At 66.5% G+C, this 57,671-nt stretch carries 45 protein-coding genes (2 of these 45 cut by a window edge); 20 read left to right on the forward strand and 25 right to left on the reverse strand.

Annotation, left to right across the window (positions count from 1 at the left end; all coding sequences use genetic code 11):
• From DA69_RS13835 to aguB, 3 genes are all read left to right on the forward strand, one after another.
• On the forward strand, positions 1 to 2,473 hold the 3' portion of the coding sequence (locus tag DA69_RS13835) for a TonB-dependent receptor (RefSeq protein ID WP_025978640.1). The gene continues 818 nt to the left of window position 1, outside the view; only the last 2,473 of its 3,291 coding nucleotides appear in the window; its start codon lies beyond the left edge, outside the window; its stop codon occupies positions 2,471 to 2,473.
• Between the two features lie 272 nt (positions 2,474 to 2,745).
• Positions 2,746 to 3,747 (forward strand): agmatine deiminase family protein, encoded by a 1,002-nt coding sequence (locus tag DA69_RS13840; protein WP_025978641.1) that lies wholly within the window; start codon positions 2,746 to 2,748, stop codon positions 3,745 to 3,747.
• Positions 3,747 to 4,613 carry an N-carbamoylputrescine amidase gene (gene aguB, locus DA69_RS13845; RefSeq protein WP_025978642.1) on the forward strand — a complete coding sequence of 289 codons (867 nt, stop codon included), beginning with the start codon at positions 3,747 to 3,749 and terminating at the stop codon, positions 4,611 to 4,613. Before DA69_RS13840 ends, aguB begins: the two co-directional genes overlap by 1 nt.
• An 85-nt stretch (positions 4,614 to 4,698) precedes the next feature.
• Here the strand turns inward: aguB and DA69_RS13850 are convergent, their stop codons facing one another.
• The 7 genes from DA69_RS13850 to DA69_RS13880 form a co-directional block, all read right to left on the reverse strand.
• Positions 4,699 to 7,647, reverse strand: coding sequence for a TonB-dependent receptor domain-containing protein (locus tag DA69_RS13850; protein WP_035302694.1), 2,949 nt, complete (start codon positions 7,645 to 7,647; stop codon positions 4,699 to 4,701).
• Positions 7,648 to 7,861: 214 nt separating this feature from the next.
• Positions 7,862 to 8,827, reverse strand: a complete 966-nt coding sequence (locus tag DA69_RS13855) for a right-handed parallel beta-helix repeat-containing protein (protein ID WP_025978644.1) — start codon at positions 8,825 to 8,827, stop codon at positions 7,862 to 7,864.
• Between the two features lie 27 nt (positions 8,828 to 8,854).
• Positions 8,855 to 9,679: a PA-phosphatase gene (locus DA69_RS13860; RefSeq protein ID WP_025978645.1), complete on the reverse strand. Its 825-nt coding sequence runs from the start codon at positions 9,677 to 9,679 to the stop codon at positions 8,855 to 8,857.
• Complete coding sequence (locus DA69_RS13865) at positions 9,679 to 10,152, reverse strand: hypothetical protein (RefSeq protein ID WP_025978646.1); 474 nt, start codon at positions 10,150 to 10,152, stop codon at positions 9,679 to 9,681. Before DA69_RS13865 ends, DA69_RS13860 begins: the two co-directional genes overlap by 1 nt.
• Before the next feature lie 81 nt (positions 10,153 to 10,233).
• The gene (locus DA69_RS13870) at positions 10,234 to 10,554 is read right to left on the reverse strand and encodes a ribonuclease (RefSeq protein ID WP_025978647.1); all 321 of its coding nucleotides are present in this window, start codon (positions 10,552 to 10,554) and stop codon (positions 10,234 to 10,236) included.
• 147 nt (positions 10,555 to 10,701) lie between these two features.
• Complete coding sequence (locus DA69_RS13875; RefSeq protein WP_024355263.1) at positions 10,702 to 11,754, reverse strand: 1,9-bis(guanidino)-5-aza-nonane synthase; 1,053 nt, start codon at positions 11,752 to 11,754, stop codon at positions 10,702 to 10,704.
• 126 nt (positions 11,755 to 11,880) lie between these two features.
• Positions 11,881 to 13,143, reverse strand: a complete 1,263-nt coding sequence (locus tag DA69_RS13880; RefSeq protein ID WP_025978648.1) for a type III PLP-dependent enzyme — start codon at positions 13,141 to 13,143, stop codon at positions 11,881 to 11,883.
• 478 nt (positions 13,144 to 13,621) lie between these two features.
• Between DA69_RS13880 and phnC the strand changes: the two genes are divergently transcribed.
• From phnC to DA69_RS13900, 4 genes are all read left to right on the forward strand, one after another.
• Positions 13,622 to 14,416 (forward strand): phosphonate ABC transporter ATP-binding protein, encoded by a 795-nt coding sequence (phnC, locus tag DA69_RS13885; RefSeq protein WP_025978649.1) that lies wholly within the window; start codon positions 13,622 to 13,624, stop codon positions 14,414 to 14,416.
• Positions 14,413 to 15,423 carry a phosphate/phosphite/phosphonate ABC transporter substrate-binding protein gene (gene phnD, locus DA69_RS13890; protein WP_025978650.1) on the forward strand — a complete coding sequence of 337 codons (1,011 nt, stop codon included), beginning with the start codon at positions 14,413 to 14,415 and terminating at the stop codon, positions 15,421 to 15,423. The genes phnC and phnD overlap by 4 nt, the downstream gene beginning before the upstream one ends.
• Positions 15,420 to 16,235: a phosphonate ABC transporter, permease protein PhnE gene (phnE, locus tag DA69_RS13895; RefSeq protein WP_025978651.1), complete on the forward strand. Its 816-nt coding sequence runs from the start codon at positions 15,420 to 15,422 to the stop codon at positions 16,233 to 16,235. The genes phnD and phnE overlap by 4 nt, the downstream gene beginning before the upstream one ends.
• A gap of 78 nt (positions 16,236 to 16,313) precedes the next feature.
• Complete coding sequence (locus DA69_RS13900; protein ID WP_025978652.1) at positions 16,314 to 17,384, forward strand: substrate-binding domain-containing protein; 1,071 nt, start codon at positions 16,314 to 16,316, stop codon at positions 17,382 to 17,384.
• 69 nt (positions 17,385 to 17,453) lie between these two features.
• Here the strand turns inward: DA69_RS13900 and DA69_RS13905 are convergent, their stop codons facing one another.
• Complete coding sequence (locus DA69_RS13905; protein ID WP_025978653.1) at positions 17,454 to 20,381, reverse strand: TonB-dependent receptor domain-containing protein; 2,928 nt, start codon at positions 20,379 to 20,381, stop codon at positions 17,454 to 17,456.
• A gap of 365 nt (positions 20,382 to 20,746) precedes the next feature.
• On the opposite strand from DA69_RS13905, the gene DA69_RS13910 reads away from it, so the two are divergent.
• On the forward strand, positions 20,747 to 21,235 hold the full coding sequence (locus DA69_RS13910) for a hypothetical protein (RefSeq protein WP_025978654.1): 489 nt from the start codon (positions 20,747 to 20,749) through the stop codon (positions 21,233 to 21,235).
• Positions 21,236 to 21,242: 7 nt separating this feature from the next.
• Here DA69_RS13910 and DA69_RS13915 read toward each other — a convergent pair whose 3' ends face one another.
• Positions 21,243 to 22,328 carry a glycosyltransferase family 4 protein gene (locus DA69_RS13915; RefSeq protein WP_025978655.1) on the reverse strand — a complete coding sequence of 362 codons (1,086 nt, stop codon included), beginning with the start codon at positions 22,326 to 22,328 and terminating at the stop codon, positions 21,243 to 21,245.
• 260 nt (positions 22,329 to 22,588) lie between these two features.
• On the opposite strand from DA69_RS13915, the gene putA reads away from it, so the two are divergent.
• Positions 22,589 to 25,699, forward strand: coding sequence for a bifunctional proline dehydrogenase/L-glutamate gamma-semialdehyde dehydrogenase PutA (gene putA / locus DA69_RS13920; RefSeq protein ID WP_025978656.1), 3,111 nt, complete (start codon positions 22,589 to 22,591; stop codon positions 25,697 to 25,699).
• 86 nt (positions 25,700 to 25,785) lie between these two features.
• Entirely contained in the window at positions 25,786 to 27,045 is a 1,260-nt protein-coding gene (locus tag DA69_RS13925) for a tetratricopeptide repeat protein (protein WP_025978657.1), read from the forward strand.
• Here DA69_RS13925 and DA69_RS13930 read toward each other — a convergent pair.
• The 3 genes from DA69_RS13930 to DA69_RS13940 all read right to left on the reverse strand — a co-directional run bounded on the left by DA69_RS13930 (position 26,995) and on the right by DA69_RS13940 (position 30,705).
• Positions 26,995 to 28,017, reverse strand: a complete 1,023-nt coding sequence (locus tag DA69_RS13930; protein WP_025978658.1) for a class I SAM-dependent methyltransferase — start codon at positions 28,015 to 28,017, stop codon at positions 26,995 to 26,997. The genes DA69_RS13925 and DA69_RS13930 overlap by 51 nt on opposite strands.
• A gap of 88 nt (positions 28,018 to 28,105) precedes the next feature.
• On the reverse strand, positions 28,106 to 29,032 hold the full coding sequence (locus DA69_RS13935) for a hydroxymethylglutaryl-CoA lyase (RefSeq protein ID WP_025978659.1): 927 nt from the start codon (positions 29,030 to 29,032) through the stop codon (positions 28,106 to 28,108).
• The gene (locus tag DA69_RS13940) at positions 29,032 to 30,705 is read right to left on the reverse strand and encodes an ArnT family glycosyltransferase (protein ID WP_025978660.1); all 1,674 of its coding nucleotides are present in this window, start codon (positions 30,703 to 30,705) and stop codon (positions 29,032 to 29,034) included. Before DA69_RS13940 ends, DA69_RS13935 begins: the two co-directional genes overlap by 1 nt.
• A 104-nt stretch (positions 30,706 to 30,809) precedes the next feature.
• On the opposite strand from DA69_RS13940, the gene DA69_RS13945 reads away from it, so the two are divergent.
• Positions 30,810 to 31,547 carry a glycosyltransferase family 2 protein gene (locus DA69_RS13945; protein WP_025978661.1) on the forward strand — a complete coding sequence of 246 codons (738 nt, stop codon included), beginning with the start codon at positions 30,810 to 30,812 and terminating at the stop codon, positions 31,545 to 31,547.
• A gap of 355 nt (positions 31,548 to 31,902) precedes the next feature.
• Here the strand turns inward: DA69_RS13945 and DA69_RS13950 are convergent, their stop codons facing one another.
• The 3 genes from DA69_RS13950 to trhA form a co-directional block, all read right to left on the reverse strand.
• Positions 31,903 to 32,268, reverse strand: coding sequence for a hypothetical protein (locus DA69_RS13950; protein ID WP_025978662.1), 366 nt, complete (start codon positions 32,266 to 32,268; stop codon positions 31,903 to 31,905).
• 6 nt (positions 32,269 to 32,274) lie between these two features.
• Complete coding sequence (gene phaR / locus DA69_RS13955) at positions 32,275 to 32,898, reverse strand: polyhydroxyalkanoate synthesis repressor PhaR (RefSeq protein WP_025978663.1); 624 nt, start codon at positions 32,896 to 32,898, stop codon at positions 32,275 to 32,277.
• Positions 32,899 to 32,976: 78 nt separating this feature from the next.
• On the reverse strand, positions 32,977 to 33,672 hold the full coding sequence (gene trhA / locus DA69_RS13960; RefSeq protein ID WP_025978664.1) for a PAQR family membrane homeostasis protein TrhA: 696 nt from the start codon (positions 33,670 to 33,672) through the stop codon (positions 32,977 to 32,979).
• Positions 33,673 to 33,852: 180 nt separating this feature from the next.
• On the opposite strand from trhA, the gene DA69_RS13965 reads away from it, so the two are divergent.
• Positions 33,853 to 35,025: an acetyl-CoA C-acetyltransferase gene (locus DA69_RS13965; RefSeq protein WP_025978665.1), complete on the forward strand. Its 1,173-nt coding sequence runs from the start codon at positions 33,853 to 33,855 to the stop codon at positions 35,023 to 35,025.
• 233 nt (positions 35,026 to 35,258) lie between these two features.
• Here DA69_RS13965 and DA69_RS13970 read toward each other — a convergent pair whose 3' ends face one another.
• The 5 genes from DA69_RS13970 to DA69_RS13990 all read right to left on the reverse strand — a co-directional run bounded on the left by DA69_RS13970 (position 35,259) and on the right by DA69_RS13990 (position 41,073).
• Entirely contained in the window at positions 35,259 to 37,592 is a 2,334-nt protein-coding gene (locus tag DA69_RS13970; RefSeq protein WP_235599174.1) for a S8 family peptidase, read from the reverse strand.
• A gap of 83 nt (positions 37,593 to 37,675) precedes the next feature.
• Positions 37,676 to 38,545: a 2,3,4,5-tetrahydropyridine-2,6-dicarboxylate N-succinyltransferase gene (dapD, locus tag DA69_RS13975; RefSeq protein WP_025978667.1), complete on the reverse strand. Its 870-nt coding sequence runs from the start codon at positions 38,543 to 38,545 to the stop codon at positions 37,676 to 37,678.
• On the reverse strand, positions 38,542 to 39,252 hold the full coding sequence (locus DA69_RS13980; RefSeq protein WP_134581662.1) for a pyrimidine 5'-nucleotidase: 711 nt from the start codon (positions 39,250 to 39,252) through the stop codon (positions 38,542 to 38,544). The genes dapD and DA69_RS13980 overlap by 4 nt, the downstream gene beginning before the upstream one ends.
• A complete protein-coding gene (argB, locus tag DA69_RS13985) occupies positions 39,249 to 40,178 on the reverse strand; it encodes an acetylglutamate kinase (protein WP_025978669.1) in 930 nt (309 codons plus the stop codon). The genes DA69_RS13980 and argB overlap by 4 nt, the downstream gene beginning before the upstream one ends.
• Positions 40,179 to 40,236: 58 nt before the next feature.
• Positions 40,237 to 41,073: a sulfotransferase family protein gene (locus DA69_RS13990; protein ID WP_025978670.1), complete on the reverse strand. Its 837-nt coding sequence runs from the start codon at positions 41,071 to 41,073 to the stop codon at positions 40,237 to 40,239.
• Between the two features lie 105 nt (positions 41,074 to 41,178).
• On the opposite strand from DA69_RS13990, the gene DA69_RS13995 reads away from it, so the two are divergent.
• Positions 41,179 to 43,377: an AGE family epimerase/isomerase gene (locus tag DA69_RS13995; RefSeq protein WP_235599175.1), complete on the forward strand. Its 2,199-nt coding sequence runs from the start codon at positions 41,179 to 41,181 to the stop codon at positions 43,375 to 43,377.
• Positions 43,378 to 43,403: 26 nt separating this feature from the next.
• Positions 43,404 to 44,375 (forward strand): UDP-glucose 4-epimerase GalE, encoded by a 972-nt coding sequence (gene galE, locus DA69_RS14000; protein ID WP_025978672.1) that lies wholly within the window; start codon positions 43,404 to 43,406, stop codon positions 44,373 to 44,375.
• Positions 44,376 to 44,379: 4 nt separating this feature from the next.
• Here the strand turns inward: galE and DA69_RS14005 are convergent, their stop codons facing one another.
• The 4 genes from DA69_RS14005 to DA69_RS14020 form a co-directional block, all read right to left on the reverse strand.
• Positions 44,380 to 45,312: a DUF4214 domain-containing protein gene (locus tag DA69_RS14005; protein WP_025978673.1), complete on the reverse strand. Its 933-nt coding sequence runs from the start codon at positions 45,310 to 45,312 to the stop codon at positions 44,380 to 44,382.
• Between the two features lie 95 nt (positions 45,313 to 45,407).
• Positions 45,408 to 46,073: a hypothetical protein gene (locus DA69_RS14010; protein ID WP_025978674.1), complete on the reverse strand. Its 666-nt coding sequence runs from the start codon at positions 46,071 to 46,073 to the stop codon at positions 45,408 to 45,410.
• Positions 46,073 to 47,194 (reverse strand): glycosyltransferase family 4 protein, encoded by a 1,122-nt coding sequence (locus tag DA69_RS14015; protein ID WP_025978675.1) that lies wholly within the window; start codon positions 47,192 to 47,194, stop codon positions 46,073 to 46,075. Before DA69_RS14015 ends, DA69_RS14010 begins: the two co-directional genes overlap by 1 nt.
• The gene (locus tag DA69_RS14020) at positions 47,184 to 48,992 is read right to left on the reverse strand and encodes a glycosyltransferase (RefSeq protein WP_145915931.1); all 1,809 of its coding nucleotides are present in this window, start codon (positions 48,990 to 48,992) and stop codon (positions 47,184 to 47,186) included. The genes DA69_RS14015 and DA69_RS14020 overlap by 11 nt, the downstream gene beginning before the upstream one ends.
• Before the next feature lie 215 nt (positions 48,993 to 49,207).
• Here DA69_RS14020 and DA69_RS14025 point away from each other — a divergent pair, with 215 nt between their 5' ends.
• The 3 genes from DA69_RS14025 to rfbA are packed head-to-tail and all read left to right on the forward strand — an operon-like array spanning position 49,208 to position 53,498.
• The gene (locus tag DA69_RS14025) at positions 49,208 to 51,733 is read left to right on the forward strand and encodes a glycosyltransferase (protein WP_025978677.1); all 2,526 of its coding nucleotides are present in this window, start codon (positions 49,208 to 49,210) and stop codon (positions 51,731 to 51,733) included.
• Positions 51,733 to 52,617, forward strand: coding sequence for a dTDP-4-dehydrorhamnose reductase (gene rfbD, locus DA69_RS14030; RefSeq protein WP_029972755.1), 885 nt, complete (start codon positions 51,733 to 51,735; stop codon positions 52,615 to 52,617). The genes DA69_RS14025 and rfbD overlap by 1 nt, the downstream gene beginning before the upstream one ends.
• On the forward strand, positions 52,614 to 53,498 hold the full coding sequence (rfbA, locus tag DA69_RS14035; protein ID WP_025978679.1) for a glucose-1-phosphate thymidylyltransferase RfbA: 885 nt from the start codon (positions 52,614 to 52,616) through the stop codon (positions 53,496 to 53,498). Before rfbD ends, rfbA begins: the two co-directional genes overlap by 4 nt.
• 36 nt (positions 53,499 to 53,534) lie before the next feature.
• On the opposite strand, the gene DA69_RS14040 is transcribed toward rfbA, so the two are convergent.
• On the reverse strand, positions 53,535 to 54,674 hold the full coding sequence (locus DA69_RS14040) for a GSCFA domain-containing protein (RefSeq protein WP_025978680.1): 1,140 nt from the start codon (positions 54,672 to 54,674) through the stop codon (positions 53,535 to 53,537).
• A gap of 400 nt (positions 54,675 to 55,074) precedes the next feature.
• Here DA69_RS14040 and DA69_RS14625 point away from each other — a divergent pair, with 400 nt between their 5' ends.
• The 3 genes from DA69_RS14625 to DA69_RS14055 form a co-directional block, all read left to right on the forward strand.
• On the forward strand, positions 55,075 to 56,538 hold the full coding sequence (locus DA69_RS14625; RefSeq protein ID WP_145915869.1) for a hypothetical protein: 1,464 nt from the start codon (positions 55,075 to 55,077) through the stop codon (positions 56,536 to 56,538).
• A 123-nt stretch (positions 56,539 to 56,661) separates the two neighbouring features.
• Positions 56,662 to 56,922: a hypothetical protein gene (locus DA69_RS14050; RefSeq protein WP_025978682.1), complete on the forward strand. Its 261-nt coding sequence runs from the start codon at positions 56,662 to 56,664 to the stop codon at positions 56,920 to 56,922.
• Positions 56,923 to 57,041: 119 nt separating this feature from the next.
• Positions 57,042 to 57,671, forward strand: the 5' portion of a protein-coding gene (locus tag DA69_RS14055; RefSeq protein ID WP_025978683.1) for a GspE/PulE family protein. 1,137 nt of this gene lie beyond the right edge of the window; the window shows 630 of its 1,767 coding nt (coding positions 1-630); it begins with the start codon at positions 57,042 to 57,044; its stop codon lies beyond the right edge, outside the window.

The raw sequence follows: 57,671 nt of genomic DNA on the forward strand, positions 1-57,671 counted from the left end.
GGACTTCGTCTCGGGCGAGCGTCAGAACCGCTCGCTGACCGGGGAGTTCGAAGAGACGACCTGGGGCGCGACCCTCAGCGGTCCGATCATCAAGGACCGCCTGTTCTTCCTGGTGAACTACGAAAAGTATGAATCGACCCAGCCGGTCCTGTCGGGTCCGGAAGGCTCGGGCGCCGTCAACCAGGCGCCGGGCATCACCCAGGCCCAGGTCGACCAGGTCCGCGACATCGCCAAGCGCATCTACGGCTACGACCCGCTCGACTGGTCGGCCGACGCCCTGACGGTCCAGGACGAGAAATACTTCGCCAAGCTGGACTGGAACATCAACGACCAGCACCGCGCCGTCGTCTCGTACCAGCAGACCAAGGGCAGCGATCTGCGCCTGAACAACACGGTCACCAACGGCGCCTACGTCAGCGTCGGCCTGCTGTCCTCGGCCTATCAGATCGACCAGAACCTGACGGCCTACAAGGCTCAGCTGTTCTCGGACTGGACCGACACCTTCTCGACCGAGTTCTCGATCAGCCGCAAGGAAACCGAGAACCTGTCGAACGGCCTGGGCGGCAACGACTTCGCCGCCATGCAGGTCTATCTGGATGAACCGATCGGCCCGAACACGGGCGTGCGTCGTTCGATCCGCTTTGGGCCTGAGCGTTCGCGTCACGCCAACATGCTGACGGTCGACACCATGCAGTATCGCTTGGTCGGCAACTGGGAAGCCGGTTTCGGCCATCGCTTCACCGGCGGCTATGAGCGCGAAGAGCAGGACATCTTCAACCTGTTCGTTCAGGTCGCCAACGCCGAGTACGAGTTCGCGTCGCTGGCCGATTTCGAGGCCCGCAAGGCGTCGTCGGTCGGCTACACCAACGCCGCCAGCAACAACAAGAACGACGGCGGCGCCAGCTTCAGCTACGCCCTGAACACCCTGTTCCTGCAGGACGAATGGTCGGTCAGCCCCAACCTGACGCTGACGGCCGGCCTGCGCTACGACTGGTACACCTCGGACGACAAGCCGAAGTACAACAAAGCCTTCTATGACCGCTTTGGTTTCGGCAACGACACCAACCTGGACGGCATCAGCATCCTGCAGCCGCGCTTCGGCTTCAACTGGCGCCCGGACCCCACCCTGACCGTCTACGGCGGCTTCGGTCGCTTCCAGGGCGGTTCGCCCAACGTCTGGATCTCGAACTCCTATTCGAACCCCGGCAACCTGACAGGCTCGTTCCAGTGCAGGGTGAACACGAACTACCAGTCCCAGTTCGCCGGCGGCTTCGGCGTCTGCCAGAACGGTTCGTATCTGACCAACGTCGATGGTCTGAACCCGAACCAGCAGCTCAAGGACAAGGTCACCGAGAGCGCCCAACTGGGCACCGGCAACATCAACCTGATCAGCCCGGCGTTTAAGACGCCGTCGATCTGGAAGACCTCGCTGGGCGTTAACAAGATCTTCGATCTGAGCCGCTTCAACATGGGCTCGGGCTGGAGCCTGACGGCCGAGTACGTTCACTCGGAACTCGAAAACGCCATCGGCTGGGTCGACCTCAGCATGGCTCAGACCCAGAACGGCACGGCGCCGGACGGTCGTCCGATCTTTGGTCCGAACCCGGTCCGTCGCGGTCAGCAGGTGCTGATGCTGACTAACCTGAACGGCGGCAAGACCGACCAGTTCGCCATCGGCCTGGACAAGGCCTGGTACGACGGCTGGCTGGACGGCGCGGGCTTCAACCTGTCCTACACCTACCTGGACAGCACGGACCGTTCGCCGGCGACCTCGTCGACGGCCAGCTCCAACTTCGGCAACAACGCCCTGTCGGATCCGAACAACCCGGAACTGGCGGACTCGAACTATGAGATCGAGCACGCGCTGAAGCTGAACCTGACCTACTCGCGCGCCTTCTTCGGCGACTACCGCACGCGCTTTAACCTGTACGCCCAGCGTCGTTCGGGCCTGCCCTACAGCTACACCTTCGGCACCAGCCCGGCGAACCTGTACGGCGAACACGTCACGACCCAGCGTCAGCTGCTGTACGTGCCGGCGGCCGACTCGGCCGGCAACGTAACGGCGACCAGCGACCCGCGCGTCACCTACGGCCCGAACTTCAACGTCGGCGCCTTCAACGACTTCCTGCACTCGACGGGCCTGATCAAGTACGCTGGCGAAATCTCGCCGCGTAACGCCTTCAAGTCGCCCTATGTGACGACGGTCGACCTGCACATCTCGCAGGAGCTGCCGGCCTTCTTCCCGGGCGGCGCCAAGCTGGAAGGCTATGTCGACGTCAAGAACCTGGGCAACCTGATCAACGACGAGTGGGGCACGATCCAACAGATCGGCTTCCCCTACACCTCGAACAACGTCGGGGCCTCGATCGTGGACGGCAAGTACAACTACACGCTGTTCACGCCTCGCAGCCCCAGCACCTTCGGCACCGAGTCGGTGTGGCAGGTGAAGGTTGGCGTCCGCTACCGCTTCTAAGCGACGCTGAACGAAGACTAGGGGAGGGCGGTCCGGAAACGGGCCGCCCTTTCTTTTTGGTGGCCTACCGCGCAGTCGCGCTACTTGAGGCACTTGTTAAGTGGGCCTATCGCGCGTTCGCGCTGCTTGAGGCGAGTTGAGCAGGCCATGTGCGTTGAAGCGGCTGACCCGGCGAGGCCGGCCGCCATTGAACCCGAGGCCTTCAGGGCCTATCTCGCCCCCTTCGTGCTTCATCCCTTTTATGTGGACGTTTTCGGCCCATGACTTCGCCCATGACCCCGCCTATCCCTGCTGAGTGGACGCCGCATCGCGCGATGTGGGTCGGCTGGCCCAGCCACGCTGACCTGTGGGAGGACAACCTCGAACCGGCCCAGGCCGAGGTCGAGGCTCTGGTGCGCGCCCTGGCCGGGCCGGGCCGCGAGCAGGTCAAGCTGATGGTCGGCAATGACGAGGCCCTGGCCGACGCGCAGGCGCGCTTCGCCGACGCGGCGGGCGTCACCGTCGTGGCCGGGCGCTTCGGCGACATCTGGCTGCGCGACACCGGGCCGATCTTCGGCGCCGGATCGGCCTCGGCCCAGGCCTTTGTCTTCAACGGCTGGGGCGGCAAGTACGACCTGCCGCACGACGACGAGGTGGCCGACCAGATCGGCGAGCAGACGGGCGTCGCCCTAACCCGCCACGACTTCATCCTGGAAGGCGGCGCCGTGGACCACGACGGCGAAGGCACGGTGCTGACCACGCGCCAGTGCGTGCTGAACCCCAACCGCAACACCGGCTGGACCGAGGAAACGGCCGAAGCCGCCTTCGCCCAGGCCCTGGGCGCCCGGAAAGTGCTGTGGCTCGGCGACGGCCTGCTGAACGACCACACCGACGGCCATGTCGACAACCTGGCCCGCTTCGTCGCGCCGGGCGTGGTCGCCTGTCCGATCGCCTTCGGCCCCAAGGATCCCAACGCCGAAGTCTATGACGAAGCGGCCGAGGCCCTGGCCGCCATGACCGACGCCGCCGGTCGTCCGATCCGGGTGCTGCGCATCCCCTCGCCAGGCCTGATCCTGGACGAGGACGAACGCCCGATCCCGGCCAGCCACATGAACTTCCTGATCGCCGACGGCGCCGTCATCGTGCCGACCTACGGCGACGACATGGCCGCGCGCCTGGCCTGCGAAGCCCTGGCCACCGTTTTCACCGATCGCGAGATCATCCCCTTGCCGTCGATCGCCACCCTGTCGGGCGGCGGTTCCTTCCACTGCATCAGCCAGCAGGAGCCCGCGTGATGACCCGTCAAATCACCGTCGCCGCCATCCAGACCTCGTACGGCGAGGACATGCAGGCGAACATCGACAAGACCATCGGCTTCATCCGCGATGCGGCGGCCAAGGGCGCCCAGGTCATCCTGGCCCCGGAGCTGTTCCAGGGGCCGTATTTCTGCGTCTCGCAGGAGGAAAAGTGGTTCGGCGCCGCCTATCCGTGGCGCGAGCATCCGGCCGTGACCCAGCTTCAGCCCGTGGCCAGGGAGCTGGGCGTCGTACTGCCCGTCTCCATCTTCGAGCGCGAGGGGCCGCACTACTTCAACAGCCTGGTGATGATCGACGCCGACGGCGAGCTGATGGGCGTCTATCGCAAGAGCCATATTCCCGACGGCCCCGGCTATCAGGAGAAATACTACTTCCGCCCCGGCGACACCGGCTTCAAGGTCTGGGACACGCGCTTTGGCCGCATCGGCGTCGGCATCTGCTGGGATCAGTGGTACCCGGAAACGGCCCGAGCGATGATGCTGCAAGGTGCCGAGGTGCTGCTGTACCCGACCGCCATCGGCACCGAGCCGCATGACGATACGCTGGACACCGCCGCCCCTTGGCGGCGCGCCATGCAGGGCCACGCCGTGTCCAACGTCGTGCCGGTCGTCGGCGCCAACCGCATCGGCCACGAGCAGGTGACCGAGGCGGGCCAGACCTATTACGGCCACTCCTTCATCGCCGACCATCGCGGCGACCTGGTCGAAAGCCTGGACCGGGAGGAGGGCGTGCTGGTGCACACCTTCGACCTGGACTTCCTGGATCGCCACCGCGCGGCCTGGGGCTTCTTCCGCGACCGCCGCACGGACCTGTACGGCGCCCTGGCGACGGGCCGCCCGGCCTGATCCGACAGTCTTAAATCTGAGCCCAAAAGAAAAGAGGCGGAAGACCGGGGTCTTCCGCCTCTCTCATTTTATGCGTTGAACGCTATCAGAACTTCAGCGTGGCGCCGAAGGTGAAGTAGCGGCCGATCGCATCGTAGGTCTGCGGGAAGGTGTTCCCGTTGTTCGCCGAGGTGGTGCCGATCTGCGAGCCGACGATGGGCGGCGACTTGTCGAACAGGTTGTTGATCGTCGCCGTCAGACGCACCGTTTGGGTGATGTCCCAGCGGCCGCTCAGGTCGAAGTAGTCGTAGCTGTCGATCTGGGCGTAGTCCGGGAACCACTTGGTGTTGCTCGGCTCGACTTCGACGCCGGACAGATGACGCCAGTTCAGCGAGGCTGAGTAGTCGCCCAGCGTCCAGGTCGCGCGGCTGTTCCAGCGTTGTTTGACCTTGGGCTCGCCGCACGAGACCGAGTAGTAGCCGACGCAGTCACGCAGCACGGAGGCCGGGGTGGCCTGGGTTTCGTGCTTGGTGAGGATGCTGCCGTTGACGCTCAGGTCGAGGCGGCCGATGTCGCCCCAGCCGAAGTCGGACAGCTCGACGCGGTAGTTGCCCGCGATGTCGAAGCCCGAGACGCGCTCGTTGCCGGCGTTGGTCGACGGACGGATCACGCCCTTGGCGTCGACGCCGTTCAGCGAGCCGTTGGCGGCGCTGCGCTGGATGGCCTTACAGCTGTCGTTGAACGCCAGCGTCGGGTTCAGAGCCTTGTCGTAGCAGCCGTTCATGACATCAGCCAAGCTGGGGCTGTTGATCGTCTTGTCGATCTTGATGTCGTAGTAGTCCAGGCTCAGACGCAGGCTCGGCACGAAGGACGGTTGCCAGACGGCGCCGATGGTCCAGGTGTCGGCTTCTTCCGGCCCCAGGTTCGGGTTGCCGCCCGTCTGCTGGTTGACCTGGCCAGAGTTCGGCGCAGCCACATAACCGATCGCGCCCAGCGGCACGCCGGTCAGACGGCACAGGTTGCTCAGCGTGCCGGCCGTGTTGGCGTCAGCCGAGTTGATCAGATTTAACTGGCACGGATCGATCGCCATATTGCCCAGGCCGGTGACCTGCGGGTTGAACAGCTCGCCGATGTTCGGGGCGCGGGTGGCGCGCTGATACATGGCGCGGACGCGGACGTCCTCGATCGGCGACCAGTCGCCGCCGAACTTGTAGCTGCCGTAGTTGGTCTTGGAGCTGCCGGCCTTGAACTCGGTCTGGCGGTAGCCGGCTTCCAGGTTCAGGCTGTGGATGAACGGCAGGTTCTCGATCAGCGGCACCGCCAGTTCGGCGAAGGCTTCACGCAGTTCGAACTGACCGTTGCGATCCGGAACCGGCGCGCCGGTGCCCAGGATTTCGCCGTTGGTCTGAGACGCCGCATCGCCGCGCGTCGAGGCGCCCGACCGACGCCATTCGGCGCCGAAGGCCACGGCGACCTGGCGCTCGCTCCACGGGCTGGACAGGCGTTCCGGCAGCAGACCAGAGATCGAGCCCGAGGCCACGTCCTGCTTGATCGTGGTTTTGCTCATCGACGACAGGTTGATGTAGTCGATCATTTCCTGCGTGATCGTGCCTTCCGGACCGAAGACGTTGATCGGCACGCAGCCCGCCACGGGGGTGGAGGCGCCCGGAACCAGACATTCGGTCGCCGAGACGGTGTTCAGGGCGTTGCGCAGCTTGGACAGCGAACCCCAGTTACGACGCGTCAGCAGCTGCTGCGTCTCGCCGTGCGAAACATAGGCGTCGTAGTTCCAGTCGGCGTTGATGTCGCCACGGACGCCGGCCAGCAGCTGGACCGTCTTGTTCTCGATGTCGACCGGACGGGTGCCCATCTCGGTGAAACGACGGTTGATGGTCAGGTCCATCATGGTGTCGCCGCCAGCGCCGGCGACGCACTTGGCCGGATCGATCAGCAGGGCGCCGCAGAATTGCTGGCGCATGGCGTCCGGGATGAACGGGTTGCCGATCGGCACCTTATAGGTGTTGCCGAAGGTGCCGCTCGACGCGTTGTCCAGCGAGACGTTGCTCTGGACGTAGGTCAGGTGGCTGTAGACTTCAGCGGCCGAGTTGATCTTGAAGCTGCCCAGACCGTTGATCTGATAGCGGCTCAGCGGCGTCTGATACAGGTTGTACGGGTTGTAGTTGTAGCCCGCCGAGTTGTAGTTCGGGTGGTTCGAGCCGATCAGAGCGCCCGTGGTCGGGTCCAGCTCGGCGCCGGTCGGCAGGGCGACGCCGCCCTTGACCGGGGTCAGGTCGAAACGACCGGGGACCGAGGTGCCCGAACCCAGCGGCTTGCCCGAGGTCGAGGAGAGAGCGACCTCGCCCCAGGGGCGGCGCACCTGGTACAGCGGGTCGGTCTTGGTGTAGCCGAAGCTGACGACGGCGTTGCCGCGGTCATCGGCGAAGTTGCCGCCCATGGTGACGTCGAACTTGCGACGCACGGCGTCGTCTTCGCCCGAGAAGCCGTAGGAGGAGTTGACCTCGACGCCTTCGAAGTTGTTCTTCAGGATGAAGTTGACCACGCCGGCGACGGCGTCAGCGCCGTACACGGCCGAGGCGCCGCCGGTGACGGTGTCGACGCGCTCGACCAGGGCCAGCGGGATGGTGTTGGTGTCGACCACGCCTTCGAGGTTGAACGGCACCACGCGGCGGCCGTTGATCAGCACCAGCGTGCGGTTGGTGCCCAGGCCGCGCAGGTTGATGGTCGCGCCGCCGCCCGAACCGTTGTTGGTGGCCGAACCGACGGCCGGCACGGCGGCCGGCAGATCCTTGACCAGCTCTTCGACAGCCACCGGCTGCGACATAGCGATCGATTCAGAGCTCAGCGACGTGATGGGGCTGGACGCCTCATAGCCCGGCTGGCGGATGCGCGAGCCGGTAACGACGATGGAAGCGACTTCGGCGACTTCTTCATTCGCCGACTGGGCGAACGCCGGCGTGGCGGCCATGAAGCTGAGGGCGGCGCCCCCGATAATGGTCGAAGCGAGCAAGGACTCGCGAACAATTCTCTTTTTCAAAAAGAGACCCTCTCCTGAACAAAACAAGCCCCCGTCGCCCCTTGAACGAAGGGACCGATCGACGGCTCGCGGCACATCAGGGCGGTTCGCCCTGCGCGGGGGACATTACGGCGAGGCCTGCCACAAGCAAGTCGGAATTACGTCAATAATGGCACAGAGCAGAAAAAAATACTGACAAATGAAGGAAATTCGGGATGAGGCGCAAAAAATACGCTCAATTCCCAAAACTGTAACGAACGATGTTGTGTGAGGCGCCGTCGCGATCATCGGCGCTGCTGCCCCAGGGGTAGCCTTTATCGTCGCCGCAGTAGGACCGTCGGCCCTCGCGAGCGTTCTGCACCACCAGGCGCGGGCGCAGCCGGGCGGCGCCGCTGAAGAGGTTGTCGGTGATGGTGTTGTAGGACGGCGTCTGGTGGCGGATGACGCCGCGCTCGCCGCAGTTGCGATAGAGGAAGACGCCGGGCCGCCCGCCCAGTTCGAAGCGGTTGCCGATGATGCGATTGCGGGTCGAACCGTCGATGGCGATCATCTCGCGCTGGGTCCGGGTGCGGAGCAGGTTGTCCTCGATCCGGTTGTCGGCGCTTTCGGCGTCCAGATAGATGGCGGTTGAGACGCTGTCGCCCTCCAGGATCGAACCCAGCAGGCTCAGCCGGGTGACGCCCGGACCGACATAGAGTGGGATCGTCCCCGCCGCGCGGATCGTCACGTTCTCCAGCGTCACATGACTGGGCGCCGTCGCCTGCAGGCGGTCGGTGTGATCCCTTGTGCGCGAAGAGGCGCGCAGGTCGTCATAGCGTCCATCGGCGCCCATGCCCCAGACCCGCACGGCGCCGTTGATCCGGCAGTTGCGGATGCGGACATCGGTCGGACGGCTCCAGAGGGCGGCGTCGATGCGGCGCGACCAGATGGCGATGGTCGGCGCCGAGGCTGCGACCGGAACCTCCGGGCGGCCGACCGTCCCGCCGCCGCAGTCCAACTGGGCGCCTGAAGCTTCTGCGCCGATGATGCGCACGGGACGGACGATTGTCTGGTCCGGCGTAAGCGCTGCGCGGCAGGCCAGCAGGTAGGGGGTATCGGCCTCGGCGGTCAGGGCGGCGATGTCCTGCGCGTCGCAGGGGCGGGCGGCGGGCATGGACCAGGCTTCGGCGGAGAGCAGCAGGAAGGTCGCCAGAATGCTCATCGCGTCGCTGTCAACAGGACGCGGCCGTCAGGGCAGGGGCGTGGCCAGGGCCCGCGCCTCGGCCGCGCAGCCGGGGTTGCGCGCGCCCGTCGCACGCACGGCGGCCAGTTCCGCTCGCGCGGCGATCAGGTCGGCCTGAAAAGCGGGCTGGGCGGCGGCGGCCTGAAACACGGCGCGGCCCAGTTCGTCGCCGGCGGCCACGTCGCGCGGATAGTGCATCGCGCAGACCAGTCGGCTGCGGCCCAGTTCGTCGCCCATGCGGCGGGCGGCCTCGGCGCGGGCCGGCTCAAGGGCGGCGAAGGCTTCGCCATAGACGGCGCCGACTGTCGAACTGCCGGATGGATAGGAGGCGCTGCGTCGGCCCGCCTCGGTCAGCCGCTGGCAGGCGTTGCGCTGAAGATCGTCGCCGACCGGGCGGGGGCGATGGGCGCGGGCCTTGACCCTTTCGGCGACGGTGTCGGCGTCATGAAACAGCCGCTGCATCATCCGGGTCAGCTGCGGAACGGCGGCCGGGTCCAGGCGCGCGTCCAGGGCGCAGTCGAAATGCTGCAGCGCCAGCGGCGGGCGCAACTCGGCGTGAGCCGTGGCCAGCAGCCAGCGGTCGGTGTCTTCCAGGGCGATGAAGCGGGCGGAACGGGCCTTGTCGTCCAGATCTTCGGCCGAGCCGGGCGCAGGCGGCGGGGGGACGGCGTCGGCCAGGGCGGCCACGACGGTTTCGTCCAGATAGCCCGCCACGACAGGCGCGCGGGCGGCTTCAGGCCGCAGAGCGGCGGGCGTTCCGGCGCAGGCGCTTAACAAGACGGCCAGGACAGCCGCCGTCGCCACGGCGCGCGGGCCGCCCGGTGTGCGCATCAGGCCCCGGCGCTCCAGGACAGTTGCACCGAGGTCAGGCCGTCTTCGCCCGGCGAGGCGACGACCTGGAGGCTGGCCCCGTTGTCGCCGGATGCGGCGGCGCCATAGGCGCGGGCCTCGCCCTGATTCATGGCCATGATCGAGGCCAGCCCCGCCTGCTCAGCCCGCTGGCGATAGAAGGCCACGACGGCTTCCGGGTCTGCATCGGTGCTGAAGGTGATCAGGCCGCCGGGCCCGCTTGGCCCATTGGCGGCGATCGGGGCGCCGTCAGCCTGGGCTCCGGGGTAGACGACGGCGAAGGCGGGCGCGCCGCGGATCGCCCCCGCCGAGGCCGGGGAGGCGCCGCCAGTCGAAGCGGCGGCCGAAGCGGCGTCCGGCTCGAAAGAGCGGGCCGCAGCCTCTTCGCCTTGGGACGCAGCGGGACCGTCGCACGCCGCCAGCCCGATGCTGAACGCCAGGACCCCGATCGCCACGCAACGCCTCATTCCCACTACATCCTTAATGTCGCTAATGGGGCGCACCGTGGCCTATCCGTGCGGCGGCAGCAAGGCGGTTCAACCGGTAGGGGCGTCGACGTCGTCGCCGGGCTGGCCGGTGGACTTGCGCGCCTGTTCAGGCCCGCCGGCAGGGCGCGTGGCGGCGTCGCGCGCGGCCACGCCTTCGCGAGCGAGCGCGTCGTTGATGACGTCCTGGTCCGGATCAATCTCGGAGCCCGACGCCGAGCCGCCCCGCAGGGAGCCGGCGCGGGTGTCAGAGCCCGAATCAGTGCCCTCCAGCGCCTTGTTCAGCGCGTCGCGCAGGTGGCCGCGATCGGTCTTCTCGCCCATGGCGGCGGCTTCGCGGCTTTCGTCGTTTTCGGTCTTGGGGTCGGTCATGCAGATCTCCCGTGGCTGGACCAGAAACAAGCGGCCGGGAGGCGGGGCGGTTCCGTCGGGCCTGCGCACGCGCGAAGCGGACAAGAAAAAAGGCCGGAAGCGTGCGCTTCCGGCCCTTGATGCATCCGGCGAGCCGGAGGCGTCTTCTTATTTGCCGAACAGCTTGGCCCACTGGCGCGGCTCGCGCTTCTTCCACGAGTCGCGGTGATAGGCGTCCGAACCAATCAGCGGCACGACGGTGGTGGCTTCGGCGTAGACCATCTGTTCGTAGGTGGTCGAAACCTTGCCCCACGAGGCGGCTTCCTGCAGCGTCGAGGACGAGCAGGCGCCGTCGCGCACGTCGGCGACCGTGATCTGCACGGCGTATTTGTGCATCTCGGCGTCTTCACCGAGGATCTCGGCGCAGACGACGGTGTCCTGGGCGAAGTTCTTGGGCACGCCGCCGCCGACCATGAACAGGGCCGTGGTGCCGGCCGCGATCTTGATGTCGGTCAGTTCGCGGAAGTCCGCGACCGCGTCGATCATCATGTACGGCTTGCCGGCCTTGGCGCGTTCCTTCTGGTGCTTGACCAGGCCGAAACCGGCCGAGCTATCGACGAAGGCCGGGCAGAAGATCGGCACGCCCTTTTCATAGGCGGTCTGGATCAGCGAGCCGGGCTTCTTGGCGTTGCCTTCCGACAGCCACTTGCCCATTTCCCAGATGAACTCGCGCGAGGAATAGCCGCGCGGCTCCAGGCGGTTGGCGATCTCATAGATCGCGTTGTCGCAGTCCTGCAGCTCTTCTTCGTCGATGTAGGTGTCGTATATGCGGTCGATGTAGTTGTCGCGCAGGATGTTGTCGTCGACCGGGCCCGCAGCCTGATAGTGCTTGTAGCCAAGCGCTTCGAAGAAATCCATGTCGACGATGGAGGCGCCGGTGGCGACCACGGCGTCGATCATGTTGAACTGCACCATGTCGCGATAGACGTGCATGCAGCCGCCGGCCGAGGTCGAACCGGCCAGGATCAGCCACGGCGAGCAGGTCTCGTCTTCCAGGGCCATGTTGAAGATGTCGGCCGCGCGGGCGGTGTCGCGCGAGCTGAACGACATCTTGCGCATGGAATCGATGATCGGGCGGGCGTCGAAGCTGGTGATGTCGACGTGCTCGACGGTGGTGGCCAGCAGTTCGGCTTTTTTGTTCGACTGAACGGGAGCGTTCATTTCAGCGGTTTCCCTCGGATTTGAGCGCCCGTCGTCAATAAGGAACAGCGGCCCGGACGGAGCGACGGGCCGCTGCTTGTACCAAAGCCTTGAGACATTTTTCAGTTCAAGGCGGGGTGTTGTGGATCAGCGCTTGCGTTTGCGCTGGCCGGCCTTGCCCTTGGGACGCGACAGGCGAACGATCTTGCGGGCGTTCTCCTCGGCCGTGGTGCGCACGGTCGGGATGGAGCGCGGCGCCAGGCCGTACATCGAACCCATCGGGGCGTCCTCGACCACGGCGATGTCATGTTCGCCATAGCCGTTGAAGCCCGTCGTCATGGCCACGCCATAGGCGCCCAGCATGCCGATCTCGATGAAGTCGCCTTCCTGCACATCGGCGGGCAGCCAAAACGGGCCGGGCATGTGGTCGATGCTGTCGCAGGTCGGGCCATAGAAGCGGAAGGGCTTCAGTTCCGACGCCGCGTCTCCGTCCCGCACCAGCTTGGTCGGGAAGGGCCAGCGCGAGTGGGTGGCGTCGAACAGCGAGCCGTACGACCCGTCGTTCAGATAAAGGGCGTCGCCCTTGCGCAGGTCCACGCGGCACAGCACCGACGACGATTCGGCCACCAGCGCCCGGCCGGGCTCGCACCACAGCTCGGTCGTTTCCGACACCGGCATCTCGTTGAAGCCGCGATGGATGGCGTCGGCGTATTCGCTCAGGTCCGGCGGGACCATGCCCGGATAGACCGACGGGAAGCCGCCGCCGACGTCGACGATATCGACGAAGACGCCCGCCTTCTTGATGGCGCGGCCGACCTGGGTCATCGCCGCCTCATAGGCCGAGGGGCGCATGCACTGCGAACCGACGTGGAACGACACGCCCATCAGGCCGTCCTGAACCGCCTGGCGGGTGGCCAGCAGCAGGGCGGGGGCCTGATCCGGGGTGACGCCGAACTTGCCCGACAGCGAATAGGCGGCGCCATCGGCCGACACACCCATGCGAACCACCAGATTCAGGTCCTCGGCGTGGCCGGTGGCCTCGAGGATCTTGTTCAGTTCGTCATGGCTGTCGAGCACGAAGGTGCGCACGCCGTGGTCGGCGTAGGCCGCACGGATGGCGCCGCGGCTCTTGACCGGGTGCATGAAGGCCAGGCGCGCGTTCGGGCTGACCGATCGAACCAGTTCGATCTCGGCCAGGGACGCGACGTCAAACGCGTTGACGCCCTGTTCGACCAGAGTCTCGATGACCCAGCGCGAAGGGTTCGCCTTCACCGCATAGAAGACGTCGGCTTTCAGATTATCCTGGAACCACTGCGCCGCTACGGCAACGGAGCGAGGACGCACGAGTGCGACCGGACGCTCCGGGGACCGCTGACGGACCAGGTCCAGGGGAAACTGGTACGTGTGCAACGCACGTAACCCCCTGATGATTGTTAAACCCAGACCCGGCGTTAGCGGCGCAAGTAGGACCTACGGGGTCCGCCGGAACGCGCGATATGGGGGCATTGGCGTGTCATGTAAAGCGGAAATATTGCGGCGCGGTTCCCCGATCCGCAGCGGCGATAGCGTCCCACGGTCTGCATCGGGCCGCCCGACGGCGGCTTGGCCGAGACGGGGCCGGCCCGCTTGCCCTTCTGCTTCTATATGGGGTTGCCCGGGCTGACGCGGCTTGGGCGCGGCGTCCCGAACATGGGGCCGGTGGGGGCCGCGAGGCGGCGCTGCGCGGCCGGGGCGATCGGGTCGAACGGGCGGCTTCCAAGGCGGAGGCCCTGTGCTGAAAAGGCTCACCCACTGGACGTAATCGACGCAGACATGCCATTAAGACTTGCCCTTGCGCCCATCTCGCGTCATGCGGCGCCCCCTTTGTCGCAACCTCATCCATGGGTTCATGAGTTCTTCAACAGCCGCCGTCGCCTCTGTCCGCGACGTCTCGAAGACCTACGGGGCCAGAAAGGCGCTCGACGGCGTGTCCGTCGAGGTCGGCGCCGGTGAAATGGTCGCCCTGATCGGTCCTTCAGGGTCGGGCAAGTCCACCCTGCTGCGTTCGATCACGGGTCTGCACCCGATCGATCCCGGCGGGACCATCTCGGTTTTCGGCGATGTCGTTCAGCAGAACGGCCGCGTCACGGGCGCCGTGCGCCGTGCGCGCGGACGGCTGGGCATGATCTTCCAGCAGTTTAATCTGGTGGGTCGGCTGAGCCTGTTCTCCAACGTCATGCTGGGCGCGCTTGGCCGTCTGCCCGCCTGGCGCGGCCTGTTCGGCGTCTGGCCGGGCGCGGACAAGGACAAGGCCATGGCGGCCCTGCACCGCGTCGGCGTGTCCGAATACGCCGCCCAGCGCGCCAACACCCTGTCCGGCGGTCAGCAGCAGCGCGGCGCCATCGCCCGCGCCCTGGTCCAGGGCGCCAAGGCCATTCTGGCCGACGAACCCGTCGCCTCGCTGGACCCGGTGTCGGCCCGCAAGGTGATGGAGCTGCTGGTCGAGCTGAACAAGCGCGACGGCCTGGGCGTCATCGTCACCCTGCACCAGGTGGACTACGCCATCCGCTACTGCGACCGCGTCGTCGCCCTGCAGAAGGGCAAGGTGGTTTACGACGGGCCCTCGACCGGCCTGGACACCAAGCGCCTGATTGAAATCTACGGTCCCGAATACGAGGACGCGTTCTGGGAAGCCAAGGCATGACCCATTCCAACTTGACCCGCCGGATGCTGGGCCTGGCCGCCGGCGCGGCCCTGGCCGTCAGCCTCGCGGCCTGCGGCCAGGGCGACAAGGCCGGCGCTGCCAAGGGCGCGCCGTCCGAGATCAGCTTCGCCATCCTTCCGGCCGAGGGACAGGCGTCCTCCGGTCCGCTGTGGCAGCCGCTGCTGGACGACATGACCAAGGCCGTCGGCGTGCCGGTGAAGCCTTATTTCGCGTCCAACTACACCGTGCTGGTCGAGGCCATGCGCGGCAATCAGATCCAGGCCGCCTGGTTCCCGGCCAAGACCGCCATCGAGGCGATCGAACGCTCCAAGGGCGAAGTCGTCGCCCGCATCGTCGACCCCGAAGGCCGCGATTCCTACCAGTCGACCCTGATCGTCAAAAAAGGCTCGGGCATCACGCTGGACGACGTGCTGGCCTGCGGCAAGAAATACGACTTCGGCATCGGCGACGCCCTGTCGACCTCGGGCACGCTGGCCCCGATGACCTTCCTGTTCAATCCGCACAATGTCGTGCCGAACGAGTGCTTCAAGACGGTGCGCACGGCCAACCACCAGGCCAACTCCTTCGCCGTGGCCAACGGCCTGGTGCAGGTGGCGACGTCGAACACCATCAACACCGTCTTCATCGGCCGCTCCAACCCGCAGATCGCCGCTCAGCTTGAGGAAATCTGGCGCTCGCCCCCGATCCCGGAGGCGGGCATCGTCATCCGCGAAGACCTGGATCCGGCGATCAAGGAAAAGATCCGCGGCTTCTTCCTGACCTATGGCCGGGGCGAGGGCGCCGAGGCCGAGCGCCAGCGCAAGATCCTGAAGGACCTGAACTATTCGGGCTTCAACCCGGCCGACGAATCCTATCTGAACCCGGTCCGCGAGATGATCGCAGACCAGACCCTGACCGAGGCCAAGGCCAAGGGCGACGCCGCCGGCGCCGCGCGCGCCGAGGCTGAACTGCAACGCCTGCGTCGCCTGCGCGAGGTCCAGCCTTGACCGACGCTTCGCTTACCGCCGCCGCCGGCATTCCCAAGGCGCCCGCCAAATCGGCCGGCGCCTGGGCGCTGGACATCCTGATCTGGGGCGGTCTGGCCGTCCTGCTGCTGATCAGCATCGAGGCTGTGGATCTGGGCAATCTGTCGCGCCTGATCACCAACTCGTCCAATATCCAGACCTTCGCCGCCGACCTGCTGCGCCCGAACTTCGCCGACTGGCGCCTGTTCGTCGGCAAGATGTGGGAGACGATCCAGATCGCCCTGTGGGGCACCTTCCTGGCCATCTTCCTGGGCGTGCCCATGGGCCTGGCCGCCGCGCGCAACATCGCCCCGGTCTGGGTGGTGCAGCCGGTGCGCTGGATCATGAACATGCTGCGCTCCATCCCCGATCTGGTGATGGGTCTGCTGTTCGTCGTCGCCGTGGGCCTGGGTCCGCTGGCGGGCGTCCTGGCCATCGCGCTGAACACGGCAGGCGTTCTGGCCAAGCTGTTTTCCGAAGCGGTCGAGTCGATCGACAAGGGCCCGGTCGAAGGCGTGCGCGCCACCGGCGCGTCCAAGCTGCACGAGATCGTCTGGGGCGTGATCCCCCAGGTGGCGCCTCTGTGGACCTCTTTCGCCCTCTACCGTTTCGAATCGAACAGCCGCTCGGCCACCGTCCTGGGCCTGATCGGCGCGGGCGGCATCGGCCAGGTCCTGTTCGACCGCATGAACGGTTTCGCCTTCCGCGACGTTTCGGCCGTGGTCATCGTGGTCATCGTCGCGGTGACCCTAATCGACTTCCTTTCGCAGGCGATGCGTCGACGTTTGCTCTGACTGTCACAAAGGTCTGGCCGGACCGTCACACTCTCCTGCTTTAAGCGTCGCACACTGACGACTGGAGAAGGTCCGGCCATGATCCGCACACTGAAGTTTACGGCCTGCGCGGCCGCCCTGCTGGCCCTGGCGGCCTGCGGCGACAACGAGGGCGGCGCCCCCGGTTCGCAGAAGGCCCGCACGGGCATCTGGGCCGCCGGCTCCTCGACCGTCTTCCCCTTCTCCACCCGCGTGGCGGAAACCTTCTCCCGCAACGGCGGCGGATCGTCGCCTCGGGTCGAGGCCCTGGGCACCGGCGGCGGCATTCAGGCTTTCTGTTCGGGGATCGGCCCGTCGACCCCGGACATCGCCAACGCTTCGCGCCCGATGAAGGCCAGCGAGTTCGACCGCTGCGTCGCCAACGGCGTCACCGACATCGTCGAGCTCAAGATCGGCTATGACGGCATCGTCGTCGCCACGGCCCGCACCGGCCAGAGCTTCAACCTCGAGCTCAACGACCTCTACGAGGCCCTGGGCAAGGACGTGCCGGGCGCCGACGGCCAGTTGATCGCCAACCCGGCCAAGACCTGGAACGAGGTCAACAAGGCCCTGCCGGCCACCCGCATCCAGGTCTATGGCCCGCCGCCGACCTCGGGCACGCGCGACGCCTTCCTGGAGCTGGGCATGGCGCCGGGCGCCAAGCTGATCCCGGCCGTCGCCGCCATCGAGAAGCAGGACAAGACCCGCTTCGAGACCATCGCCCACACCCTGCGCGAAGACGGCGCCTGGGTCGACTCGGGCGAGAACGACAACGCCATCGTCCAGACCCTGACCCGCACGCCGGGCTCGCTGGGCGTGTTCGGCTTCTCCTTCCTTGAGCAGAACATGGACACGGTGAAGGCCGAGACCATCGACGGCGTGGCCCCCTCGGTCGCCACCATCGCCGACGGCTCCTATCCGCTGGCCCGCAGCCTCTACATCTACGTCAAGAAAGCCCACATCGGCGTGACGCCGGGCCTGGAACAGTTCGTACAGGAGTTCATGTCCGACGGCTCGGCCGGTCGCGGCGGCTATCTGCAGGACCGCGGCCTGGTGCCGCTGCCCGCCGACCAGCTGGCGGCCGAACGCGCCAAGGCGGCGGCCATGACCTCGATGTCGCGCCCGAACTAAAGAGCGCCCCATCCCAAAAAAAAGGCCCGGCGAGTCTCCTCGCCGGGCCTTTCATTTGCAGGCGACTGCTTAGAAGTCGGCGGTCAGGCCCACGAAGATGTAGCGACCCATCGCGTCGTAGGTTTGCGGATAGGTGTTGTTGTTGCCCGTCGTGCCGACGCTGTAGGACAGCGGCGGATCGCGATCGAGGATGTTGTTGACCCCTGCGCGCAGGCGCAGGTTCTCGCGAACCTGCCAGGTGCCGGCCAGGTCGAGGTAGTTCTGGGCGTCGAACGAGCCGTCCAGGCGATCGGTCCCGCCCAGATTGTCAACTCCGCCGTAGTAGCGCCAGGTCAGCGAGAGGTCGCTGCTCCACGGCGTCTGCCAGGTGACGCGAGCGCGGTGACGCCATTCGTTCTTGGGCGTGCCGCATTCATTGCCGAAGAAGCCGACGCAGTCATACGGGGTGACGCCTTCGCCCGGATCAGTCTCCAGCTTCTCCAACCACGAACCGACGAAGTTGAAGGCCAGCTTGCCGTATTCGCTGAGGTTGAAGCGCTCCAGCTCCAAGCCGTAGTTGACGTTCACATCGACGCCGGAGGTTTCTAGCCCGCCGATGTTGGTGTTGAACGCCTCCACATAGCCGCCGGTGGTCCACAAGGTGCCAATATCGCTGCGGACGATGCGGGCGCAAGCGGCCGGGTCGTCGTTCTCATAGCAGCGTTCCAGGGTCACCAGCGGATCGATGATGTCGATCCGGTCCTTCAGCTTGATCGAGTAGTAGTCGACCGAGATGTTCAGGCCGGGGGCGAACGACGGCGTAAACACCGTGCCGATGGTGAAGGTGTCGGCGGTTTCCGGCGCCAGGTCGGGGTTGCCGGCCTGCAGGAAGTTGTACTGACCGGCCGGGCTTTCCAGTAGGCCGCCTGCGTCCGTCGCCAGACCGTACTGGGCCGCAGGCACGCCGGTGGCGACGCACTGCGTCAGGCTGGCCGTCGGGTTGGGGCCGCAAGGATCGCCGTCGGAGTCGAACAGGTTCAGGCCTTCCGGCCGGAACAGTTCGACCACGTTCGGCGCGCGGGTGGTGCGGGCGAAGCTGGCGCGGAAGCGGATGTCCTGCACCGGCGCCCAGTCGAGGCCCAGGCCATAGGCGTCCGAGTTGAACTTGTCGTAGGTGGACCGACGATAGGAGCCGTTGATGGACACCTGCTCGGCCAGGGGTTGGCCCTCGATCAGCGGCATCCGGAACTCGCCGAACAGGTCGTAGACCTGAACCGAGCCGGAGACGTTCGGGGTGGGTCCGCCCTGACCGGCCAGGTCGCCGGTCTGGAAGGCCACGTCCGAAGCGGCGTCGAGCTTGTCACGACGGTATTCGGCCCCGAAGGCCACCTGCAGACCCTGCTCGGCCCAGGGACTGGCCCAGCCGTACTTCGTCAGGTCGCCGGTCATGGCGGCCGTCAGAACCTGCTGCTCGGTCTTGCCGCGCTGAAGGCCGGCCACCTGGATGTAGTTGAGGGCTTCCTGCGTCACGCCGTCTGGCGAGTAGAGGTTGTAGGGCACGCAGGCGGCGTCGACCGGAGCCAGCGGGCCGGTCGGGCCGTCCGGATCGATGGCCGAGACGCAGGCGGCCTGACCCGTGGCGGGGTCGATGGCGACGTCCAGGGCGCGGCCGATGCGGATGTTGGAGAACTCGTTGCGGTAGATACGGCTCAGCTGGACCTTCGAATAGGTCGCCGCGATGTCGTAGCTCCACGCGTCGTCCAGGTCGCCGCGGATGCCCACCACCCCGCGATAGTTCTGCGAGCTGATGTCGTCCTGACGGCCGCCGCCTTCGACGTTGCGTCGGCCCACCAGAACCTCGACGGTTTCGACGCCGGCGGCGCACCCGAGACCGGCCGCCTGAGCGGCGCTGAGCAGGGGGTTGTCGCAGCTGATGTTGTAGCCGCCGTTGGCCGAGGTGCCGCCGCCGAAGAAGATGCCCGACGGGGCGATCTGGGCGACCGTGCTGTAGTCGCTGAACGACAGGCTGGTGAAGGCCTCGATCTTGTCGTTGACCTGATAGTTGCCGAAGGCCCCCAGGGTGTAGCGCTCATCGGGGCGCTGGAAGTGGTTCAGCGGCCCGAAGTTGTAGGCGTCGTTGCCCGTGTAGTTGCGGAAGCCGCCGCCGTCGGCCACGGTCAGGTTCGCGCCGTTTTCCAGCGACAGGAAGCGGCCGGTGGCGTTGGTCGACGAGCCGCCGCAGGTGAAGTCGTCCCCGGCTTCACCGCCCAGCGAACAGGCCGAATAGTCGCGATCGCGGCCCAGGATCTTGTTGTTCTTACGCCAACCGGCGTAGGCGGTCAGGTTGCCGCGATCATCCGGGGCGTTGACGCCCATGGCGATGGTGACCTCGCGGCTGAAGCCGTCCATCACATTGTCGTCGGGCAGTCGGAACTGCGACGGGTTGCCGCTGGCGCGGCCCTCGATGACGCGGCGCAGGTTGCCGGGGCCGTCATAGTCGTTGTTGTGCTGGTTAAAGCCGTACTGCGCGTCGATCTGCAGACCTTGGAAATTCTTGCGCATGATGAAGTTCACGACGCCGGCGATGGCGTCTGAACCGTAGACGGCGGCCGCGCCGCCCGTCAGGACCTCGACACGCTCGACCAACTGGCCCGGAATCTGGTTCAGGTCGGCGGCCGTGTCGTTCGGCGAGCCGTAGCCCATCCGGCGCCCGTCGATCAGGACCAGCGTCCGGTCAGGTCCGAGCGCGCGCAGGTCCACGCTGGCGGTGCCCGAGGCGCCGTTCGAGACGGTCGAGTTCTGCGCCGCGAAGGCCTGGGGCAGCTGATTCACCAGGTCTTCGACCCGAGTGACGCCCTGAACGTCGATGTCCTCGCCGGTCACCTGGGTCACGGGGCTGGTCGTAGTCAGGTTGGGCTGAGGAATGCGTGACCCGGTGACGATGATGTCGCCCACTCGGGCCGCTTCTTCCTGGGCCGACTGCGCGGCGGCCGGGCCCGCGAAGGCCGCGATCGTCATGCCTGTGATGATCGTTGATGCAAGCAAATGCTTGCGATTAATGAAGGTACTCAAAGGAAGCCTCCTCTTGTCTGCCCTGTCCTATGGGGTTCCCAAGGACTTTATCGATCAGGTCTTCGACATCGACATCGTGAGCATTGATAACGGATCAATCTCGATCAAATGTTAGGCGCGTTATGTCAGTCTTCGCTATGTCAAAGGCGATGGCGGATATAACGAGGTCTTCTGTGTCTCTAATTGAGCACATATTAGCCGCATTGATGCCAGATTTGATTAGGCCGGCTAGGGAGGGTTTCGTGCCAAAATTTTTCAGAAATCTGCGGCTAAGGCGCCAGGAAACGGCTGCTTTTTCAGCAGTCGCGATAATGCTGGTCTGGGGGGCGGGAGGTTCCGCCGCGGCTCAGGCCCAGGCTGGATCGGACCGGCTGACCCCCCTGCTGGACTGCCGCCGGATTGAGGACAAGCTCGCGCGCGTCGATTGCTATGACGCCGTGACGGATAGGCTGGCGGCGGCGCAGACAGCCGGGGACCTCGTCGTGGTCGATCGCGGCAAGGTCACGGAGTTGAGGCGGCAGCTGTTCGGGTTTGCAGCGCCGGCCATGGGCGCGCTGTTCGGCGCCGCAGACCACGATCGCGTCGAGGCTATCGAAACCACGCTGGATCGCGCCGTTCAGCAGGTCGACGGCAAGTGGCGGTTCCACTTGGGGGACGGCTCCCAATGGGGCCAGGTGGACTTCGATCCCGTCCGTTTTCAGAACAGGCCCGGTCAGGCCGTCAGGGTGCGCCGGGCGGCGCTGGGCAGCTATATGCTGACCACGGGCAACAGCCGCGCGGTCCGCGTCCAGCGCTACTAGCGCGCCTCTACGCCGCCGCGCGTCGCCTCAGGCGCGCCACCCGGCGCAGGCGGCGCCAGAAGCGGCCGCGCGCGGGCTCGGGATAGGGCTGCAGGTTCTCGATGAACTGCTCGGCCGAGGCGCGCCAGCTGAACTTCTCAGCATAGGAGCGCACGTCTTTGCGGTCGAGCTCAAGGCACTTCAGACAGGCGGTCTTCAGGTCGTCGTCGATGAAGCCGGCGCCCGAGCCGGGGATCAGGTCGATCGGGCCATGCGCCGGATAGGCGGCGACCGGCGTGCCCGTGCCCATCGCCTCCAGAATCACCAGGCCGAAGGTGTCGGTCCAGCTGGGGAAGACGAAGACGTCGGCGTCGGCGAAGCAGCGCGCCAGCTCCTCCCCGAACTTGGCCCCGAGGAATTTGGCGTCCGGGTATTTCTCTTCCAGATCGGCGCGGGCCGGGCCGTCGCCAACGACGATCTTGGTGCCCGGCAGGTCCAGGCCGAGGAAGGTCTCGATGTTCTTCTCGACGGCCACGCGGCCGACGTTGAGGAAGAAGGGACGGGGCCACGCGTCGCCGCCCATCTCCTTGTAGATCGGTTCAAGGTCGGGGCGGAACAGCTCGGTGTCCACGCCGCGCGTCCACGGCGAGACGTTCTTGAAGCCGTGCTCGACCAGTTCGTCGCGCAGGGTCGGGGTGGCCACCATCAGCCGCCCCGACGGCTTGTGGAACCACTTCATATAGGCATAGCCGACCTGAACCGGGATCGGGAAACGAGCCGAGACGTATTCCGGGAATTTGGTGTGATAGCTGGTCGTGAAGGGCAGCTTCCACTCCACGCAGATGCGCCGCGTGGCGATGCCCAGCGGACCTTCGGTGGCGATGTGGACGGCCTCGGGCTCGAAGGCGCGCAGGCGTTCGCGGATCTCTTCCTCGGCGCCCAGGGCCAGCCGGATCTCCGGATAGGTCGGGCAGGGAATGGTCTTGAACTGGCTGGGTTCGATGACCTCCACCTCATGACCCATGGCGCGGCATTCGGCCACGGTGCGGGTCAGGGTGCGGACGACGCCGTTGACCTGAGGCTCCCAAGCGTCGGTGACCAGAACAATGCGCATGAAGTCGATAGGGCCTTGAGCCGTTCGCGAAGGTGAAACTTCTAGACGCTCCGCATGACGAAGGCGAGACGGCATGATATTGCGCTGTGCAGAGGGTTTTCGTCTCGACAGATGATCATCTCCGCGCGCACCCCCGTCCGGGCGCCGGTTTCCCCTGGAATGACGAGCGTACCCCGAAGCTTACGCGGAGTTATGGGTGATCATGCGATGCACATTCGGGCGCACTGACCATATATCCAGAAATTCACAGGATGGATTTCATGACGCCGACCGATCTTCGCCATTGGGATGAGCTGGACCGGAACAAGTACCGGGACGAACGTGAGGTGGTGGCCGAGCTGCTGGCCGCCGAACCCCTGACGCCTGACGGTCGCGCGGCGGTCCTGAACGACGCCATTGGCCTGGTCGAAAGCGCCCGCAAGAGCCAGAAGCGCCAGGGCGTGGTCGAGAGCTTCCTGCAGGAGTTCTCCCTGGGCACCCGCGAAGGTCTGGCGCTGATGTGTCTGGCCGAGGCCCTGCTGCGCACGCCTGACGCCGACACCCGCGATCGCCTGATCGCCGAGAAGATCGGCTCGGCCGACTGGGCCTCGCACCTGGGTCAGTCGGACAGCCTGTTCGTCAACGCCTCGACCTGGGGCCTGATGCTGACCGGCAAGCTGGTCGACGTCGACGATGAAGCGCGCAGCGACCTGCCGAACTTCCTCAAGCGTATCGCCGGGCGCCTGGGCGAGCCGGTCATCCGCCAGGCCGTCGCCACCGCCGTGAAGATCATGGGCGAGCAGTTCGTCGTCGGCCGCACCATCGAGGCGGCGCTGAAGCGTTCCGACCGCGAAAACTGGCTGTGCAGCTTCGACATGCTGGGCGAGGGCGCCCGCACCGCCGCCGACGCCGAACGCTATGAAAAGATCTACGCCGACGCCATCGAGGCCGTAGGCAAGACCGCCAAGGGCGAAGGCCCCGAGCGCGGCCACGGCGTCTCGGTCAAGCTGTCGGCCCTGTCGCCGCGCTATCAGGCGGTGCAGGAGGACCGGGTGTGGGAGGAGCTCTATCCCCGCATCCTGCGCCTGGCGCTGATCGCCGCCAAATACGACATCAACTACACCATCGACGCCGAAGAGGCCGACCGTCTGGCCCTGTCGCTGAAGCTGCTGGAGCGGCTGGCGCGCGAACCGGCGCTGGGCGACTGGCAGGGCCTGGGCCTGGCCGTTCAGGCCTATCAGAAGCGCACGACCGAGACGGTGGCCAAGCTGGCCGAACTGGCCAAGTCGTCGGGCCGTCGCCTGATGGTGCGCCTGGTCAAGGGCGCCTATTGGGACACCGAAATCAAGCTGGCCCAGGTCAACGGCCGCACCGACTATCCGGTGTTCACGACCAAGCCGGCGACCGACCTGAACTATCTCGTCTGCGCCAAGGCGCTGATCGAGGCCTCGCCTTATATTTTCTCGCAGTTCGCCACCCACAACGCCCACACCCTGGCCGCCGTGCACCGCATGGCCGCCGATCGCGGCGTGACCATCGAGTTCCAGCGCCTGCACGGCATGGGCGAGGCGCTGTATGACGGCGCCAAGGTCGAGTGGGGCGATGTCGTCGTGCGCGCCTACGCCCCCGTCGGCGGCCACGAGGAACTGCTGCCCTATCTGGTGCGCCGTCTGCTGGAAAACGGCGCCAACTCCTCCTTCGTCCACGCCCTGCTGGACGAGCGCGTGCCTGCGGCCGACGTGGCCGCCGATCCCATCACCTCGGTCGAGGCCCAGCCCGATCGCCATCCGAAGATCCCTGTGCCCATGAACATCTACGGTGACCGCAAGAACTCCCTCGGCCGCGACTATTCGCAGGCTTCCGACCGCGAGCTTCATGCGGCGGCCCTGGAGCGCGTCGACAGCGAGAAGCTGACCGCCGGTCCGATCATCGGCGGAAAACTCCGGGCGGGCGTGAACCCGCAGGACGTCACCAACCCCTATGACCGCAGCCGCGTGCTGGGCCATGTCTCCGAAGCCTCGGTCGAGGACGTCGACGCCGCCGTCAACGCCGCCGCCGAGGCCCAGGTCGCCTGGGACCGTCTGGGCGGCGCGGGCCGCGCCCCGGTGCTGCGCGCCATGGCGGACGCTCTGGAAGCCGAACTGGACCGTCTGGTCGCCCTGCTGTCGCGCGAAGCGGGCAAGACGCTGAACGACGGCGTGGCCGAGGTGCGCGAAGCCGCCGACTTCTGCCGCTACTACGCCCTGCTGGCCGAGCGCGACTTCGGCGGCCGCCAGACCCTGAAGGGCCCGACCGGCGAGACCAACGAACTGGTCCTGCACGGCCGCGGCGTCTTCGCCGCCATCAGCCCGTGGAACTTCCCGCTGGCCATCTTCACCGGCCAGATCGCCGCTGCGCTCGCCGCCGGCAACGCCGTGGTGGCCAAGCCCGCCGAGCAGACGCCGCTGATCGCCGCCGAAGCCGTGCGCCTCTATTACAAGGCCGGTCTGAACCCCGACCTGCTGGCCCTGGTTCCCGGTCGCGGCGAGACCGTCGGCGTGGCCCTGACCAACCATCCGGGCATCGACGGCGTGGCCTTCACTGGCGGCACCGACACCGCCAACGCCATTAACCGCGGCCTGGCCGCGCGCCCGGGCGCCATCATCCCCTTCATCGCCGAGACGGGCGGCCTGAACGGCATGTTCGTCGACACCACGGCGCTGAAGGAACAGATCATCGACGACGTCATCCTGTCGGCCTTCGGCTCGGCGGGTCAGCGTTGCTCGGCCCTGCGCATCCTCTATGCGCCCAAGGATTCGGCCGACGCCCTGATCGAGGGCCTGAAGGGCGCGCTGGCCGCCCAGGTGCTCGGCGATCCGACCGACGCGAAGACCGACATCGGCCCGGTGATCGACGCCGAAAGCCGCGCGAACCTGGAAGCCCACGTCGAGCGTCTGTCCAAGGAAGCCAAGATCATCGCCCGCGCCGAACTGCCGGCGGGCGCCGACAAGGGCGACCTGTTCGCCCCGGTCATCGCCGAGATCCCGACCCCGGACTTCCTGGAACGCGAAGTCTTCGGCCCGATCCTGCACGTCTACCGCTACGACCCGAAGGATCTGGAGACGGTGGCCGGCAAGCTGGCGGCGCGCGGCTTCGGCCTGACGCTGGGCGTCCACAGCCGCATCGACGCCTTCGCCCGCGAGGTGATGGAGCTGGTCCCGGCGGGCAACGTCTACGTCAACCGCTCGATCATCGGCGCGGTGGTCGGCGTCCAGCCCTTCGGCGGCGAAGGCCTGTCCGGCACCGGCCCCAAGGCCGGCGGCCCCAACAGTCTGATCCGCTACGCCGCCGAGAAAGCCATCAGCATCAACATCGCCGCCCAGGGCGGGGACCCGGCGCTGCTGAATCTCTAAAGGATGTCGGCGCGTCGCCTCAGCGACGCGCCGTATTTTTATCGCCTTGCCAAAAATCAGTCTAAGGAGATCGGCAAGGAGCTCGAATGTCTGACCTTTTCCGCAGCGACAATGTCGTCGTCCGCAGCGTCCCTGCTTCGGACCTCAGCCGCTGGGTGGTCACGTTCGACAACTACGGGATCGGCCACGGGTTCGATCGCCCCGGCTTCGGCGAGGAGTTCCTGCGCAACGCAGGCATCTCCGCCATCCATGTGATGGGCGTGCGCGAGGACTGGTATCAATACCCTGAGATGCCGGCCGCCATGCAGGCCGTGCGTCAGGCGACGGCGGGCGCGGAACGGGTCATGACCTATGGCTCCAGCATGGGCGGCTATGCGGCCCTGCGCTTCGCCGACGCCGCCGGCGCCAACGCCGTGCTTGCGATCTCGCCGCAGTATTCGATCGACCCAAAGAAGGCGCCTTTCGAGAAGCGGTGGCTGCAGGACAGTCAGCGGATTCGCTGGCTGCCCGGGATCGATGGCCGCATCGTCTGCCAGGTTCGGCCGGTGGTGGTGTTCGATCCCTCCAAGGAGGACGGTCTGCAGATCGCTCTGATCCAGCGCGATATCGACATCGTGCCGATTCGCCTTCACCACGTCTCTCATCCCGCCACCACCTATCTGGGCGAGGTCGGGCTTCTTAAGGGTCTGGTTCTCCAAACCCTGTCGGGTGAGTTGGAGGCCGACACGTTCGCTCTCAAGGCGCGCCGCCTGCGGCGCACGAGTGGGGTCTACGTGTCGAACCTCGCCTTGAACCAGCCCGAGCATCGTCGTGAACTGGCGCTGTCGTTGGCGCGGCGTTCGGTTGAGGTCAGCCCAGGCAGTCCGTTGGCGAGCATGGCGCTGGCCAAGCTGCTCTCTCGGGCAGGGCGTCATGACGAGGCCGTAGAGCAGTTTGAAAGGATCATGGACGCGACCAATCGCGACCCGAACTACCTGGTCCCCTACACCGAAGTCCTCTTTGCGGGAGGGCGCCATCCCGAAGCGCTTGCCCACGCGCGCGAGGCGGTCGAGGCGATGCCGCATCTGGCTCACCTCCATGCCTGGGAAAGCGCCTTGTTGTGGGCTGGTAGCGAGAACACGGCCGCCGTGGCTGCTCTAGAACGGGCGATCGCACTGGATCCTCACCGCAAGCGTTATCGCAAGCTGATGCGGACCTATCGCCGCGAGATACGATTGCATGCAATCATCCGCGCAAAAAGCGTGGCGAGACGTTGGATAGTCAGACTGGCGCGGGCCTTGTCGCGCACGCGGACGTCATCCGCCGCGCTGGACCAGGATGCCGATCGAGGTCGTGGCGAAGCCTGACAGCGCCATCTTCAAGTGCGGCTGTTCGCGGTAGGGGGGAACGTCGATGAATTGGTCCAGGACACCGACGCCAGCGTCATAATTCACGGCGACAGCGTTATGCCCCTTGGCTCGCAGTCGCTGGAGCAGGCCCTCGATGTCGCGGCGACGGAAGAGGACCGTCGGCTGATGGTCCACTGTGATATCGTCGGAACTGACGTTGAACTCGGTCGTGTGCGCAGCCCATCCGCCCGGTTTGAGGCAGTCGATGGAGCGCTCGATGAAGGCTAGGCCGTGTTCGATGCTGCCCAGGTGTTCCAAGGCGCAGGCCGACCAGCAGAAGTCGAAATCGACGTAATCGGCCGGGATGTGGTTCATGTCGCATTCGTGGAACTCGACGTTTCGGTCAAACAGATCGTCGGGACAGACCCAAGGCTTGCGCAGGGCGACCTTGCCAGCCGCGTGCTGATTGGTTTCCGTCCATCCCAGATCGATGGCCTCGGTGGCCGCCAGGTCGGTGGCCAGGATGCGGCAATCCTGAGAGGCGAAGAAGGCCGCCAGCGGTTCGACGCCGACGCCGAAGCCAAGACCACGATGGCCTGAAACGACAGCCCCGCGCTCCCACAGCGCCTGACAGATGAAGACGAACTCCCATAGCTTGCGGTGATAACGCAGCGGCTCGGCCAGCCGCGTGCTCCAGTAACTGAAATAGGCTTGGCTGAAGTCTTCCTCGCGGCACAGGGCGCCGGTGGGAAATACGCCAGAGCCCGGACCCTCTCCGTTCGGCAGCAGCGCGTCGTGCCAGATTTCCCGCTCGGGCGTGACGAGGGAGCTCAGCAGCAGACGCACCTCTCGGATGTGGGCCGCCAGATCAGCTTCGATGCGCGTGACCTTGCTGTCGACGATCCGAAGCTCGCGCGGCAGGTGATACAGCCTGCGGAAAAAACGATCGATCCGGGCTGCGACGCCGAGAGAGCCTTGGGAGGAGGTCAAGAGAGGGAAGCTCCGATCCAACTAAGGGACGAAAAATGTCACCGTCGGCCTATAGGCAGGCGCACTCGCAGGCGCAACCAGCGACGGCCTAGGACGCTGAGCGGATTGGCCATCCGCCCGCACGGCTGAGCGCGCTGGGGTTGGGCTTGCCGATCTGGGCGCCGATCCAGCGGGCGGTTTCGATCAGGGCGTCCAGGTCGTAGCCGGTTGAATAGCCCGCGCGCTCCAGCATGTAGACCAGATCCTCGGTGGCGATGTTGCCGGTCGCGCCAGGCGCGAAGGGGCAGCCGCCGATGCCGCCGACCGAGGCGTCCAGCACGTCGACGCCGGCCTCGACGCCGGCGTAGGCGTTGGCCAGGCCGGTGTTGCGGGTGTCGTGGAAATGCAGGCGCAGGGTCGCATCCGGCGCGGCCTTTCGGGCGGCCTCGACCTTTTTGGTCACGCTCCACGGATCGCCGACGCCGATGGTGTCGGCCAGGGCGATCTCCTCGACGCCGAGCGCGGCGATGCGGGCGACCAGGTCGCCGACCTGCTGGACTGAAACCTCGCCGTCGAACGGACAGCCCCAGATGCAGGACAGGGTGGCCGACAGCTTCGGCGTCGCGCCGGGCGCGCCGTCTGCATTGGCGCGGCCCGCCATGATGTCGGCCAGCATCTGCACCTGCTGGTCGACGGTCAGGCCCTGGTTCTTCAGGCCGAAGCCGTCGGTGGCGGACATGGCGACGTTGACCTCGTCCACCGCCGTGCCCAGAGCGCGGTCGTAGCCCTTGCCGTTCAAGACGAGGCCGATGCGGCTGCGGCCCTCAAGGCGGGGCAGGGCGGCCATGACCTCTTCGGCGCCCGCCATCTGGGGCACGTATTTGGGGTGGACGAAGCTGACCGCCTCGATGCGTTTCGCCCCGGCCGCCTCCAGCCGCTGGACGAAGTCGGCGCGCACGGCGGGCTCCAGCACCGTCTTCTCGTTCTGCAGGCCGTCGCGCGGCCCGACCTCGACGATCTGGATGAAACGTCCCATCAGCGCGCGCTCCTGTCGCCTGAACCCGCCGGCGCGTAGACGGTCAGGCGCACGTCGTCGCCCGAGGAATAGTTGTGGCCGGTGACCACGCCGACGGCCCGCCCGGCGGCGCCCAGGTCGGCCAGGGCGCGGCGGAAGGCCTCGTCGTCGCGGGCCTCGACGATGGCCGGACGACCCTCGGCCAGGGCGCGGGCGGCGCCGGCGCCGTCGGTCAGCTGGGTGTCCTTGCCGGTCAGGAAGACGAAGCTGGGCTCATGGAAGGTGGTGATGGCCACCGGCCCCGGATAGCGGCCCTGGGCGGGGTTCAGCTCGGCCGAGTCCAGCGTCTGCACCAGGCGCGGCGCGATCGACAGCGGGCGCAGCTGGCGGATGGTCCCTGCCAGGCCCGCATGGGCCAGAATGCCGAAGACGACGGCGATCAGCACCCCGGTGATCGCCGCGCGGTTGACCAGCAGGAAGCCTCCGACCGCCGCGGCCATGACGGCGAAGACGATGGTGACGGTGGCCCAAGTCTGGGCGGTCGAGCGGCCGAACTCGGTCAGGCCGTAGACGGTGATCAGGCAGATGACCACGGCCGCGAACAGGCCCAGCAAGGCGCCGGTCACCCGCGACACCTTGCCGATCGGCTGGGTCAGGGCGGCGGCGGCCAGCAGGGCGATCGCGCCGAAGGTGGGCAGGGTGTAGTGCCACAGCTTGGTCGGGGCCAGTTCGAACATCAGCCAGGCCGGGACCAGCCAGCAGACGGCGAAGCGGATCGCCGGCTCGGCCCGGCGATGCCAGCCCGTCGACAGGGCGGCGGGCAGCATCAGGGTGACGGGGAACAGCAGCAGCGGCGACAACAGCACATACATGCCGGGGAAGCCGCCGTGGCTTTCGTGCGCGCCCGCGATCTTGGGCGCCAGGTCGCCGCCGATGGCTTCGCGCCAGAAGCCGCCGTCGGTGGCGATGGTGATGGCGATGGCCCAGGGCCCGACCAGCAGGGCCGTCAGCGGCAGGCCCCAGCCCCATCCCAACTGCCCCAGCCATTTGATGTTGCGGTCCCAGATCGACAGGGCGATGACGGCCAGCGCCACGACCAGAAGGCCGATCGGTCCCTTGATCAGGATGGACAGGCCGATCCCGACCCAGAAAAGCAGCTTGTGCAGCCGGTTCGACTTCTCGCCCGCCCGCGTGGACATGTAGATGCGCGCCAGCGCCGCCATCGACAGGGTGGTCAGACCCGCCAGCATGGCGTCGGTCTTGGCGATGCCCGCCTCGGTCGACAGCAGGAAGGTCGCGCCCAGCATCACGCCGGCCAGGAAGCCCGCCCTGTTGCCGAACAGGGCGGCGCCCGCCCAGGCCACGGCCCAGGCCGCCAGCATGGCGCCCAGCAGGGACGGCAGGCGATAGGGCTGGATGGTGCGGTCCTCGACGTCCGAAGTCACGGCCACGGCGGCGGCCTGCATCCAGTAGATGCCGATGGGCTTCTTCCAGCGCGGATCGTCCTGGAAGCGGATGTCGACATAGTCGCCGCCTTCCAGCATCTGGGCCGTCGCCTGGGCGAAGCGGCTCTCGTCCCGGTCCAGCGGCGGCAGCAGCAGCAGGCCGGGCAGGCCGGCGATCAGGGCCAGCAGGGCCGCAAGGACAGGGCCGCGCCAGCCGGCGATGTAATGATCCAGGTTCGGGCGGTTCATGGCGCACTCGTATCACGCCGGACGCGGCGTCCGGAAGCTTCGCCTTGTGCGACGGCTGTGGACGCGCCGTTTCGCCGAGGCGCGGCCTGCGCTAAGGAAGGCCGATGACCGACCGCTCCGCTTCCTCGCCCGACATTTCCGTCGTCGTGCCCGTGCATGATGAATCCGGCGCCGCCGTGCCCCTGGCGCGCGAAATCGCCGAGGCCTTCGCCGGGCGGTCCTATGAGATGATCTTCGTCAACGACGCCAGCCGGGACTCCACCCTGGCCGAGCTGCAGGCGGCGATGGCCGAACTGCCCGCCCTGCGGGTGCTGTCGCACGGAACCAACGCGGGGCAGAGCCGGGCGGTGCGCACCGGCGTCCTGGCCGCGCGGGCGCCGATCATCGTCACCCTGGACGGCGACGGCCAGAACCCGCCCGCCGACGCCCCGCGCCTGGTCGACGCCCTGATCGCCGCCCCGCCCAGCGTCGCCCTGGTCGGCGGCGTGCGCGCCAAGCGTCAGGACAGCAACGCCAAGCGCCAGGCGTCGCTATGGGCCAACCGCATCCGCAGGAAACTGCTGGGCGACGACGCCGACGACACCGGCTGCGGGCTGAAGGCCTTCCGCCGCGACGTCTTCCTGCGCCTGCCCTACTTCGATCACATCCACCGCTATCTGCCCGCCCTGATGATCCGCGAGGGGTATGAGAACCGCTACCTCGAGGTCGATCACCGCCACCGCGAGACGGGCCGGTCGAAATACACCAACTGGGGCCGGCTGCGGGCGTCCTTCTCGGACCTGCTGGGCGTGATGTGGCTGAAGTCGCGCTCGCGCCGACCGGGGGCGGTGACGGAGTTCTGAGGCGGCGGTCGCTTCGCTCATGAGCGGCCTGCTCTCACGCCCTTCCTTCCACCACCCCGTCATCCTCGGGCTTGACCCGACGATCCAGTTGTCCGTCTGCTCAACGGTCGACCGTGAGCACGCTGCTGTGCTCGATCCTCGGGTCAAGCCCGAGGATGACGGCGGAGTGTAGGGGACAGTGGGGAGGATGCCGGGGCAGTGGGCGGGGGCGCCATCGCCCCCTAGCTGAACGCCAGGAAGATCACCGCCACCACGGTGGCGTCGAACAGGCGGGCGGCGAGGCTGAGAACGGCGGGCATGGCGCGATCCGAAGACGGTTGAGCCTGCGTCCTCGCAATTCAGGCGCCAGTCGCCGTCAGATCTCGGTCTTGCGCGCCCGACCCGGCGAGGGGCGCCGGTCGTGCCGCCCTGAATATTCCCGGCCCAGATAGGTGGTGCGCGCCGCGTCCAGCACCGGAGCGCCGCCCTTCAGCCCGCGCTTCTGCCCTGACTGGCCCAGCACCTGAGCGGCGAAGGCGGCGGGCGGCGGGGGCGGGGTGACGGCAGGCTTTGCCGGGGAGGCGGCAGGATCGGCCGCCTGATCCGCCGCTTCGGCCTCGGTCGGGACCAGGGCGCGCGCGCGACGCCGCTCGCGACGGCGACGGTCCTTGTCGCCCCGCTCATCGACCACGGGGTCGTTCATCGGGCCCGCCGCGCCGATCGGACGGATCTCGTCCGTCATCCCGGTTCAGTCCTTGGACTGGGCGAGGCGGTCGATCTGAGCCCGCATCTCGTCCATCTGGCGGCGCATCTCGTCCAGGGCCGCGTCGTCCTTGGCCGGCGCCGTCTTGGCTTCGGCGGGCGACGCCTCCGCCGCTTCGTCTTCGGCGCGGGCATGGGCGAAGCCGGGGAACATCCGCATGGCGCGCTCGAACATGGCCATGTTCTGGCGCACGGCTTCTTCCATCAGATTGCCGCCGGGCGCCGCAGAGAAGGCGCGGGTGAACTGGCCGCGCAACTGCTCCTGCTGGCGGGTGAAGCTGTCCAGCGACATCTCCAGATAGGACGGCAGCACCCCTTGCATGGAGTTGCCGTAGAAGCCGATCAGCTGACGCAGGAACTGCACCGGCAGCAGGGCCTCGCCCCGGCTCTCCTCCTCGAAGATGATCTGGGTCAGGATCTGGCGCGTCAGATCGTCGTTGGTCTTGGCGTCATGGACGGTAAATTCCACGCCTTCGCGCACCATCCGCGCCAGATCGTCCAGCGTCACATAGGCGCTGGTGGCGGTGTTATAGAGCCGCCGGTTTGCATATTTCTTGATGACGACCATGCCGTCACGGGTTTTTCCGCCCTCGGATTTCTTGTCGGCCACGCTTGTTCTCGCGATGTTGCAACGCCCAAGCATCCCGCATTGCGGCGGCGAAGGCGAGTCCCGTCTTTCCTAGTCGGCTCAGCCGTTGACCAGCACCACGCCGATCAAGATGGCTGCCCAGTGGACGCCCGCGCCCGTCACCACAAAGCCGTGCCAGATGGCGCGGCGGAACTTCACCTTCTGCCTGACGAAGACGAAGACGCCGGACGTGTAGATCAGCCCGCCGACGACCAGCAGGCTCAGCGCCAGCGGGTGCACCGTCTCGATCATCGGCTTGAGCGCGAACACCGCCACCCAGCCGAACAGGACGTAGATCACGCTCCAGAAGGCGTCCGACAGGCGCGGCGCCAGCATCTTCACCGCTGCGCCGACCAAAGCCATCGTCCAGACGGCGGCGGTGAATCCGACAGACCAGGCCCCCTCGAAGCGCACCGCCGTGAACGGCGTGTAGCTGCCCGCGATCATCAGGAAGATGGCCGCCTCGTCCAGCCGCCGCAGCACTGGCCGCGCGGCGCAGGGATGGGTCAGGTTGTAGACGGTCGAGGCCGCCAGCATGGCCACGAGACACAGGGCGTAGATCGCCGTCGAAACCGCCGCGCCGACGCCTGCATAGACGCTGGCCAGCACCGCCAGCACCACGCCGCCCGCCACCGCCAAGGCCAGCCCGATCAGGTGAACCCACAGGTCGGCCATGCGCTCGGCGCGCGTCTGATAATGCTCGATCATGTCGAGCTCGTCGGGGGTGCAGATGCGGCGGGCCAGATGTTTCAGCATGGACGAACTCTCAACGGGGCGACGTCTCCTTCCCTGTTTCAAAGCGCGTCTGCGGCCATCGTTCCCGGCTCTTGCTGCGACGCGGCGATGACGTTTTGCTGATTGCTGCATCGCAACAGGTGACGGCCGCGGCCGAATGCGGCACAACCCCGCCAAGATTTCTCCAGGGAGTGAATAAAAATGACCGACGTCGTCATCGTCTCCGCCGCCCGCACGCCGGTCGGCTCCTTCCTCGGCGCCCTGTCGACCCTGCCGGCCTCCAAGCTGGGCGAGGTCGCCATCAAGGCGGCGCTGGAGCGCGCGGGCGTTGCGCCCGCCGATGTGGACGAGGTGATCCTGGGCCAGGTGCTGCAGGCCGGCGCGGGCCAGGGCCCGGCGCGTCAGGCCGCCATCGGCGCCGGCCTGGCCAATGAGACGCCGGCTTGGAGCCTGAACCAGCTGTGCGGGTCGGGCCTGCGCGCCGTCGCCCTGGCCTATCAGCAGATCGTGCAGGGCGATGCGAAGATCGTCGTCGCCGGCGGTCAGGAAAGCATGAGCCAGTCGCCGCATGCCCAGCAGATTCGCACCGGCCAGAAGATGGGCGATCTGGCGCTGAAGGACACCATGATCTTGGACGGCCTGACCGACGCCTTCCACGGCTATCACATGGGCCAGACGGCCGAGAACATCGCCGAGAAATGGTCGATCGACCGCGCGGCTCAGGACGATTTCGCCGTCGCCTCCCAGAACAAGGCCGAGGCCGCGCAGAAGGCGTGCAAGTTCGTCGATGAAATCGCGCCGGTGACGATCTCCACGCGCAAGGGCGACGTGGTGGTCGATCAGGACGAATACATCCGCCACGGCGCCACCCTGGAGGCGATGCAGAAGCTGAAGCCCGCCTTCGTCAAGGACGGCACGGTGACGGCCGCCAACGCCTCGGGCATCAACGACGGCGCAGCGGCGCTGGTGCTGATGAGCGCTGATGAAGCCAAGGCGCGCGGTCTGAAGCCGCTGGCCCGCATCGCGTCGTGGGCCACGGCGGGCGTCGATCCGGCCATCATGGGCACGGGCCCGATCCCGGCCTCGAAGAAGGCGCTGGAGAAGGCCGGTTGGACCGTCGCCGATCTGGACCTGATCGAGTCTAACGAGGCCTTCGCCGCCCAGTCGCTGTGCGTGGTCAAGGAGCTGGGCCTCGACCCGGCCAAGGTCAACGTCAACGGCGGCGCCATCGCCATCGGCCACCCCATCGGCGCGTCAGGCGCCCGCGTCCTGACCACCCTGCTGCACGAGATGAAGCGCTCGGGCGCCAAGAAGGGTCTGGCCACCCTGTGCATCGGCGGCGGCATGGGCGTGGCCCTGTGCGTCGAGCGCTAAGCGCGAAGCTACAGGCTGAAACAGCAAAGGCCGGCGAGCGATCGCCGGCCTTTTTGCTTTCCTCCCCATGCAATGGGGAGGGGGACCACGAAGTGGTGGAGGGGCCAGCTATGGGCGCTGGCCTGTCAGAATCAGCTCGCCGTCTCGCCATCTGTTCGCGTCAGCGCGCGGACAGCCCCTCCACCGCTACGCGGTCCCCCTCCCCACGCTGTGGGGAGGAAAAATAGCGCGTCTCAGAACCCTCGCCGCCAGCTGCCGAGCAGGGCGTAGCCGGTCGGGGCGTCGGCGCGGTGCTGTTCTTCGCGGCTGGCCACGGCCTCCAGCTGCAGCCACGACCGGCCGGGCAGGGCGTGCAGGCTGCGGACGCTGAAGTCGATCTGCCGTCCCGACGGCGCGGCCGAGAAGCGCCGCTCCGAGAAGGTCACCGGGTCGAAATACTCCAACGGCGCATCGGCCAGGAAGGCGCTGAACGTCCCGTCCTCGATCCGCAGCGGCTGGGAAATTTCCCAGCTCAGGCTGCTGCAGCCCAGCGCCTTTGCGATTGACCAGGACGGGCAGGCCGACTGCAGGGCGATGCGCCAGGTCGAGCTGAGCGCCGGGGCGGACAGATGCAGGAACCGCCCCTCCAGCTCGGTGCGGCCCAGGCCCGCCTCGCCCGACAGGGTCAAACCGCGTCCCAGCGCCACATCCGCCCCGACCGCCGCAAAGCGGGTGCGCGACGGCAGGGCGAAGTCCGAGCGCGTCGGCAGATAGGCGCCCAGCGGCCCCATCCCTTCGTCCAGAGACCCGACGCTGAACGACAGGCCCCCTCGGTCTTGGCCGCCGCGATCCTGCTCCTCGCCTGCAAAACGCCAGTCCAGCCCGGCGCGGGCGTAGGTCGAGGCGTCGCGCTCGACCGGACGCAGCGGCGCGCGGCGGTCGCCCGACCCGGTCTCGGCGCTGAAGGTCAGGGCGCCGAGCTTCAGCCCCCCGCGCAGGGCGTGGTCCGCCTGGGTCAGGGCCACAAAACCGTCGCCGGACCCGCTGCGGAAGGGCGAGCTGGCGCCGCCCTGACCCTGCCAGGCGGTCAGGGACAGCGGACCCGCCTGCACGTCGAACAGAGCCTCGCTGCGCGTCTCGTCGCCCAGCCACGGCGCGTCAAACGGGGTGTAGCGGGCGACCACCGGCTCGGGCACGGCCACCGGCGTGGCGGCGGCCAGCGACAGACGCGTCCCGCCCGGCGCATCCAGCGTCACCTGCGACTGCTGCATCGGCGTCGGATTTCTGGGCTGATAGCTGCGGCGCGGCGCGGGGCCGTAGGCGGCGCCCAGGTCCACGCGGAACAGCCGCTCATATTCGTCATAGGCGATGGTGCTCAGCGCCCCCGTGCGGCCCAGGGCGTCGCCGAACGGTCCGCCGACATGGGCGCCGGGCTCCAGCGCGATATTCACCGCCGCCCCGGTCGCCATCGGCGCCGAGGTCGCGCCCACCGGCTGGAAGGCGCGGGCGATGTCCAGCAGGCCGCGGCCGTAGACGATGTCGGTTCCCGCATCGCCCGCCTCGCGCCCGGTGCGCAGCAGGATGTCGATGGCCTGCCGTCCGGTCAGGTTGGGGAAGGCCTCCAGCAGCAGGGCCAGCGCCCCCGCCACGGCGGGCGAGGCGAAGGAGGTGCCGTTCACCCGCCAGCAGCCCTCGTCCTCGCAGTCGACAATGACGTCGACGCCGGGCGCGGACAGGAAGGCGTTCTGCGACACGCCGGCGCGGTTGGAGAAGGCGGCGATCTGCTGGGCCTGGTCATGCGCCCCCGTGACGATGATGGCGCCGGCGAAACGCGGATCGCTGGCGTAGCGGCCGGGCCATTCGGGGTTGGCGCCCTCCTCATTGCCCGAGGCGATGGCGAAGACCACGCCCGCATTGATCGCGCGCAGCAGGGCCGCCTCGAACTGGGCGCCCAGCGGGCCTTCGCCGCCGAGCGATAGATTGATCACCCGCGCCCCGTTCTGAACCGCGTAATCCAGCGCGCGCGCCAGGTCGCTGCTTTTGAAGCACATCTTGTCTTCGGGTTTGGCGCAGTCGCTGACGTCGGCTCGGACCGACAGGATGGTCGAGTTGAAGGCCACTCCGACCGTGCCGTAGTTGTTGAAGGGCGCGGCGATGACGCTGGCCACCCGCGTCCCGTGCCGGTCCTCGCCCTCGCGCTCGTTGCGACCGGCGACGATGTCTGTGGACAGGGGCGAGATGTTCGCGCCCAGGTCCTGATGGTTCATGCGGATGCCGGAATCCACCACCCCGACGGTGACGCCGCGCCCGGTCGCGCCCGTGCGCCAGGCGGCGATGGCCTGAGCATCGGCCACGCCCCAGTTGCGTTGGTATTCGCGCGAGGCTTCCGACGGGATCGGCGGAGGGGGTGGCGGGGGCGGTGGTGGAGGAGGCGGCGGCGGCGGTGGCGGCGGCGGCGGTGGAGGCGTGGGCGTGACGATGCCGCCTCCACCACCCCCTCCGCCCCCGCCGCAAGCGGCCAGCGGCGTCGCCAGCAAGCCCAGGACGCTGATCGAGATCGCGATCCGCCGCAGTCGATGAACAGCCATGGTTCCCTCTTCCGAAACCTATTGGGCCATTAGGCCGGTTTCGGAACGATTGACGAGCCTGTTTCGACAGCGCCGCTTGGGAATCAGTCGCGCAGCAGTTCGTTCACGCCGGTCTTGGCGCGGGTCTGGGCGTCGACGCGCTTGACGATGACGGCGCAATACAGGCTGGGGCCGCCGTTCGGGTCGGGCAGGGCGCCCGGCACCACGACGGAATAGGCCGGCACCTCGCCGCGGAAGATCTCGCCGGTCGCCCGGTCGACGATCTTGGTCGAGCCCGACAGATAGACGCCCATGGCCAGGACCGCGCCTTCGCGGACGATCACGCCCTCGGCGACCTCGGCGCGGGCGCCGATGAAGCAGCCGTCCTCGATGATGGTCGGGTTGGCCTGCAGCGGCTCCAGCACGCCGCCGATGCCGGCGCCGCCCGACAGGTGGACGTTCTTGCCGATCTGGGCGCACGACCCGACCGTGGCCCAGGCGTCGACCATCGAGCCTTCATCGACATAGGCGCCGATGTTCACGAAGGACGGCATCAGCACCACGTTCTTGCCGACATAGGCGCCGCGACGGACGATGGCGCCGGGCACCGAGCGGAAGCCGGCGGCCTGATAGTCGGCCGCGCTCCAGTCGCCGAACTTGTTGGGCACCTTGTCCCAGAAGGGGCCGACGGCGGCCGGGTGATCGGCCGACAGCGGCAGGGTCGGGGCGTGTCCGGCGCGCATGACGACGTTGTCGTTCAGGCGGAAGGACAGCAGCACCGCCTTCTTCAGCCATTGATGCGTGGTCCACACGCCGTCTTCGCCGCGCGAGGCGACGCGCGCCTGGCCGGAATCCAGCAGGGCCAGGGCGGTCTCGACGGCGTCGCGCACCTCGCCTCGCGTGGCCGAGGATACCTCGGCGCGATCTTCCCAGGCGGCCTCGATCACGGATTCCAGGTGGGTCAGGTCGGTCATTGCGGATCTCCGTCAAGCATGGCGGCAGCCAGGAAGGGGCCCAGGGAGGCGGCCCGGTGTTGGATGTGGTCGCCCTCGGCGGTGAAGGCCTTGGGCCCGACCAGGACGGTGGTCATGCCGATGGCGTGCGCCGGTTCGAGGTTCTTGGGCGTGTCCTCGAAGAAGCAGGCGGTCGCCGGATCGACGCCGAAGCGGGCCAGCATCTTGTCGAAGGTGCGCGGGTCCGGCTTGGGGATCAGGTCGGCGTCCTCCAGGGCGAAGACGCCGTCGAAGAAGCGCGTCAGCTCCAGCCGCTCCATCACCCGCCGGGCGTGGCCGATCGAGCCGTTGGTGAAGATCAGACGCGGGCCTTGCAGCCGCTCCAGCGCCGCGTGCAGGCCGGGATCGGGCGTCAGCACGTCCAACGGCACGTCATGCACCTCGGCCAGGAAGTCGTGCGGGTCGATCTGATAGTGCAGCATCAGCCCGGCCAGGGAGGTGCCGTAGTCGTGCAGATAACCCTTCTGCACGCTCAAGGCCTCGGCCGACGGCAGGCCCGAGGTGCGCACCACATACTGGTTGATGCGCTGCTCGACCTGCGTCAGGAACTGGCTTTCCGGCGGGTAAAGGGTGTTGTCGAGGTCGAACACCCAGGACCGCACGTGGCGCAGGTCGGCGCCGATCTCGGTGCTCGCCGCCAGCGGCCCGCCCGAAGCGTCTGCCGTCACTTCGCCTTCACCAGGGTGCCGGCGCCGTGCTCGGTGAACAGTTCGACGAGCATGGCGTGCGGACGTCGCCCGTCCAGGATGACCACGGCCTCGACCCCGGCGCGGACGGCGGCCATGGCCGTCTCCAGCTTGGGGATCATGCCGCCGGTGGCGACGCCGTCGTCGATCAGGCCTTGCGCCTCTTCCAGCGTCATCTGGCGGATGATCTCGCCGTCGGCGCCCTTGACCCCCGGCACGTCGGTCAGCAGCAGCATCCGCTTGGCGTGCAGGGCGCCTGCGACGGCCCCGGCCACGGTGTCGGCGTTGACGTTGTAGGTCAGGCCGTCTTCCGCCACCCCGATGGGGGCGATGACCGGCACCCAGTCCTCGGTCTCCGAGGCGATCAGGCCCTTGATCAGCTTGGGATCGACCTTGGTCGGCTCGCCGACGAAGCCCAGGTCGACCTCGTGTTCGATCATGCTGTCGGGGTCGCGCTTGGTGCGCTTGGTCTTCTCGACCGTCAGCAGGCCGGCGTCCTTGCCCGACAGGCCGACGCCGCGCACGTCGGCTTCCTTGCCGGCGACGGTGATCCAGTGGGCGATCTCTTTGTTCACGGCGCCGGACAGGACCATCTCGGCCACCGACATGGTGTCCTTGTCCGTCACGCGCAGGCCGTCGACGAAGGCCGACTTCACCCCCGCCTTGTCCAGCATGGCGCTGATCTGCGGCCCCCCGCCGTGCACGACCACGGGGTTCACCCCCATCAGCTTCAGCAGCACCACGTCGGCGGCGAACTGCCGGGCCACGGCGCTCTCGCCCATGGCGTGGCCGCCGTATTTGATGACCACGGTCTCGCGGTCATACACCTGGATATAGGGCAGGGCCTCGGCGAGCGTCTTCGCCGTCTCCCAGCCGCGTTCCTCGGATTGCCGATCAGTCTCTATCATGGTGCGCGCTCGATAGCGGGCACGGACGCGGGAGTCACGCCTGAAGGCGCTTGGCCCGCTAACGCGGCGCGTCGCTGAACAGGTCGCAGGCTTGGTCGAAGTCGCTGCGGAGATCGTCCAGGGCGAAATGCAGATCCGAGTGTTCGCCGTGACGCGACAACTGCGCCAGCAGACCATAGGTTCGGGCTACGGCTGAAGGCGGGGGCGAGGCGTCCGACTGTCGTCTGAGGTCGGTTGACAGGAAGGCGTCGATTTCACTCGAGCGGGCGTCGTCCAGGTTCAGCGTTGTGGCCGAAAGTTTATTGATGGCGTCGAAAACCGTGCGCCACTGATGCAAGAAATCTGGCCACAGCACAAAACGTCTATCAAGACCTCGGGATGCCTGCTCTGCGTCCAGTACGTGACGCATCCACAGCCGCAGCGCGTGGTTGCGGCTCAGTGCGTTTCGAGATTCCAGCGAGGCGGCCACCTCGGACGGAGCCCGCACAGGGCTGACGACGAGAGGATTGTACCCGGCTTCCAGCAAGGCCTGACGCCACAACGGGAAAATACGGCAGATGCGGGGATCCTTCAGCACTATGACTGCAGCGTCGCCGAATTCATCCTGCAACAGGTCGATGGCGTCGTTTCGTGCAGATTTGTCCGCCAGAAGAGGTGCTTTGGGGATGGCCCGCCAGTCGTGCCAGTTAGAGCCTTCACGGTTCAATATGCGGTCGTTGAAATCGGCGACGGCGCTGCTTTCCCAGAAACCCTTGGGGTTGTCAGCGGCGGCGGGCATCAGGTGTTTCGGCGCCGCAGCCCCGGCCAGCGCGAGCGCGCCGGCGACCGACGACGTGCCGCTGCGATGCATACCCAGAACGATCAGAGCCGTTTTTTTCGTCATCTTCGCCAGCATCGTTTGTTAGACACGCGTCACTAGCGGTTCACGACCGCCTGTCCTAGCCTTCGCATCGACAGCGCCGCAGTCTAATGGGATGCCATGAATCTATATCCGGTGATAATGTGCGGTGGTTCCGGCACTCGGCTGTGGCCCTCCTCTCGTCCCTCCAGGCCGAAACAATTCATACCGTTAGCTGGGAACAGGTCGCTGTTTCAGGAAACGGCCATGCGTGTGGCGCCGCTCATCGGCGACGGGGTGATGGTCGTCGTGGCGGGGACGCGGCACCGGCACTGGGTGCTGGAGCAGCTTGAGCAATTGGAGCTGCAGGATCGGACCCAGATTCTGCTAGAGCCGGAAGCGCGCGATTCGGCCGCTGCTATGGCCGCCGCCGCTGCCTGGACGCTGGCGCGCGATCCGGAAGCGGTGAACGTATTTGTCGCTTCCGACCATCACGTACCCGATCATGAAGCGTTCCGCGCGGCCGTGCGTGAGGCCGCCGCCGCCGCCGCCGCGGACGGGCGGATCGTCACCTTGGGCGTGAAGCCGACGTCGGCCTCGACCGCCTATGGCTACATCAACCCGGAGGGGCCTGGGTTGGCCGCTGTTAAAGCGTTCCGCGAAAAGCCGGATCGCGATAGCGCCGCCGAGTTCATCCGAGATGGGTATTTGTGGAACAGCGGCAACTTCATCGTGTCGGCCGCCACTCTGACGGAAGAGCTGGAAGCTCGCGCGCCGGGCGTGGCGGATGCGGCGAGACGATCTCTCGAGCATCTGCCCTCAGGCCACGTCCAGGTGCTGGGCGACGCCTTTCGAAACGCCCCCAAGATTTCCATCGATTACGCCGTCATGGAAAAGACCCTGCGCGCCTCAGTCCTGGCGGTTGATTTCGCCTGGTCTGATTTGGGCGCATGGGACGCCATCGCTGAGACGGGCGAGGGCGAGTTCGGATCTCATATCTTTGAGGATTCAGAAGGATGCCTCGTTCGAGCGCCAGAAGGCGTGCTGGTGGGGGTTTTGGGGGTCAGCAATCTGGCGATCGTGGCTGAGGAGGACGCCATCCTCGTCTGCGATCTGGACCGCGCTCAGGATGTGAAGAGCGTGGTCGAACGGGTTCGCGCCGCGTTCCCGCAGCATCTCGACTTCCAACAACCTGAGCCGGAGACTCTAGACGCGGGCGGGCGTCGCTTTGGGGACTGGTTGCGTCAGTCCGCCCTGCCCCTGTGGGCGACGCTCGGGCAGGACGACGACGGCCGTTTCGCCGAGGCCTTGAGTTTGGACGGCCGTGTCATGAAGCTCGCTCGTCGAGCGCGCGTCCAGGCCCGCCAGGTCTGGTCCTATGCCCAAGCCGGACGGCTAGGGTGGCAGGGTCCCTGGCGCCGCGCCGTGCGGGCCGGGTTGGAGCGTCTTGAGGCGGAGTATTTGCGCCCAGACGGCCTTTGCAGGACCCTTCTGACAGCGGAGGGCGCGCCGTTGGACGAGACGGCCATGCTTTATGATCAGGCTTTCGTGCTTCTGGCTTTGGAGGCGGGGCGCTCTCATGCGGACGATCCCGCTGCGGTGGAGAAAACGGCCCTCCAGATTCGTGAAAGGCTGAAGGACTGGCTCCTTCCGGGCGGCGGCTGGCGGGAGCAGGGAGAGCATCCCTATCAGTCCAATGCGCACATGCATCTGTTGGAAGCCTGCCTGGCCTGGGAAGAAGGGGGAGGCGACGCCGCATGGGGCGCCATGGCCGATGACATCGTGGACCTGGCGCAACGGCATTTCATCGATCCAGACGGCGGTTTCCTGCGGGAGTTCTTCGACGAACAATGGCGCCCCGCCCCCGGCGAGCCTGGCCGTCTGGTCGAGCCTGGGCATCAGTTTGAATGGGCCTGGTTGCTGGCGCGCCACGCGCGACTGCGCGGCGACGTCGCCTCGATAGGTCTCGCCCGGCGGCTGTTTGATTTCGGCGCCAGGGGGATCAGCGACGACCGGGTCGCTGTGGACGCCATCAACCTCGACGGCCGCCCCCGGGGGGAGCGTGCGCGGCTTTGGCCACAGACGGAATGGCTCAAGGCCGCTTTGATCCTGGCGGAAACCGCAGAAGACGGCGAACGGCGCCGCTATCTGCTGGAGGCTGCGGACGCGTTGAGGGCTCTATGGCTCTATCTGACGCCCAACGGCGTCTGGCGCGACAAGCGTTTGGGTCGCAAGGGCTTCATCAATGAGGCGGCGCCCGCCAGTTCGCTTTATCACATCATGGGCGCGTTCGGGCAGTTTAGCGCCAGCGCGCGGCGCCTGGACCTTACGGCTGCGGATATGAGCAAACCGCTGGGCTGAGCAGCCGTCTCAGGAAATTCACTATAATGACCAACATTTTAGTTACCGGCGGCGCTGGCTACATCGGTAGCCATACGTGCATGCGTCTGGCGGAGGCGGGCTTTCAGCCCGTCGTGTTCGACAACCTGTCCAACGGCCATCGCGAGGCCGTGCAATGGGGGCCGCTGGAAGAGGGCGATGTTCGCTCTGCGACCGACATCAAGCGCGCGTTGGAGCGTTGGCGCCCGGCCGGCGTGATCCACTTCGCCGCCCTGATCGAAGTGGGCCTGTCTTTTGACCAGGTCAGCGACTTCTACGCCGTCAATGTCGGGGGCGCGCTCAACGTTCTGGCGGCCATGAGCGATGCGGGCGTCGCGCCGTTCGTCTTTTCATCCACCTGCGCGACCTATGGCGAGCCGCAGTATCTGCCTCTGGACGAGAGCCACCCTCAAAACCCGATCAATCCCTATGGTCGAACCAAGCTGGCGGTCGAGCAGGCGCTGGCTGACCTGACGCGCTTTGGCGCGATCCGTCCGATCATCCTGCGCTATTTCAACGCGGCGGGCGCCGATCCCGAGGGCCGGATCGGCGAGCGCCACGAACCCGAGACGCACGCGCTGCCTCTCGCCATCCAGACGGTCCTGGGTCAGAGGCCTGTGTTCTCGATTTTCGGCGACGACTACGATACGCGCGACGGCACGGCGTTACGCGACTATGTTCACGTTCTCGACTTGGCGGACGCCCATGTGTTGGCGTTGCAGCGCTTGTTGGACGGCGCGCCGGGCGGCGAGGCGTTCAATCTAGGCACCGGCGCTGGAACTACGGTCAAGGAGCTGATCGCCGCTGTTGAAAAGGCCAGCGGGCGGGCGCTTCCGGCAAAACCGCAGCCTCGACGCCAAGGGGATGCGCCCAGCCTTGTAGCCAATAATGCGGCGGCGGCCGGGACGCTGGGTTGGCGATTAAGGTGGAGTCTGGCCGATATGGCTCAGCATGCCTGGAACTGGCATTCCAAGAGCTAGCCGATCAAGCTAGGGCGGCCGCCAGCGCGCGTCGCTCTTCTTCCGTCAAAATCCGCTTCAAAAGCTGCGGGAGGCGGTCCTTGAATTCCGGGCTCTCCATGCAGCTGTTCAGGTCGTCGCGATAGGTGCGCTCGCCGCTGCGCAATGCCGCCAGCGAAGACAGCCGACCGCCAGGATCCGGGTGGCGGCCGAACATCACCTTATAGATGGCCTCGACGAACTCTTCGTTGGCCTCTTCTCTGTTTCCGCCGCTGGCCTGGGGAACGCCGGAGGCGTCGATCCCCGCATCAGCTAGGCTTTGGCTGACAGCCTGTTCGATCCGCTCGATGCGCAGCCACATAGGAGCCGCGTCGCGGACAACCTGACGGATGAAGCGTGCGTTCCAGTTGAAGACCCCTTCGTCCCGCAACAGCACGTCTTCAAAGCCGTCGACAGCATTCAACGCCTCATGCAGGATCGCCTGGTCGTCGATCACATCGCCCCAAACGGCTTCTGCGGAGAGCACGTCTAGCGGCGGCGCCATGAACTTTTCGAACCAGAGATCGACCAGCTCGCGCGCCTTGTCGTGCCCGAGGTTGATCGCGAAAACGCCGGCGTTGATGTCCCACCATCGCGGCGGCGTCAGGCCGCTGGGGGCGGCGATGAGAGCGTACTGGCTCCGTTCAGCCAGGTAAGCGCCGATGTCGAACGACAGGTCGGCGATATAGGCGTCGGCATCAACATAGACGACCCAGCCGTCATATCCCGCCTGCGTGTAGGATTTGAGGATGGGAATCCTGTTCAAAGAGGCATGCCAAGGCTTGGCGCCTCGCTTGATCCCGTAGAAGCACTCGTAAGCGTGTCCAAACTTCTCGCAGTATGCTTTCAGCGAGAGCGAGGACCTGTCGATAAGAGGGCGATACTTCGAGACGTCGGACGTTTGAATGAAGGTGATCATGAGGATATTTGTGGATCTTTGTGGATCGGTCGCTCATCACAACGCCGTCACCATCTCGGTGAACAGTATGGTGGTTTTGCGGGGGGCTGGACGCGTTAAAGCAGGCCGGTGGTGTCGAAGCGGAAATCCGGATGGTAGGGACCTGGCAGCTGGCCGCCCCATCGCGAGCCGAATTCCTCGCTCCACACCAGATCGTCGATATAGCTGGATATCCGCTTTTCGTCTTCGGCGATTTCGCCGTCAGGATAGGGCGCGGCTGCGTCGGGCCAGCGCCCGAGCAGGGTCAGGTAGGCCATATCCCGAAACGATTGGACGCCATGGCGTCGATAGTGATTGAGCGCGAACGGCAGCAGCGTCTCTGAGTTGGGGCAGCAGCGCGGCGCACGGACCTCGCTCAGCAATTCTTCAACGCTCAGCGACCGGCTGACCGTGGACAGCGGCGGCATGTCGCCAGCGCCGAAGGTCATCGTTTTCAGAATGCGGCCAGAGACGGCGCAGGCGATCTCGATACGCTCGCCCAGGGCGATGGCCAGGCGCAGACCATGGAGCTCAAACCCGCACCAGCCGCTGCGCAGCCCTTCGGCGGCCGCAACCTCGGAAAAGCCGCCCGCCATGGCAAAGCTAATCGGCGTGTCGTCGGCTGAAAGGCGAAGCAGGCACGGTCCGCCGGATTGCGGCGCGGCGTAACCGAAGATGCGACCGCCCTCGACCACGATGTCGTATGCGGTCACCGGGGCGTGGGAATATTGGGAGCTGCTCATCACTGTTCCTTCACCCAGCGCGCGATTTCTGCATAGCAACGGTCCCATCCGTGCGGTGCGGCCCGTTCCAGAAGATCCGACACCGATTGTCCGGCGGAGCGCGTCTGCGCAGCGCGAAGTTCGGCCGTGCGCAGGGCTTGAGCGAACTCGAACGGTTCAGTCGGGTCGAAGAAGACGCATTGTTCCGGAAATACTTCGGGCATGCTCGAACTGTTGGAGCAAACGGTGACCTTGCCCATGGCGCCGGCTTCCAGAACCGGCAGGCCGAAGCCTTCGAAGAAGGACGGGTAGATGCAGAAGGCGCTGTTCAACATCAGCGCGGTGCGCTCTTCGTTGGAGATGAAGCCGGTGAACAGGATGCGGTCGGCGGCGACGCCGGCGCCCTGCAGCCGGCTCATGAGGCGGCTTTTCTCATCCAGCCAGCCGTCACGACCGACGAAGACGACTTTGAAGCGTGAGGCGAAGCCCGGATCCGTCATCAGGTAGTCGAAGATCAGGCTGCCGTTCTTGCGCGGCTCGAGAGTGCCGATGACGACGACATAGGGCTCAACCGACAGTTCGGGGCGCAACTGCAGGGCGCCGGCGCTCAGCTCGTTCGGTTCGAACTCGCAACCCAGCCGGATGACCGACATTTCAGAGGCTGGTTTGCCGAAATAGGCTTCAACATCGGTCAGGGTGGCGCGCGACACGCAGAACAGGTGGTCGGACGTCTCCACATCCGCACGGATGCGGTTGGCGAAGTGGAAGATGTTGTCGGCGTTGTGGAACTGCGGCGTCACGATCGGGCTGAGGTCGTGAATGATGGCCGCTTCCTTCCCGAAATAGCGTCGGACCGGTTTGATGTTCGGGAAAATCGCGACCATCTCGGCCGCGTCGGCCTGGGCGATCGGAGGCACGTCCCAGACGAGTTGAGACAGGGCGTCCAGTCCACCGGCGCCGGAACGCTGGCGTAGAAATTTCACCACCAGTTCGCGGGGCAGCGGGACGGTTTCATGGGTGAAGACCCAGTCGATGCTCTGATCGTCCAGCGCATGACGAACCAAGGCGGCCACGACGTTGGGAATGCCGGTCCAGTGCTCCTCGAACAGGGCGCCGACATCGAGGACTGCCTTACGCGTCATGTTGGGACTCCCCGGCCTTCAACTGTTCAACCGTGTTCCAGAACCGTTCCGCGAAGGGTGCGAGGCCGAACTGGCTGCGGACCTCTTCGAAGGCGGCCGAAGATCTGTGGGCGTAGTCGGCCTCCTCCAGCGTCACGGCGCGCTCCAGAGAGGCGCGGACGTCTTCGGCGGAGACATAGTTGGTGTCCGTTCCGAACATGCGGTAGCGGGCGGTCAGGCGGATATCCAAGGGGCGACGTTCGGACGGGATGACGATGGCGTCGTTTTCGGAAATATAGTCGCTCATGGCGGTGTGATTGACCGTCACCGGCACCACGCCTCGGCCCATGGCCTCGATCAGCGGCAGGTTCTGTCCTTCGGCATAGGAGGTGCAGACGTAATAGGTCGCCGCATCATACAGCCGGTTCAGTTCGTTGCGCGTCAGCACGGAGTCGGTCAGCCAGATGCGGTCGCTCACCATCGGCGGGATCAGGCGCCCGGCGTCGGAAATCTGCTCTTCCATCAGGATGCGGTTGGCCAGGCGCTTGGCCCGGTGAGGCGTCGTCATCTTCAGCAGCAGCAGCGCGTTCGGACGGTGCTCCAGGAACCGCATGAACCCGGTCAGCATGGGCTCGATCTGCTTGCGATAGTCGTGAACGTTGAAGACGCTCAGGAAAATCTCGGGCCGTTCTTCCCCGTCCAGCGAGGACAGGATGGCGGGCAGGGAGGCGGCCTTGGCCCGCGCGGCGTTGTCCAGCATCGGCTGAAGACGCGGCAGGATGCTCAGCGGCTCCCAGTTGACGCCCGCCAGGTCGCGGCCGATGCGCTCCAGTTCACGCAGGTCCGGACGTTGTGAGCGCGGTCGTCGGCTCAGGTTCGACAGCACCGGCGAGGGTACGCGCGTGGCGGGTTTGGTGATCTGGGCGGCGACAGCGTCGGTCGCGTGCTGCGACGTGACCCACAGTTCGTCTGCGACATCCAGCATCTGGGCCTGGTCAGCAAAGGCGTGGTGACTGAAGGCCTCGGTCGGCAGGCGCAGTCGGTCGAACTCCCAGGCGAAGCAGTTGATGTTGTAGGCGCCTTTCAGCACCCGCATCCGCTCCGGCGGATAGAAGCCCAGGTGAATGTTGATCTCGGCGCCCGAGCGCTCACGGATGTCCGAGATGTATTCGGGCTTGTCGATCACCGTGTAATCGACCTCCATCTCCTCGAAGGCCTGGATGAAGCCGCGCATGGCGAAGGAGTAGGAATAGTCGGCGGCGCCCAGGCCGGCCGCAGCCGCTTCCTTGTCGCCCTCTTGGACCTGGCCGCCGGGCACGGACAGGAAGACGCGCAGAGGCGCCTTGGGAGCCTTGGGATTGACGCCCCGGAAAACGAGGGTGTTGTCGATCCGTCGAAGCAGCTTGAGTTCCAGCGCGATCTGGTCCGCAGCCGGATGACCCAAGGCGACGGCGGTCTCGAATTCGCGGGCTGCAGTGTCGAAGTCGCCGCGAATTTTGGCCAGGTGGCCCAATTGCAGAGCCGCTTCGCCCTCGTCGCCCCCCAGTTCTCTCGCCTTGAGGTAAGCCTCGGCGGCGCGGCTGTGGAAGCCCGCTTCCTTCAGGGCGTGACCCTTTTGAATCCAGGCGCCGGGCTTGGTCGGCTCCATGCCGGAGATCTGGCGGCGATAGGCCAGATCCAGCGCCCAATCTCTCTGGGTGCGCGCCTTCTCCGCCTGACGTTTCAACTCCTGTGTCGACTGGCGACGGCCCATCAGCGGCGCGCCTAGTTCGGTGATGCTCCGAACAACGCCCTGAGGCGTCGGCATTTTGTCACTCATGAAGGGCTCCGAGGCGTCTAATGCAGTCAACCGACATCGCGTGCGGCAGACCAAGTCCTGTTCCCGTCGTCAAGATATTTCCTACAAAATATATCGTCGATCTTTCTAGCGTTATCTTGGTAGCGGCGGTCCCGCGCTGAGCGTGTCCTAAATGCGTCTGGATCGACGAAGCGATTGGAGCAGTCTAGAGACGGACCTGTGTGTACGGGGATTGCATGGTGGCAGGGTTGGAAACGGTCGAGGCTGTCTGGAACGAGGAAGACGTTCGAAACCTGTATCGGCTCGCATTGCGTCGTGAAGCCGAGGCGGAAGCTATTGTGCAGGAAATGACGGCATGGCCGTCGGACAGACTGGTACGCACGTTTTTCACCTCGCCCGAGTTCCTTGAACGTCTGGAGCCGGACTTCCAGAAGGGCGAGCGCCCCTGGCGTGAGGAGGAAACTAGTCCCAGCGAGCTTCTGCGGGCTTGGGCCGCGGGGCGTCTGCCGCTGTCGGAAGGGGGGCGGCTCGCCATCGTGCAGGCGAGGTCGTGGACGCGCGTTTACTGGCTCTTGTTCAGCGATCCTCAGTTCAGTCAGGTCGTCGGTCCAGAGTTGATCGGCGGCGCCGAGGTCGTGGCGTGGCTGGAAAAATTCGCCAAAGCCGATGGCCGGATTGAGCAGGTCGACGGGCACGTGATCCGTGGCTGGGCGGTGCGCTTAGATGACATCGCCCAGTCGGCGATCGTGGAAGCCTGGTCCGGCGGCGCCTTGTGTTCCGCGACGACAACCAACTTGTTCCGGCGCGACATCCAAGATCGTTTCGGCGGCGACGGGCGCTTTGGTTTTGAACTCAGCCTACCTGCTGAAATGGCGCGCCGAAATGGCGGCGAGGTCGAGGTCGAAGTCCTGGGCGTCCCGATTGCGCGCGTTCGGTTGCAGCCTGAAGAGCAGGTGCTGGACGATATCGCGGCGGCGGCGCGAGAACTTGGCGAGGTGCGCGCCTTGCTTGAGCGGCTGGAGGCGCGTCTGCCTGCGGCCGAAAGCGGTCTTGCCCAGCCTCTGTCCGACTATGGCGCCTACGCTGCGGCTTGGCGCGATAGCGGCCTGGACGCGGCATCGTCGTCACGGAGAGGTTTGGTCGTGGTGGACGCGGTCGGCGCCCCTCCGCGCGCACTGGATGACACGGTTCGCAGCCTGCTGGCGCAGACGGCGCCGTTGGAGAGGCTGTCCGTCGCTCTCGTCATCGACAGCAGCCAGGCCGCCTTGGCGGAAGACCTGCGTAATCGGTGCAGTTGGCAGGGACTTGGTGGCGTTTCCATCCATCTGGCCGAGCCGTCGGCGCCGGCCCAGCGTCTCATGGCTGCGGTCGAACAGGTAGGCGCACGAGGCGAGTTCTGTCTCTTTGTGCGCGCCGGCGATGACCTCGCCCCCGGCGCGGTGCGCCGGATCGCTGCGCGCATGGACCGAAGCGCCCAGGTGCAGGCTGTCTATTTTGATGAAGATTGCTTTGCGGACGGGCAGCAGGAAATGGACGCCGTTCTGCGCCGCCGCAAGGATCCGGTGTTGAAGCCGGGCTTTGACCGGGACCTGCTGCTTCAGACACCCTATGTCGGTCAACGAGCGGCCTTCAACACTGAAGCTCTCCGCCGATTCAGCTTGGAAGAGGCGGCCGGCGATCATTTTGCTGCTGACCTGATGCTGCGTATCGACGCCGAGGGCGGCGTGATTGATCACGTGGGTCGGGTTCTGTTGAGCCGGTGGCCTGAAGATTCCGGATCCATTTCTTGGCGCCAGGCGGTCGAGTCTCATTTCCGCGCCGAGGGGGCCGTGGCGTCAGATCATGAAGACGAGCTTGGCGCTCGCGTTCCAGGGGCTGTGCGCGTGCGTCGTCGTGCCGATGCGGCGAAGGCCTGCATCATTATTGCGACCCGGGACGCCGTCGACCTGCTGCGGCCTTGCGTGGAGAGCATCTTCGCGATGCGGCCCGCCAATGCGACGCCTTACGAGCTGTTGATCATCGATCATGAAAGCCAGGAGCCTGAGACGCTGGCCTATCTTGCGCAGCTGGAGGCCGCTGGCGATGCGCGTATCATGCCGTATCAGGGCGAATTCAACTGGGCGCTGATGAACAATCTTGCTGCGGCCCAGACAGACGCTGACGTCCTGATCTTCCTCAACAACGACACGGTGGTTCGCACCCGCGACTGGTTGGACGAGCTGGTCAGCCAGGCGCAGCGTCCGAACGTCGGCCTTGTCGGTTGCCGTCTGCTTTACGCAGACGGGACGATCCAGCATGCCGGCTTCGTCGCGCGAGAAGAGGTGTATTCGTTTCTGACCCATGAGGGCGTGGGCGACATGGGTTCGTCGCCGGGTTATCTGGGCCGACATGCCTTGGTGCATGGTTGCGTCGCAGTAACCGGCGCCTGTATCGCCATCCGCGCCGAAACGTTCCGGGAACTGGGCGGCTTCGACTCGGCCGCATTCCCGATCGAAGGGAACGACGTAGACTTGTGCATGCGGGCTCAGGCGCAGGGATTGAAGGTGATCTACGACCCCTTTGCGACCCTCTATCACTTGGAATCAAAGTCTCGCGGCTTCAACACCGACCCTGTGCGCCAGGCCAGGGCTGAGGCGGCGTCGCGGTTGCTGTGGCGCCGCTGGGGCCCGCAATTCAGCCGGGACCCGGGCTTCAATCCGCATTTCGATCGCTTGTCGCGACCCTTCTCTCGGCTGCGGCCGCCGCCGTCCTACGCAGGTTGATGAGCGGGGGGGTCCTGATACTGGGGGCGGGCGGCCAGGTGGGGCGCGCGACCGCAGCCGTTTTGCGCCGCCAGGGCCGCGCTGTGACCGGCCTGACACGAGGCGACCTGGACATCACCGACGAGTCCGCCTTGGACGAGGTCTTCCGCCGTGTTCGTCCCGCGACGGTGATTAACGCCGCAGCCTTCACGGCCGTCGATCGGGCGGAAGCACAACCTTGGCGGGCTGAAGCCGTCAATGGCCTGGCGCCGGGATTGATCGGCGCCTCGGCGCGTCGTCATGGCGCTGCCTTGATCCATCTGTCGACGGATTATGTTTTCGACGGAGAGAAGGGCGCGCCCTATGTCGAAGCCGATACGGCGGCGCCGGTGTCGGTATACGGTCGCAGCAAGCTTGCGGGGGAGGCGGCCGTGCTTCGCTCCGGCGCGGCGGGAGTGATCCTGCGCACGTCCTGGCTGTTGTCTGCAGGGGGGTTCGTCGGGGCTATTCTGTCGCGCGCGCGCTCTGGCGAGGTGTTGCGGGTCGTCGGCGACCAGAAGGGCCGTCCGACTTTGGTCGACGACCTGGCTCAGGCGCTCGCCGCCCTGGCGCACGAGACCCTGCCGCAGGCCGCTGAGGTCTATCACTACGCGGGCGCGACCGATGCGACATGGTTCGAGCTGGCCGACGCCCTCGTCGACGAATGGAGCGGCCGCACCGGCGCCGCCCGGCCTGTGATGACCGGCGTCACCGCCGCGAGTTGGAACGCCCCGGCGCGCCGCCCCTCTGATTCCCGGCTCGACAGCGGGCGCATCGCGGCTGATTTCGGCTTGCTGGGCCGGGATTGGCGCGAGGGCGTTCCCGAACTGGTTGAAGCCTGGTTGAACAAGGAGCCGGACCAATGAAGGGCATCATCCTGGCCGGCGGCGCGGGCTCGCGCCTGCATCCCATGACCACGGCGGTCTCAAAGCAGTTGATGCCGGTCTATGACAAGCCGCTGATCTACTATCCGCTGACGACCCTGATGCTGGCGGGGATCCGCGAGATCCTGATCATCACCACCCCGCGCGACCAGCCCGCCTTCCAGAGCCTGCTGGGCGACGGCGGGCGCTGGGGGCTCGATCTGACCTTCGCGGTGCAGGATCAGCCGCGCGGCTTGGCCGACGCCTATCGCATCGGGGCCGACTTCGTGGACGGCGGCCCCTCGGCCCTGATCCTGGGCGACAACCTGTTTTACGGCCATGAGGCCGGCCGCGTCTTCGCCCGCGCCGCCGACACGCTGGACGCCCGGCGCGGCGCCGTGGTCTTCGCCTATCGCGTGTCCGACCCGCGCCGCTACGGCGTGGTCGAGCTGGACGGGCAGGGCCGCCCCCTGTCCATCGAGGAGAAGCCGGACGACCCCCGCTCCCCCTGGGCGGTGACGGGTCTTTATATCTATGACGGCCAGGCCCCCGAGCTCGCCGCCCGCCTCCAGCCCTCCGCGCGCGGCGAGCTGGAGATCACCGACCTGAACCGCGCCTATCTGGAGCAGGGCCGCCTGGGGGTCGAGCGTCTGGGCCGCGGCTTCGCCTGGCTGGACACCGGCACCCCCGACAGCCTGCTGGACGCCGCCGCCTTCGTGCGCACCCTGGAGCAGCGCCAGGGCTTCAAGATCGCCTGCCCCGAAGAGGTCGCCTGGCGCATGGGTTGGATCGACGCCGCCCAGCTGGCCCGCCTGGCCGAAGGCTTCGGCGGCGCCGATTACGGGGCCTATCTGCGGGGGGTCGCGAACGATGAGGCGCGCTGAGGCGTGGCGGTCGGGTTGCAGCGCAGGCTGGCTGCCTCAGACGCCAGCCCTCAGCGCCCGGTCGCTGAGTTGCTCGGTTCTCAGCGGTCTGCCTTCCTCCCGCCCGGCACGCATCCAGTGTTCGAAGCCGGATGAGAGGTCGCCTCGGCGCACGGCGTCTTCAACGTCGGGATTAGCGTCCAGGTAGCTCAGCTCTGTAAAGTCGTCCGGCGCCAGCCGTGGCGCGGCCTCGCCGAGATAGGCCTGCATGAACTGCTCCATGACGTGGCCGACGATTTGGTCCGAAACGTGCAGGCAGTCGAGGCCGTATGCGAACGTCCGAGGGCTCAGCGTCACGATCTCATAGCTGGGGAAGTAGTCCACGTCCGCGTGACGGGCTTCAAACGCCCCCGCCGCCGCCCGCAACACCGATTTGGACAGGCTGTTCGCCACGGCCACGTCTTGATCTGAGAAAGTGGTTCCCATCGGCACGGGCGACACCGTGACCACCATCTTCATTGCGGGGTTCAGCCGTTTCAGGCGCTCGCGAATCTCCTCCAGGGCGTCCAGATTGTCCTGCGCGTCCGTGATCTCTAGCTGGTAGCGGTCCGGCCGCCGACGCACCTCCCACGGCCCCGGCGCGGCGTTCAGCCGGGTATCGGTCTCCTGGTCGCGCCACACCTCGTTCAGGCCAAGGGTCATCAGGACGACGTCCGCCGCCCTCAGCCGAGGGAAGTATTCGGCCGCCAGCCAGGCCCGCCGCTCCAGGGCCCGTTCCAGCGTCGAACTCTGCAGGCCGGGCGTCAGATGAAGATCGCGCCAGCCGTTGGCCGTTTCCGTCAGGTGCGCTTGCGGGTCGCCGGGCGGCGTTTCCAGCCAGCGAAGCTCCTGCAGCATGGAATGGGTCGTGAATTTGTTGAGAAAGCCGTTGGCGCGCGCCGGCCATTCCGACTTAGGCGACACGACCCTTTTGCTCAGCACGTTCGCGCCGCGATAAATCAAGTGCTCTTCGATATTGCGCGCGAAGCATGAGCCCATGCAGAAAAACCGCGCGTCGCGATCCAGGCCGAAGCGGGGGGTGTGGCTGATCCGCACCGGCTCGCTTTGAAAACGATCTACAGTCGCCGCCCATTGGCTCGCCTCACTGCGCGCCGCGCCGCGCCAGGCCTCATTCCCTTCCACCGTGCGGACCGCCATCGTCTTCTCCTGGGCTGGCCTGCCGCTCATCCAGAGGCCGTCCCGAAACTAGGGGAAGCGCCCCTCCGGACTCAAGCCGGCAGCCGAAACAAGGCGAAAAAGCGAATAAGCTTTACAATAAGTTCCGCTGCTTTCATCTTAAGCGAATCGCGTTGGGTGAATTCTCTCAGCGATACCTGCGTTTATAAAGCGTAAGCAAGAACGCAAAAAACATAGAAAATATAGATGTCGAGTTACGTCGATCCATATCGCCGTCATGCCTTGACGGCGTTCTGATAGCCACGTTAGAAGCAGGTTGCCGTGGCGCAGCCATTCCCCTCACAAGGGTCTGAACTGTGGCCGAAAGGCGCTCACACTTTGGCTACGCCACTCAATTCGTTTCTCTGGGGGACATTCCCGAATGACTAAGAAGCTTCTTCTTGCCGCTGCCGCCGTGTCGGCCATCGGCTTCGCCGGCGCTGCCGGCGCAATGGACATCACGACGGCACGCGTTGCGGGTATCACCGTGTACACGGGCACCACGGCCTCGCCTTACGGTCTGGCTTCGCAAGCCACCGTGCCGGTCGCGGGTCTGTCGACCCCCGCGTCGGGTGTGGGTGTTGAAACCGATCTCGTCGTCTCGCTGAGCGCGGGCGCAGGTGCTCTGGCTCCCGGCAACTATGTGATGACCTTCACCTATACGGGCATCGCTGGTTTCGTGGGTACGCCGCAGCTCCAACTGCAAGGCGCCGCTGGGTGCACGCCCTCGGCGGTGTTGTCGACGGGTGGGACGGCTACCTCGCAGACCGTTTCTTATATCGTCGGCGTGGATGTCGCCTGCACCACCAACCCGACCTTCCGTCTGACTGCGCCGTTCAAGATTTCTGCGGCAAACGCTGTTACGGTTCAGGCTTCGCTGACGCAAGGCGGCCTGCCGGTCGATAACAGCCCTTCGGCCACGCGTACGCTGGTCCAGCCTCGCTCGGCCTATACCGCTTCGGTCAATGGCGCGGTTGACGGAAAGGGCGGCGCTACGGACACTCCCGCCAACGCTGCTGATAACGCCGACTTCCCGACTCAGCTGGCTCTGGGGTCCGGCTCGACTCCGTTCCAAGCGTTCCGCACGGGTGCAGAGTTCGATGCCATTATTGGTGCGCTGGGGTATACTTCGGTTGCAAACACCTACGCCGACCTGTCTAAGACCGCTCTCCCGACGCCGGCTATGGATGTTACGCTGAGCGGTAACTTTGCCGGTCTGACGCCGACGTTGACGACCGATGACACCGGTGCCGGCCCTGTCGCGGCTACGACTGTAACTGCATCGACGGCTACTTTCGCTGCGGTGCCGGCCGGCCGCTACAACGTTGTGGTTGCAGCGACCAGCAGCGCTGCCAACGCTCCGCAACTCGCTGGCGGTGCCTATACGGCCACGTTCTCTTCTGCATCGAGCTCGCCGCTGGCTGCTGGCGCGATCTCTGCGTCGGGCGCGCTGGAGACCATTGGTCTGCAAGGCACCAACTTTGTGGCTCCGTGGGTGCAGTCGGCCAACCCGAACTTCAACACTGTGCTGCGCCTGTCGAACAGCGGCGCGGTCACCGGCCCGGTGACGCTTTCGCTGACCAGCCCCGCTGCCACGCCGACGGCGACGACCTGCGGCGCTGCCCAGCTCGCTAAGCTGGCTTCGATTCCGGCCAACGGCGAGCTGTCCATCAACAGCGCTGACCTGACGACCTGCTTCGGCGCTTTCGCCCGCGGCGACGTTCGCGTCACGGTTCAATCGCAGTCGACCAGCATCACCGCCAAGCTGCGTATCGTGAACCCGGGCAATGTTGTGACCGAGCAGTCGCTCGGCGCGATCTCGACCGGCGTCGCGACCGTCAACTAAGTCCAGGCTCAAACCTGAACTGGGGAAGGGAGGGCTTCGGCCCTCCCTTTTCTTTTGCCTCAGCGGAACGTGAATCCGTCGAATTGACGGTCCATCGGCGTCCCGCGTCAAAAGGAGAGCCGTATGGCCGAGTATAAGAACCAGACCCTGTCGGGCGTCGTCGCCCTGGACAGCAACAGCTTCGACAACATCGACTTCAAGGATGCGGAGCTGACCTACGACGGCGGCCGTCCGCCCGCCTTCAACAACTGCCGCTTCGACAACGCGCGCTTCACCTTCCGCGAATCGGCCGGCAACACCCTGCTGTTCCTGCGCGCGATGGCGCCGGCCCAAACCAATATGCGTGATGTGGTCCTGGGCCTGATGCCGGAACTCAAGGCCTGATCCCTCGCAAGGGTTGCTGATCGGGCGGGATGGGAGCGCTACGGCCGTGATCCCCATATCGTCCCGCCCGGTTCGTGACTATGCTGACGGCGACCCGCATTGCGCCCCCGGATATCCCATTGAGTCTGTCTTCGCCTAACCTCGACCGGCCTCCGATCAGCGCCGCGCCCCGCGCGCCGCGCCTGGGCGACCTGCTGGTCGAGCGCGGCCTGGTGCGCCCGGCCGATGTCGCCAACGCCCTGTCGCTTCAGGCCCAGAACGGCGGCCTGCTGGGGCTGAACCTGGTGCGCCTGGGCGCCCTGTCCGAAGCCCAGCTTCTGGACGTCCTGTCCGAACAACTGAATCTGCCCGTCCTGGCGCCCGAACACGGCCCCGCGCCCGAGCGCGTCCGCGCCTTCATGGACCAGATCGGCTCCCCCCTCGCCTGGTGGGCCGAGCGCGAGGCCGTCGCCTGGCGTGAAGAGGCGCCCGCCGACGACGCCTCCGCCCCCGGCCGCATCCTGTGCGCGGCGGTCCAGCCGCTGGACCCGGCCCTGGCCGAACGCATCGCCCAGTCCAGCCTTGAACCCGTCGCCTTCTTCCTGGCGCCCCGCTCCCTGATCGAGGCCCTGACCGACGACCTCAGCCACGATCAGGCGCCGGGGCTGGACCCCGCCCTGGGCGGCGGCGGCGCCGATGCGGCCCGCCTGCGCGAACTGGCGCAGGAAGCCCCGGTCATCGACTTCGTCAACGCCGTCTTCGCCGAGGCC

This window comes from Brevundimonas naejangsanensis, assembly GCF_000635915.2.
In the GTDB taxonomy this organism is placed as follows: domain Bacteria; phylum Pseudomonadota; class Alphaproteobacteria; order Caulobacterales; family Caulobacteraceae; genus Brevundimonas; species Brevundimonas sanguinis.

Excerpts from the sequence above, each read along its gene's own strand:
- DA69_RS13840 (WP_025978641.1), top strand. The coding sequence starts at position 2,746 with ATGACCCCGCCTATCCCTGCTGAGTGGACGCCGCATCGCGCGATGTGG.
- aguB (WP_025978642.1), top strand. The coding sequence starts at position 3,747 with ATGACCCGTCAAATCACCGTCGCCGCCATCCAGACCTCGTACGGCGAG.
- DA69_RS13855 (WP_025978644.1), bottom strand. The coding sequence starts at position 8,827 with ATGAGCATTCTGGCGACCTTCCTGCTGCTCTCCGCCGAAGCCTGGTCC.
- DA69_RS13860 (WP_025978645.1), bottom strand. The coding sequence starts at position 9,679 with ATGCGCACACCGGGCGGCCCGCGCGCCGTGGCGACGGCGGCTGTCCTG.
- DA69_RS13870 (WP_025978647.1), bottom strand. The coding sequence starts at position 10,554 with ATGACCGACCCCAAGACCGAAAACGACGAAAGCCGCGAAGCCGCCGCC.
- DA69_RS13875 (WP_024355263.1), bottom strand. The coding sequence starts at position 11,754 with ATGAACGCTCCCGTTCAGTCGAACAAAAAAGCCGAACTGCTGGCCACC.
- phnC (WP_025978649.1), top strand. The coding sequence starts at position 13,622 with ATGAGTTCTTCAACAGCCGCCGTCGCCTCTGTCCGCGACGTCTCGAAG.
- phnD (WP_025978650.1), top strand. The coding sequence starts at position 14,413 with ATGACCCATTCCAACTTGACCCGCCGGATGCTGGGCCTGGCCGCCGGC.
- DA69_RS13900 (WP_025978652.1), top strand. The coding sequence starts at position 16,314 with ATGATCCGCACACTGAAGTTTACGGCCTGCGCGGCCGCCCTGCTGGCC.
- DA69_RS13905 (WP_025978653.1), bottom strand. The coding sequence starts at position 20,381 with ATGACGATCGCGGCCTTCGCGGGCCCGGCCGCCGCGCAGTCGGCCCAG.
- DA69_RS13910 (WP_025978654.1), top strand. The coding sequence starts at position 20,747 with ATGCTGGTCTGGGGGGCGGGAGGTTCCGCCGCGGCTCAGGCCCAGGCT.
- DA69_RS13915 (WP_025978655.1), bottom strand. The coding sequence starts at position 22,328 with ATGCGCATTGTTCTGGTCACCGACGCTTGGGAGCCTCAGGTCAACGGC.
- putA (WP_025978656.1), top strand. The coding sequence starts at position 22,589 with ATGACGCCGACCGATCTTCGCCATTGGGATGAGCTGGACCGGAACAAG.
- DA69_RS13925 (WP_025978657.1), top strand. The coding sequence starts at position 25,786 with ATGTCTGACCTTTTCCGCAGCGACAATGTCGTCGTCCGCAGCGTCCCT.
- DA69_RS13935 (WP_025978659.1), bottom strand. The coding sequence starts at position 29,032 with ATGGGACGTTTCATCCAGATCGTCGAGGTCGGGCCGCGCGACGGCCTG.
- DA69_RS13940 (WP_025978660.1), bottom strand. The coding sequence starts at position 30,705 with ATGAACCGCCCGAACCTGGATCATTACATCGCCGGCTGGCGCGGCCCT.
- DA69_RS13945 (WP_025978661.1), top strand. The coding sequence starts at position 30,810 with ATGACCGACCGCTCCGCTTCCTCGCCCGACATTTCCGTCGTCGTGCCC.
- DA69_RS13950 (WP_025978662.1), bottom strand. The coding sequence starts at position 32,268 with ATGACGGACGAGATCCGTCCGATCGGCGCGGCGGGCCCGATGAACGAC.
- trhA (WP_025978664.1), bottom strand. The coding sequence starts at position 33,672 with ATGCTGAAACATCTGGCCCGCCGCATCTGCACCCCCGACGAGCTCGAC.
- DA69_RS13965 (WP_025978665.1), top strand. The coding sequence starts at position 33,853 with ATGACCGACGTCGTCATCGTCTCCGCCGCCCGCACGCCGGTCGGCTCC.
- DA69_RS13970 (WP_235599174.1), bottom strand. The coding sequence starts at position 37,592 with ATGGCTGTTCATCGACTGCGGCGGATCGCGATCTCGATCAGCGTCCTG.
- dapD (WP_025978667.1), bottom strand. The coding sequence starts at position 38,545 with ATGACCGACCTGACCCACCTGGAATCCGTGATCGAGGCCGCCTGGGAA.
- argB (WP_025978669.1), bottom strand. The coding sequence starts at position 40,178 with ATGATAGAGACTGATCGGCAATCCGAGGAACGCGGCTGGGAGACGGCG.
- DA69_RS13990 (WP_025978670.1), bottom strand. The coding sequence starts at position 41,073 with ATGCTGGCGAAGATGACGAAAAAAACGGCTCTGATCGTTCTGGGTATG.
- DA69_RS13995 (WP_235599175.1), top strand. The coding sequence starts at position 41,179 with ATGTGCGGTGGTTCCGGCACTCGGCTGTGGCCCTCCTCTCGTCCCTCC.
- galE (WP_025978672.1), top strand. The coding sequence starts at position 43,404 with ATGACCAACATTTTAGTTACCGGCGGCGCTGGCTACATCGGTAGCCAT.
- DA69_RS14005 (WP_025978673.1), bottom strand. The coding sequence starts at position 45,312 with ATGATCACCTTCATTCAAACGTCCGACGTCTCGAAGTATCGCCCTCTT.
- DA69_RS14010 (WP_025978674.1), bottom strand. The coding sequence starts at position 46,073 with ATGAGCAGCTCCCAATATTCCCACGCCCCGGTGACCGCATACGACATC.
- DA69_RS14015 (WP_025978675.1), bottom strand. The coding sequence starts at position 47,194 with ATGACGCGTAAGGCAGTCCTCGATGTCGGCGCCCTGTTCGAGGAGCAC.
- DA69_RS14020 (WP_145915931.1), bottom strand. The coding sequence starts at position 48,992 with ATGAGTGACAAAATGCCGACGCCTCAGGGCGTTGTTCGGAGCATCACC.
- DA69_RS14025 (WP_025978677.1), top strand. The coding sequence starts at position 49,208 with ATGGTGGCAGGGTTGGAAACGGTCGAGGCTGTCTGGAACGAGGAAGAC.
- rfbD (WP_029972755.1), top strand. The coding sequence starts at position 51,733 with ATGAGCGGGGGGGTCCTGATACTGGGGGCGGGCGGCCAGGTGGGGCGC.
- rfbA (WP_025978679.1), top strand. The coding sequence starts at position 52,614 with ATGAAGGGCATCATCCTGGCCGGCGGCGCGGGCTCGCGCCTGCATCCC.
- DA69_RS14040 (WP_025978680.1), bottom strand. The coding sequence starts at position 54,674 with ATGGCGGTCCGCACGGTGGAAGGGAATGAGGCCTGGCGCGGCGCGGCG.
- DA69_RS14625 (WP_145915869.1), top strand. The coding sequence starts at position 55,075 with ATGACTAAGAAGCTTCTTCTTGCCGCTGCCGCCGTGTCGGCCATCGGC.
- DA69_RS14050 (WP_025978682.1), top strand. The coding sequence starts at position 56,662 with ATGGCCGAGTATAAGAACCAGACCCTGTCGGGCGTCGTCGCCCTGGAC.